This window comes from Wohlfahrtiimonas populi, assembly GCF_002006795.1.
Classification (GTDB): Bacteria; Pseudomonadota; Gammaproteobacteria; order Cardiobacteriales; family Wohlfahrtiimonadaceae; genus Wohlfahrtiimonas; species Wohlfahrtiimonas populi.
Genome location: NZ_MVDN01000006.1, coordinates 57,672 through 115,342, shown reverse-complemented (window position 1 = coordinate 115,342; position 57,671 = coordinate 57,672). Strand labels below are relative to the sequence as shown.

At 37.5% G+C, this 57,671-nt stretch carries 56 protein-coding genes, 1 other RNA gene and 5 pseudogenes (1 of these 62 only partly in view); 34 read left to right on the top strand and 28 right to left on the bottom strand.

What is annotated here, in order from left to right:
* Positions 1 to 8 precede the first annotated feature (8 nt).
* Positions 9 to 638 carry an esterase/lipase family protein gene (locus BZK16_RS08485; protein ID WP_233145243.1) on the bottom strand — a complete coding sequence of 210 codons (630 nt, stop codon included), beginning with the start codon at positions 636 to 638 and terminating at the stop codon, positions 9 to 11.
* Positions 639 to 885: 247 nt separating this feature from the next.
* Here BZK16_RS08485 and BZK16_RS08480 point away from each other — a divergent pair, with 247 nt between their 5' ends.
* Positions 886 to 1,650 (top strand): pirin family protein, encoded by a 765-nt coding sequence (locus BZK16_RS08480; protein ID WP_077928463.1) that lies wholly within the window; start codon positions 886 to 888, stop codon positions 1,648 to 1,650.
* Between the two features lie 23 nt (positions 1,651 to 1,673).
* On the opposite strand, the gene BZK16_RS08475 is transcribed toward BZK16_RS08480, so the two are convergent.
* Positions 1,674 to 2,528: an EamA family transporter gene (locus BZK16_RS08475; RefSeq protein WP_077928462.1), complete on the bottom strand. Its 855-nt coding sequence runs from the start codon at positions 2,526 to 2,528 to the stop codon at positions 1,674 to 1,676.
* 114 nt (positions 2,529 to 2,642) lie between these two features.
* Between BZK16_RS08475 and BZK16_RS08470 the strand changes: the two genes are divergently transcribed.
* Together BZK16_RS08470 and murJ are read left to right on the top strand one after the other, a co-directional pair.
* Positions 2,643 to 3,053 carry a lipid II flippase MurJ gene (locus BZK16_RS08470; protein ID WP_077928461.1) on the top strand — a complete coding sequence of 137 codons (411 nt, stop codon included), beginning with the start codon at positions 2,643 to 2,645 and terminating at the stop codon, positions 3,051 to 3,053.
* Entirely contained in the window at positions 3,025 to 4,449 is a 1,425-nt protein-coding gene (gene murJ / locus BZK16_RS08465) for a murein biosynthesis integral membrane protein MurJ (RefSeq protein WP_096777512.1), read from the top strand. The genes BZK16_RS08470 and murJ overlap by 29 nt, the downstream gene beginning before the upstream one ends.
* Positions 4,450 to 4,649: 200 nt before the next feature.
* Here the strand turns inward: murJ and BZK16_RS08460 are convergent, their stop codons facing one another.
* Positions 4,650 to 5,126, bottom strand: a complete 477-nt coding sequence (locus BZK16_RS08460; protein ID WP_077928460.1) for an S-ribosylhomocysteine lyase — start codon at positions 5,124 to 5,126, stop codon at positions 4,650 to 4,652.
* Positions 5,127 to 5,181: 55 nt separating this feature from the next.
* Positions 5,182 to 6,675 carry a YifB family Mg chelatase-like AAA ATPase gene (locus BZK16_RS08455; protein ID WP_077928459.1) on the bottom strand — a complete coding sequence of 498 codons (1,494 nt, stop codon included), beginning with the start codon at positions 6,673 to 6,675 and terminating at the stop codon, positions 5,182 to 5,184.
* Positions 6,676 to 6,901: 226 nt separating this feature from the next.
* On the opposite strand from BZK16_RS08455, the gene BZK16_RS08450 reads away from it, so the two are divergent.
* Complete coding sequence (locus BZK16_RS08450; RefSeq protein ID WP_077928458.1) at positions 6,902 to 9,856, top strand: TonB-dependent receptor domain-containing protein; 2,955 nt, start codon at positions 6,902 to 6,904, stop codon at positions 9,854 to 9,856.
* 72 nt (positions 9,857 to 9,928) lie between these two features.
* Here the strand turns inward: BZK16_RS08450 and BZK16_RS08445 are convergent.
* Positions 9,929 to 10,441, bottom strand: a pseudogene (locus BZK16_RS08445) (pyridoxal 5'-phosphate synthase lyase subunit PdxS); the annotation flags it as partial.
* Positions 10,419 to 10,697: pseudogene (locus tag BZK16_RS08440) on the bottom strand (magnesium chelatase domain-containing protein); the annotation flags it as partial. The pseudogenes BZK16_RS08445 and BZK16_RS08440, both read right to left, overlap by 23 nt.
* Positions 10,698 to 10,868: 171 nt before the next feature.
* Here BZK16_RS08440 and BZK16_RS08435 point away from each other — a divergent pair.
* Positions 10,869 to 13,862, top strand: coding sequence for an autotransporter family protein (locus BZK16_RS08435; protein ID WP_077928456.1), 2,994 nt, complete (start codon positions 10,869 to 10,871; stop codon positions 13,860 to 13,862).
* A gap of 86 nt (positions 13,863 to 13,948) precedes the next feature.
* Here the strand turns inward: BZK16_RS08435 and pdxS are convergent, their stop codons facing one another.
* Positions 13,949 to 14,800, bottom strand: coding sequence for a pyridoxal 5'-phosphate synthase lyase subunit PdxS (pdxS, locus tag BZK16_RS08430; RefSeq protein ID WP_077928455.1), 852 nt, complete (start codon positions 14,798 to 14,800; stop codon positions 13,949 to 13,951).
* Positions 14,801 to 14,955: 155 nt separating this feature from the next.
* Between pdxS and BZK16_RS08425 the strand changes: the two genes are divergently transcribed.
* From BZK16_RS08425 to BZK16_RS08415, 3 genes are read left to right on the top strand one after another with little or no spacing between them, the layout of a single operon-like run.
* A complete protein-coding gene (locus BZK16_RS08425) occupies positions 14,956 to 16,320 on the top strand; it encodes an aminotransferase-like domain-containing protein (RefSeq protein WP_077928454.1) in 1,365 nt (454 codons plus the stop codon).
* A gap of 7 nt (positions 16,321 to 16,327) precedes the next feature.
* On the top strand, positions 16,328 to 17,032 hold the full coding sequence (locus tag BZK16_RS08420; protein WP_077928453.1) for a class I SAM-dependent DNA methyltransferase: 705 nt from the start codon (positions 16,328 to 16,330) through the stop codon (positions 17,030 to 17,032).
* 5 nt (positions 17,033 to 17,037) lie between these two features.
* Positions 17,038 to 17,685 carry a TenA family protein gene (locus tag BZK16_RS08415; protein WP_077928452.1) on the top strand — a complete coding sequence of 216 codons (648 nt, stop codon included), beginning with the start codon at positions 17,038 to 17,040 and terminating at the stop codon, positions 17,683 to 17,685.
* 61 nt (positions 17,686 to 17,746) lie between these two features.
* Here BZK16_RS08415 and BZK16_RS08410 read toward each other — a convergent pair whose 3' ends face one another.
* The gene (locus BZK16_RS08410; protein ID WP_077928451.1) at positions 17,747 to 18,634 is read right to left on the bottom strand and encodes a LysR family transcriptional regulator; all 888 of its coding nucleotides are present in this window, start codon (positions 18,632 to 18,634) and stop codon (positions 17,747 to 17,749) included.
* A gap of 112 nt (positions 18,635 to 18,746) precedes the next feature.
* On the opposite strand from BZK16_RS08410, the gene BZK16_RS08405 reads away from it, so the two are divergent.
* The 4 genes from BZK16_RS08405 to BZK16_RS08390 all read left to right on the top strand — a co-directional run bounded on the left by BZK16_RS08405 (position 18,747) and on the right by BZK16_RS08390 (position 22,702).
* On the top strand, positions 18,747 to 20,084 hold the full coding sequence (locus BZK16_RS08405) for an MFS transporter (RefSeq protein WP_077928450.1): 1,338 nt from the start codon (positions 18,747 to 18,749) through the stop codon (positions 20,082 to 20,084).
* An 82-nt stretch (positions 20,085 to 20,166) separates the two neighbouring features.
* A complete protein-coding gene (locus BZK16_RS08400) occupies positions 20,167 to 20,550 on the top strand; it encodes a hypothetical protein (RefSeq protein WP_077928449.1) in 384 nt (127 codons plus the stop codon).
* Between the two features lie 106 nt (positions 20,551 to 20,656).
* Positions 20,657 to 21,337, top strand: coding sequence for a dethiobiotin synthase (bioD, locus tag BZK16_RS08395; protein WP_077928448.1), 681 nt, complete (start codon positions 20,657 to 20,659; stop codon positions 21,335 to 21,337).
* A 9-nt stretch (positions 21,338 to 21,346) separates the two neighbouring features.
* The gene (locus tag BZK16_RS08390; RefSeq protein ID WP_077928447.1) at positions 21,347 to 22,702 is read left to right on the top strand and encodes an adenosylmethionine--8-amino-7-oxononanoate transaminase; all 1,356 of its coding nucleotides are present in this window, start codon (positions 21,347 to 21,349) and stop codon (positions 22,700 to 22,702) included.
* Between the two features lie 60 nt (positions 22,703 to 22,762).
* On the opposite strand, the gene BZK16_RS08385 is transcribed toward BZK16_RS08390, so the two are convergent.
* The 4 genes and pseudogenes from BZK16_RS08385 to BZK16_RS14885 form a co-directional block, all read right to left on the bottom strand.
* Positions 22,763 to 23,245, bottom strand: a complete 483-nt coding sequence (locus BZK16_RS08385; RefSeq protein WP_077928446.1) for a hypothetical protein — start codon at positions 23,243 to 23,245, stop codon at positions 22,763 to 22,765.
* A 176-nt stretch (positions 23,246 to 23,421) separates the two neighbouring features.
* Complete coding sequence (gene yedF, locus BZK16_RS08380) at positions 23,422 to 23,673, bottom strand: sulfurtransferase-like selenium metabolism protein YedF (protein WP_077928445.1); 252 nt, start codon at positions 23,671 to 23,673, stop codon at positions 23,422 to 23,424.
* A gap of 17 nt (positions 23,674 to 23,690) precedes the next feature.
* A pseudogene (gene yedE, locus BZK16_RS08375) lies at positions 23,691 to 24,794 on the bottom strand (selenium metabolism membrane protein YedE/FdhT); the annotation flags it as partial.
* Between the two features lie 211 nt (positions 24,795 to 25,005).
* Positions 25,006 to 25,170: pseudogene (locus BZK16_RS14885) on the bottom strand (selenium metabolism membrane protein YedE/FdhT); the annotation flags it as partial.
* A 315-nt stretch (positions 25,171 to 25,485) separates the two neighbouring features.
* Between BZK16_RS14885 and BZK16_RS08365 the strand changes: the two are divergent.
* Both BZK16_RS08365 and BZK16_RS08360 read left to right on the top strand, forming a co-directional pair.
* On the top strand, positions 25,486 to 26,871 hold the full coding sequence (locus BZK16_RS08365; RefSeq protein WP_077928442.1) for an alanine/glycine:cation symporter family protein: 1,386 nt from the start codon (positions 25,486 to 25,488) through the stop codon (positions 26,869 to 26,871).
* A gap of 4 nt (positions 26,872 to 26,875) precedes the next feature.
* On the top strand, positions 26,876 to 27,184 hold the full coding sequence (locus BZK16_RS08360; RefSeq protein ID WP_077928441.1) for a hypothetical protein: 309 nt from the start codon (positions 26,876 to 26,878) through the stop codon (positions 27,182 to 27,184).
* 67 nt (positions 27,185 to 27,251) lie between these two features.
* Here BZK16_RS08360 and BZK16_RS08355 read toward each other — a convergent pair whose 3' ends face one another.
* Positions 27,252 to 27,761, bottom strand: a complete 510-nt coding sequence (locus tag BZK16_RS08355; protein WP_158076836.1) for a MarR family winged helix-turn-helix transcriptional regulator — start codon at positions 27,759 to 27,761, stop codon at positions 27,252 to 27,254.
* 68 nt (positions 27,762 to 27,829) lie between these two features.
* Here BZK16_RS08355 and BZK16_RS08350 point away from each other — a divergent pair, with 68 nt between their 5' ends.
* Positions 27,830 to 28,690 carry an EamA family transporter gene (locus BZK16_RS08350; protein WP_077928439.1) on the top strand — a complete coding sequence of 287 codons (861 nt, stop codon included), beginning with the start codon at positions 27,830 to 27,832 and terminating at the stop codon, positions 28,688 to 28,690.
* A gap of 55 nt (positions 28,691 to 28,745) precedes the next feature.
* On the opposite strand, the gene metG (BZK16_RS08345) is transcribed toward BZK16_RS08350, so the two are convergent.
* The 4 genes and pseudogenes from metG (BZK16_RS08345) to ispD form a co-directional block, all read right to left on the bottom strand.
* Positions 28,746 to 29,597: a methionine--tRNA ligase subunit beta gene (gene metG, locus BZK16_RS08345; RefSeq protein WP_233145241.1), complete on the bottom strand. Its 852-nt coding sequence runs from the start codon at positions 29,595 to 29,597 to the stop codon at positions 28,746 to 28,748.
* A gap of 44 nt (positions 29,598 to 29,641) precedes the next feature.
* A pseudogene (gene metG, locus BZK16_RS08340) lies at positions 29,642 to 31,024 on the bottom strand (methionine--tRNA ligase); the annotation flags it as partial.
* A 71-nt stretch (positions 31,025 to 31,095) separates the two neighbouring features.
* A complete protein-coding gene (gene ispF / locus BZK16_RS08335) occupies positions 31,096 to 31,575 on the bottom strand; it encodes a 2-C-methyl-D-erythritol 2,4-cyclodiphosphate synthase (RefSeq protein ID WP_077928438.1) in 480 nt (159 codons plus the stop codon).
* Positions 31,566 to 32,270, bottom strand: a complete 705-nt coding sequence (gene ispD / locus BZK16_RS08330; protein WP_077928514.1) for a 2-C-methyl-D-erythritol 4-phosphate cytidylyltransferase — start codon at positions 32,268 to 32,270, stop codon at positions 31,566 to 31,568. The genes ispF and ispD overlap by 10 nt, the downstream gene beginning before the upstream one ends.
* Before the next feature lie 151 nt (positions 32,271 to 32,421).
* Between ispD and BZK16_RS08325 the strand changes: the two genes are divergently transcribed.
* The 5 genes from BZK16_RS08325 to BZK16_RS08305 all read left to right on the top strand — a co-directional run bounded on the left by BZK16_RS08325 (position 32,422) and on the right by BZK16_RS08305 (position 39,256).
* The gene (locus BZK16_RS08325) at positions 32,422 to 32,859 is read left to right on the top strand and encodes a universal stress protein (RefSeq protein WP_077928437.1); all 438 of its coding nucleotides are present in this window, start codon (positions 32,422 to 32,424) and stop codon (positions 32,857 to 32,859) included.
* A gap of 103 nt (positions 32,860 to 32,962) precedes the next feature.
* The gene (locus BZK16_RS08320; protein WP_077928436.1) at positions 32,963 to 33,406 is read left to right on the top strand and encodes a MarR family winged helix-turn-helix transcriptional regulator; all 444 of its coding nucleotides are present in this window, start codon (positions 32,963 to 32,965) and stop codon (positions 33,404 to 33,406) included.
* A gap of 26 nt (positions 33,407 to 33,432) precedes the next feature.
* Positions 33,433 to 34,626 (top strand): efflux RND transporter periplasmic adaptor subunit, encoded by a 1,194-nt coding sequence (locus BZK16_RS08315; protein WP_077928435.1) that lies wholly within the window; start codon positions 33,433 to 33,435, stop codon positions 34,624 to 34,626.
* A gap of 25 nt (positions 34,627 to 34,651) precedes the next feature.
* Positions 34,652 to 37,852, top strand: coding sequence for an efflux RND transporter permease subunit (locus BZK16_RS08310; protein WP_077928434.1), 3,201 nt, complete (start codon positions 34,652 to 34,654; stop codon positions 37,850 to 37,852).
* A 147-nt stretch (positions 37,853 to 37,999) separates the two neighbouring features.
* On the top strand, positions 38,000 to 39,256 hold the full coding sequence (locus BZK16_RS08305) for a DUF805 domain-containing protein (protein ID WP_077928433.1): 1,257 nt from the start codon (positions 38,000 to 38,002) through the stop codon (positions 39,254 to 39,256).
* 88 nt (positions 39,257 to 39,344) lie between these two features.
* On the opposite strand, the gene BZK16_RS08300 is transcribed toward BZK16_RS08305, so the two are convergent.
* Positions 39,345 to 39,770, bottom strand: coding sequence for a hypothetical protein (locus BZK16_RS08300; protein WP_077928432.1), 426 nt, complete (start codon positions 39,768 to 39,770; stop codon positions 39,345 to 39,347).
* A gap of 100 nt (positions 39,771 to 39,870) precedes the next feature.
* Here BZK16_RS08300 and BZK16_RS08295 point away from each other — a divergent pair, with 100 nt between their 5' ends.
* On the top strand, positions 39,871 to 40,656 hold the full coding sequence (locus tag BZK16_RS08295; RefSeq protein WP_077928431.1) for a DUF805 domain-containing protein: 786 nt from the start codon (positions 39,871 to 39,873) through the stop codon (positions 40,654 to 40,656).
* Positions 40,657 to 40,726: 70 nt separating this feature from the next.
* Here the strand turns inward: BZK16_RS08295 and BZK16_RS08290 are convergent, their stop codons facing one another.
* Together BZK16_RS08290 and cysS are read right to left on the bottom strand one after the other, a co-directional pair.
* Positions 40,727 to 41,002, bottom strand: a complete 276-nt coding sequence (locus BZK16_RS08290; RefSeq protein WP_077928430.1) for a DUF493 domain-containing protein — start codon at positions 41,000 to 41,002, stop codon at positions 40,727 to 40,729.
* Positions 41,003 to 41,020: 18 nt separating this feature from the next.
* Positions 41,021 to 42,397 carry a cysteine--tRNA ligase gene (cysS, locus tag BZK16_RS08285; protein ID WP_077928429.1) on the bottom strand — a complete coding sequence of 459 codons (1,377 nt, stop codon included), beginning with the start codon at positions 42,395 to 42,397 and terminating at the stop codon, positions 41,021 to 41,023.
* Positions 42,398 to 42,545: 148 nt separating this feature from the next.
* Between cysS and BZK16_RS08280 the strand changes: the two genes are divergently transcribed.
* Positions 42,546 to 44,162: a DUF2813 domain-containing protein gene (locus BZK16_RS08280; protein WP_077928428.1), complete on the top strand. Its 1,617-nt coding sequence runs from the start codon at positions 42,546 to 42,548 to the stop codon at positions 44,160 to 44,162.
* Between the two features lie 287 nt (positions 44,163 to 44,449).
* The gene (locus BZK16_RS08275; RefSeq protein ID WP_077928427.1) at positions 44,450 to 45,025 is read left to right on the top strand and encodes a peroxiredoxin; all 576 of its coding nucleotides are present in this window, start codon (positions 44,450 to 44,452) and stop codon (positions 45,023 to 45,025) included.
* Positions 45,026 to 45,123: 98 nt separating this feature from the next.
* Here BZK16_RS08275 and BZK16_RS08270 read toward each other — a convergent pair whose 3' ends face one another.
* The 6 genes from BZK16_RS08270 to BZK16_RS08245 are packed head-to-tail and all read right to left on the bottom strand — an operon-like array spanning position 45,124 to position 48,807.
* The gene (locus BZK16_RS08270; RefSeq protein ID WP_077928426.1) at positions 45,124 to 46,056 is read right to left on the bottom strand and encodes a tyrosine recombinase XerC; all 933 of its coding nucleotides are present in this window, start codon (positions 46,054 to 46,056) and stop codon (positions 45,124 to 45,126) included.
* Positions 46,049 to 46,417, bottom strand: coding sequence for an RNA-binding S4 domain-containing protein (locus BZK16_RS08265; protein WP_077928425.1), 369 nt, complete (start codon positions 46,415 to 46,417; stop codon positions 46,049 to 46,051). The genes BZK16_RS08270 and BZK16_RS08265 overlap by 8 nt, the downstream gene beginning before the upstream one ends.
* Positions 46,404 to 46,724: a cell division topological specificity factor MinE gene (minE, locus tag BZK16_RS08260; RefSeq protein WP_077928424.1), complete on the bottom strand. Its 321-nt coding sequence runs from the start codon at positions 46,722 to 46,724 to the stop codon at positions 46,404 to 46,406. The genes BZK16_RS08265 and minE overlap by 14 nt, the downstream gene beginning before the upstream one ends.
* Before the next feature lie 2 nt (positions 46,725 to 46,726).
* Entirely contained in the window at positions 46,727 to 47,536 is an 810-nt protein-coding gene (minD, locus tag BZK16_RS08255) for a septum site-determining protein MinD (protein ID WP_077928423.1), read from the bottom strand.
* 22 nt (positions 47,537 to 47,558) lie between these two features.
* A complete protein-coding gene (gene minC / locus BZK16_RS08250; RefSeq protein WP_077928422.1) occupies positions 47,559 to 48,296 on the bottom strand; it encodes a septum site-determining protein MinC in 738 nt (245 codons plus the stop codon).
* Between the two features lie 25 nt (positions 48,297 to 48,321).
* Positions 48,322 to 48,807, bottom strand: coding sequence for an FKBP-type peptidyl-prolyl cis-trans isomerase (locus tag BZK16_RS08245; protein WP_077928421.1), 486 nt, complete (start codon positions 48,805 to 48,807; stop codon positions 48,322 to 48,324).
* 154 nt (positions 48,808 to 48,961) lie between these two features.
* Here BZK16_RS08245 and rpiA point away from each other — a divergent pair, with 154 nt between their 5' ends.
* The 11 genes from rpiA (at position 48,962) to BZK16_RS08190 (ending at position 56,428) form a co-directional block, all read left to right on the top strand.
* Positions 48,962 to 49,621 (top strand): ribose-5-phosphate isomerase RpiA, encoded by a 660-nt coding sequence (rpiA, locus tag BZK16_RS08240; protein ID WP_077928420.1) that lies wholly within the window; start codon positions 48,962 to 48,964, stop codon positions 49,619 to 49,621.
* Positions 49,622 to 49,623: 2 nt separating this feature from the next.
* Positions 49,624 to 50,211, top strand: coding sequence for an LPS export ABC transporter periplasmic protein LptC (lptC, locus tag BZK16_RS08235; RefSeq protein ID WP_233145240.1), 588 nt, complete (start codon positions 49,624 to 49,626; stop codon positions 50,209 to 50,211).
* The gene (lptA, locus tag BZK16_RS08230) at positions 50,180 to 50,683 is read left to right on the top strand and encodes a lipopolysaccharide transport periplasmic protein LptA (RefSeq protein ID WP_233145239.1); all 504 of its coding nucleotides are present in this window, start codon (positions 50,180 to 50,182) and stop codon (positions 50,681 to 50,683) included. Before lptC ends, lptA begins: the two co-directional genes overlap by 32 nt.
* 2 nt (positions 50,684 to 50,685) lie before the next feature.
* Positions 50,686 to 51,408, top strand: coding sequence for an LPS export ABC transporter ATP-binding protein (lptB, locus tag BZK16_RS08225; protein WP_077928418.1), 723 nt, complete (start codon positions 50,686 to 50,688; stop codon positions 51,406 to 51,408).
* Entirely contained in the window at positions 51,408 to 52,820 is a 1,413-nt protein-coding gene (gene sbcB, locus BZK16_RS08220; RefSeq protein ID WP_077928417.1) for an exodeoxyribonuclease I, read from the top strand. The genes lptB and sbcB overlap by 1 nt, the downstream gene beginning before the upstream one ends.
* Positions 52,820 to 53,650: an endonuclease/exonuclease/phosphatase family protein gene (locus tag BZK16_RS08215; protein ID WP_077928416.1), complete on the top strand. Its 831-nt coding sequence runs from the start codon at positions 52,820 to 52,822 to the stop codon at positions 53,648 to 53,650. The genes sbcB and BZK16_RS08215 overlap by 1 nt, the downstream gene beginning before the upstream one ends.
* 29 nt (positions 53,651 to 53,679) lie before the next feature.
* The gene (locus tag BZK16_RS08210; RefSeq protein ID WP_077928415.1) at positions 53,680 to 53,961 is read left to right on the top strand and encodes an endonuclease/exonuclease/phosphatase family protein; all 282 of its coding nucleotides are present in this window, start codon (positions 53,680 to 53,682) and stop codon (positions 53,959 to 53,961) included.
* On the top strand, positions 53,955 to 54,947 hold the full coding sequence (locus BZK16_RS08205) for a tetratricopeptide repeat protein (protein ID WP_077928414.1): 993 nt from the start codon (positions 53,955 to 53,957) through the stop codon (positions 54,945 to 54,947). Before BZK16_RS08210 ends, BZK16_RS08205 begins: the two co-directional genes overlap by 7 nt.
* A gap of 1 nt (position 54,948) precedes the next feature.
* On the top strand, positions 54,949 to 55,632 hold the full coding sequence (locus tag BZK16_RS08200) for a ComF family protein (protein ID WP_143691161.1): 684 nt from the start codon (positions 54,949 to 54,951) through the stop codon (positions 55,630 to 55,632).
* A gap of 55 nt (positions 55,633 to 55,687) precedes the next feature.
* A non-coding RNA gene (ssrS, locus tag BZK16_RS08195) (6S RNA) lies at positions 55,688 to 55,872 on the top strand.
* 10 nt (positions 55,873 to 55,882) lie between these two features.
* Positions 55,883 to 56,428, top strand: coding sequence for a 5-formyltetrahydrofolate cyclo-ligase (locus BZK16_RS08190; protein ID WP_077928412.1), 546 nt, complete (start codon positions 55,883 to 55,885; stop codon positions 56,426 to 56,428).
* Positions 56,429 to 56,485: 57 nt separating this feature from the next.
* Here the strand turns inward: BZK16_RS08190 and BZK16_RS08185 are convergent, their stop codons facing one another.
* Together BZK16_RS08185 and msbA are read right to left on the bottom strand one after the other, a co-directional pair.
* A complete protein-coding gene (locus tag BZK16_RS08185) occupies positions 56,486 to 57,004 on the bottom strand; it encodes an OmpA family protein (RefSeq protein WP_077928411.1) in 519 nt (172 codons plus the stop codon).
* A gap of 252 nt (positions 57,005 to 57,256) precedes the next feature.
* Positions 57,257 to 57,671 carry the end of a lipid A export permease/ATP-binding protein MsbA gene (msbA, locus tag BZK16_RS08180; RefSeq protein WP_077928410.1) on the bottom strand. 1,334 nt of this gene lie beyond the right edge of the window, so 415 of the gene's 1,749 nt are visible here — the last part of the coding sequence; the start codon falls outside the window, past its right edge; it ends in the stop codon at positions 57,257 to 57,259.

The window sequence follows — 57,671 nt, the reverse complement described above, 5'->3', positions numbered from 1 at the left end:
AAATTAAATTAGTTAGTTTCAAAATGATTTTTTTGAATAAACTGCAGGGCTTTTTCCGCCGCCAAATTTGAAAACATGAGTCCTGTGTGGCTAACGGGAATGATAGTATGATCTGTCATTCCCTTTATTTTTGTCTCTTCAATTGTCACTGTACCATCTGTTGGAATTTTCTTGCCAGGTGCAAAGAGAATACGCGCGCCAATGGTTGATTTTCCTGCGATTGAACCTAAAGCAATATCAGGGAATTGCCACTCATTATTATCTTTGGGTAATAAAATTTCTAAGCTTTTGCCCACAATGCCATCTAAACGATATTGCTGCATGAATGTTAAGATAGACGCGCCTTGCCATGGTGTGCCCATTGAAACCACTTTCTGGACTTTTTGATCAGGATTTTCCATCATAGAGAGTGTTTTTTGTGTCAATAAACCACCTAAACTATGGCACACAATGGCATTATCATCACCTAATGATTCAATCAATGCTTTGAGTTTCTCTGCGCTTTTCTCGGGTGTTTCACTGATTGTATGGTAAGAAAATACAGTGGTTGTATAACCTTTTTCTTCAAAAAAATTACGCAGTTTGATCATGGCAACACCTGGCATAAATAATCCATGAACAAGTATTATGTTTGTCATAAAAGTCCTTATTTGCAGTGATTGTCTAACACATGACATATTATATAAAGATACTGAAATGTAAATATAGATATTTTTGAAAATATTTTGGGTATAATAAGTAGTCGTAACATCCTTTCGATATATAAAATAAATGTTAACTTATGTTAATTTTAATATAATAAAGCTACAGTCTAAGCGTCATTGAAGAGTTTCACTTAGTGTTGTCGATAAGAATAAGCAAAAATTATAAATGAGCGAGGAAATAATGAAAACAGATCTAGTCTATAGATTCGATGAATTAAATGTATGTGAGCGGGGTGCATTAACTAGCCATAGATTTTTCTCTCATGGTGATTACTATGATCCTGAACGTATACAATTTGGCACATTGCGTTTATTAAACAGCAACTATTACACAGGCCCAGGGCGATTTGCTCAGCATCATCATAGTGATTTAGAAGTGATTCTAATTCCATTGACAGGGGCGATTGAATATACAGACAGTAAAGCTAATTGCTGCATTGTGAAGAAAGAGAGCTTGATTACCATTAGTGCAGGATCAGGCATTCAATATGCAATTAATAGTGCTTCACCACGTGAAGAAGTGAACTATTTAAAGATTTGGTTGTTGCCAAGAAAACGAGATTTAACGCCAAGGCATCATTTGCATTCTGTTGATATGGATATGGTGAATAACCATTTTCATTATATTGTTGTACCAGATTCAGTGACAACACACGCAGCACAGATCAACCAAGATGCGTGGGTGGCAGTTTCTCAAGTTGATACTAAGAAAAAAGTGACTTATCACAAAAAGAACCCTGATAATGGTCTGTTCTTACGCGTTTGCTTTGGTGAAATCAAAGTGCGTGGTCACAAATTATCAGAAGGTGATTGCATCGCGTTTGATGATAAAAATGATTTAGTTGTGGAAGGTTTGAAAAAGAATCGTTTCCTTTTATTAGAAGTGCCCATGAATGTCACACTGTATGATTCGGAAGAATCCATCACGATTCCTCCGAAAATGTAACACCAGTAGTTTCCGATGCTCCTCTATTTAGCCTGATTCATAATCAGGCTTTTCTTTGGCTGTTTTGCAACCCATAAAGATAACAAAATGATGGTTGAACCAATTGTAAATTCAATAGGCATATCAATAATGCCGCCAAATAGAATGTTGATCACGATGCCAAGCGGAATTAATAAGTTATTCATGACTGATAATGTGGCAGCAGATACTTTAGTTGCACCTTGTAACCAGAAGTATTGGCCCAAGCCAGTTGCCAAGAAACCAACATATAAGAGTGATAATAACGTACTTGTTTGCATGGTGAATTTCGTTGTACCTAAGAATAACCATGTTGGGAATACGATGACAAATGCACCTGCAAAGAACCAAAAGAAGTTCTGATAATTTTTAGTGGATTGCTTTTGTGTGCGTTGGTAATAAGTTTGCCCAAATGCAAAGACAAAGTTTGCGGTTTGCATCAATACAAAGCCAATCACAAATGAAGGTGAAATGGCTTGATAGCGAATGATTCCTGCACCAATGACAGCTAAAAATGCAGCTGCAAATGCACGCATTGCAAAGCGTTTTTCAAAGAAGCTGTGAATCATCACAATATAAATCGGTGTTGTGATGGAAAAGAGCAATACTTCAATCACTGTGATGTATTGGAAAGATTGATATAAAAAAATGTATGTTAAACCAAATTGGCAAGCACCACAGATCATGAGTGTTTTGATCTCTTGGCAAGCTGTTTTACGTACAAAAGGTAAGAAGATCAAAATACCGCATAGGATTCGAATCAAGACAGCTAAGTAAGGATCAACATAAGGTGAAATGAATAAGCCAATCAAAGAAAATGAGAGTGACCAAACAATTGAAACCAATGAAAGTTCTAACATACGTAAACTTTAATATAAAAATAAAGAATACATAATACTGCCGACTGAGTGAAAAAGCGAATCTTTTGGTAGTATCTTGCTATAATTTGCCCTTTGATTCTTGGCAAGACAAACATGGCAGAAATCGCTCAAAAAACAAATAAGAAAGGGCTTTTAGGCTCACTATTCACAATCAGTGCATTGACGCTCGTTTCGCGCATTTTAGGTTTAATTCGTGACATGGTTTTTGCGAGCTATTTTGGTGCAACAGCCATGATGGATGCTTTCAACGTTGCTTTTAGAATTCCCAATTTATTTCGTAGATTTTTTGGTGAAGGTGCATTTAACCAATCCTTTGTGCCTGTATTCAGTGAATATTATGAGAAAAAACGTGATCAGTTGCCACTCTTCATTGCAGAAGTTTCAGGTTCTTTAGGGATTGTATTACTCGGCATTACGATTCTTGGAATATTCTTTGCACCAGAATNTTTTTGCGAGCTATTTTGGTGCAACAGCCATGATGGATGCTTTCAACGTTGCTTTTAGAATTCCCAATTTATTTCGTAGATTTTTTGGTGAAGGTGCATTTAACCAATCCTTTGTGCCTGTATTCAGTGAATATTATGAGAAAAAACGTGATCAGTTGCCACTCTTCATTGCAGAAGTTTCAGGTTCTTTAGGGATTGTATTACTCGGCATTACGATTCTTGGAATATTCTTTGCACCAGAATTAGTCTTGGTATTTGCGAGTGGGTTCAAAAGCGATCCAGAGAAATTTGCATTAACAGCCGATTTAGTCAGAATCATGATCCCTTATGTATTTTTGATCTGTATGCTCGCAATGTATTCGAGTGTTTTGAACTCATTGGATCGCTTTGCATTGCCGGCATTACTACCAAGTTTATTGAACATTGCAATGATCATTGGCGCATTTTTGAGCGTTCAATTCCTACAAGTACCTATTTTAGGTTTGGGCTATGCGGTTCTCATTGCAGGCGTGATTCAGTGTTTTATTGTGATGTATAGCGTTCGCCAGCAGAGATTATTAACGCATGTGCCTAAAGTTGCTTTTGGTGCGCCAGGTGTGAAACAAGTCATTGTATTGATGGTGCCGGCATTGATCGGTTCATCCAGTAGCCAAATCAATATCTTGATCAATACACAATTAGCATCACGTTTAGAAACGGGCAGTGTGACTTGGTTGTATTATTCGGATCGTTTAGTGGAATTCGCTTTAGGTACAGTTGCAGTTGCATTGGGCACAGTTGTATTGCCAAAGTTATCTCGCTTAAGTGCAACGAATGATCAAGAAGGTTTCGAGAAAACTGTGAATTGGGGCATTCGTTTAGCTTTAGTTCTCGGCATTCCATCCAGTATTGGTTTGATTCTGTTAGCAGAACCACTGTTGGCACTGTTATTTATGCGTGGTGCATTCACGTATAATGATGTATTAATGTCAGCAAAAAGTCTAATCACATACGGTACAAGCATTGCAGCCTATTTCTTAATTAAGATTTTGGCACCTGTTTATTACTCAAGGCAAGATACAAAAACACCATTGAAATTTGGCTTAGTTTCCATTGCTGTGAACATCGTGTTGCAATTCATTCTAGTAAAATATTATGCACATGCTGGTTTAGCCTTATCCACATCCATCGCAGCTTGGGTAAACGCATTGTTATTGATGTTTGGCTTGCACTACTTAGGTATTTATAGATTAGGGCGATTGATGACAGGGAAGTTGTGGGTTGTGATTCCTGCCAATATTTTGCTAGCAGGCTTCTTATATTGGGCAAGTCAATACAGTGATTTTTGGATTCATTCATCTTTGTGGTTGCGCTTGTGTGGCTTGATGGGTGTTGTTGTTGTTGCGGTGATTGGCTACTTTGCATGCCTACATGTTTTGGGGTTTTCCTTGAAGCAATTCAGAAGCGTATCGTAAGAATCTTGATCTAGGTCAGAATGTAATGTTTTGTATTTATATTAATCAATGTGTAAATTTTTTCTTGTAATTGTTTGCTTGTGACGTTAATATTTTCGGCGGCCTTTGATTGAAGGCAAACCACAACAAAATTGAAAGAATAATTCAAAATATACTAATAATGAATAGCGCCCATAGCATTGGGCGCTTTTTTTTATTTCCTAAATGACATTGCGGACAAATGCATTATCGCTGATGCCTTTTTCCAACACAATTTTTGACCATTCTTTCGCTGAATGTAATGAGTGATCTTTATAGTTACCGCAAGCAACTTTAGCAATGCCTTGAACTTTATCAATGGTATAGCTATCTTTCACGATCTCTTCTAAAGTTTTCTTCAATACTTTAGCAACTTCTGTTGCACTCGGTTCACCCCAAGCAATCAAGTGGAAACCTGTGCGGCAACCAAAAGGTGAAATATCAATGATGCCATTGAGTTGATTACGCATGAGATCAGCAAAAATATGCTCAAATGTATGCATGCCACTTGTTTCAATCGCTGCTTCATTGGGCTGAGTTAAACGAACATCAAAGTTTGTGATGATGTCACCTTTAGGGCCAACTTCTTTTGCGATCAAACGGACATAAGGTGCGATGACGATATTATGATCGAGTGTGAAACTTTCTACTTCTGCCATGATTACTCCTAAATATACATGTTTAATATGTTTTAAAGCTATCCATATTTATACATTAAAAATTCATTGCGCGAAAGGCTAAAGCTTCAGTTAAATGTGTTGCCTTGATATTTTCTGAGGCTTCTAAATCTGCAATGGTCCGTGCAACACGTAGAATACGATGAAAACTGCGTGGTGATAAATTTAATCTTTTTTGTGCCTTATCCATTAATTCTAATTCTCTTGTGCCTAATTGACAATCTTCATCAATTTCTCGCACTGTGAGCAGTGCATTTTGTTTGCCACGGCGTTGATTCTGAATATTTCTTGCGGCTACTACTTGTTCTCGCATACTTGCGGAGGATTCACCGAGTTGAGTTGTTTGTAATTCTGATGTGAGCAATCGGGGTACTTCTACATGTAAATCTATACGATCTAAAAATGGTCCTGAAATTTTATTACGATAACGATTCACAGAATCTGTACTGCATTGGCACGCTTTTTCTTTATCACCAAAAAAGCCACAAGCACAAGGATTCATGGCAGCGATTAATTGAAATTGCGCAGGGAATTTAGCTTGAGAAGTTGCCCGTGAAATATTGATCACACCAGATTCTAAAGGTTCACGCAGTGTTTCTAATACTTTACGATCAAACTCAGGCAATTCATCCAAAAATAAAACGCCATGGTGCGCTAATGAAATTTCGCCAGGACGAGGATTTGAGCCACCGCCAACGAGTGCAACAGAAGAAGCAGTGTGATGTGGCTGGCGGAATGGGCGAATGCCAAAGCTATCAATGTCAAAACCTTGATGGCTCACAGAAGCAATGGCTGCTGCTTCAATAGCTTCACTTTGTAACATGTCAGGCAATATTGTCATGAATCGTGAAGCGAGCATTGTTTTGCCTGTGCCTGGCGGACCAATCAATAGAATGTTATGTCCGCCACTTGCGGCAATTTTCAGCGCGCGTTTAGCATATACTTGGCCTTTAATGTCGAGCATATCTAATGCTGTGTGATTATGAATGACCTCCATTTCTTCGGGAGCTTGTAGTGTGCATTTGCCTTCTAAACATTCCACAACTTCTTTCAAAGAATTGGCAATCAATATATGTTGGCTATCTAAGAATCCCACTTCGTTAGAACGATCCGCAGGAATGATAATATTTTTAGAGTGGTGAATGGCAGAAATGACTGTGGGCAATAAACCACGAATGGCGCGTAAATCACCTGTTAAAGCCAATTCACCAATGAATTCATAATTATTAATCTCTTTAGATTGCAGTTGGCCTGATGCAATTAATACACCAAGCGCTATGGATAAATCATATCGCCCACCTTCTTTAGGTAAATCGGCAGGTGATAAATTAACAGTGATTTTTCTTGCAGGGAATTCATAGCCAGAATTGATGATGGCAGCACGTACACGGTCTTTACTTTCTTTAACAGCAGTTTCTGGCATGCCCACGATATTAAATGCAGGTAATCCATTACTGATATGAGTTTCAACACGGACAATTTCGGAGATTAACGCTTTTTGTGCTCGGGTATATAAAACAGACAAACTCATATTTCACCTTCAGATTTATTGTTAATAAATGTAAATTTAACATGCTAAAAATGTGAAGGTTATTAAAAATTCTTATATGAATAACAATCAGATATTTCTTATGAATCATTATAAATTACGAGTAATATTCTTAAATGAAAATAATTTACTTTAGAGAATGATAATTAATTGCATTTGATAATATTTTTGATAATATCTTCCCGTTATTTTGAGCAATGGGTTTTGCATGAATTTTAATTGTAAATATCCGCTAAATACTTTAGCGGTGGCTGTAATGTTTGTATGTTTTGGTTCAATCAGTTATGCGGAAGAAAGCAGTGAAGATGATGCCATTGATCTTGGGCAAGTGACCGTTTTAGGCGAACGTGATGCTAAAAGCCATGATGAAAAACATAACCAAGTTTATGATCGTAGTATCTCTTCTGTATATCGAGACAAAACAGAAGTAGAACGCTTTAAAGGTGCAGTGCCTGCTGATATTTTTAAAGGCATGGTTGGTGTGAATAGCGGTGATGCGCGAAATAGTGGTGCATTGGATCCTAACGTTCGTGGTATTCAAGGGCAAGGCCGAGTACCTGTGACAATTGATGGTACAGAACAAGCCATTACAGTTTGGCGCGGTTATGCGGGTGCAAATAACCGTAACTACATTGACCCAATGTTGATTGGTGGCATGACAGTAGAAAAAGGCCCAGCTTTAAGTCGTGGTGTGAATAGTTCGGTGGGTGGTTCAGTTGCGATTACGACATTGGGTATTAATGATATTGTGCCTGAGGATGAAAACTGGGGCATTGATCTGAAAGTTGAAGGCAGTAATAACTCTATTACACCGAATATGCCAAACATCAACGCGCCATTGCCAAATATTTTAGGTTCATCGACGAATATTCCTTATCTATTTTCATTTTATGATAATGCAACAGCTGTCACACCTCGCACAAGCGGGCAGAATGCCTTTGGTGCTGACCAAGCTATTCGATTGGCAGCAGGTAAAAAATGGAATGATTTTGATCTGTTGGGTGTTTATGTTTACCGTAAAAAGGGCAATCATTTCTCTGGTAGAAATGGTGCAGGCCGTTATTCTGGTGGTGAATACAATAAAGAAAATGCAGCAGAACGCAAAGACTTCTGGGATAACTATACCAAGCATTTAGCGGATGTTTATCAACCAGGCAGCGAAGTACCGAATACATCGAATGAGATGCAATCACTGTTATTGAAAGGTACTTGGCGCCCAACAGATGCACAAGCTTTAGAATTAGGGCTTCGTCATACTTGGGGCAAATACGGTGAAATTATGCCATCTCGTGTGGCGAATCACTTATCAGACTTAGATCATTTGTTGAATACATCACTTGAAAATCCTATGAAGGATTATGTGCGTGAACAAATTGTGGGTAAATTCCCACAATGGCCATTGAGCACAGTGAAAACAACTGCTGTGTATTTGAATCATAAGTGGAATCCTGAAAATAAGTTCATTGATTTAGAAACAAACATTTGGGGCACAAAAACCATTTTAGATACACATACTTCTGGTGGTTATCCTCGTGAGTTTTATAGTTCATTTTTGCATCCTGAATTATCAGGAAAATGGCGCAATACATCTTTAACCAATTCTGATAACCGTCGCTGGGGGATTACAACCAGTAATAAAATGGAGTTGACAGATAAATTGGATTTAACATTGGGCAGCAGCTATCAATATGAAAAGTTAAATTCAAAAGATATTTGGTATTACGATCCCAAAGAAACTCAAGGTTATTCTTTTAGAACCATTCCAAGAGAAGGTTGGCGTAAAGAATGGAATATGAGCTTTAACTTTGATTGGCAGCCAACATCTTGGTTAGATTTGAGTGCAGGTATGCAAAAGCAAGGTTATTCTTCCTATGATGAACAGTTGAATCGTCAGCGTAAAGCTAGAAATCAAGCTTACGCAAGTAAAGGTGCACCTGGATTATTGATGAACTATGAACTTGCACCAACCCAAGAGTTATTGGATGCTCATGCTAAATTCACAGCAGGTCGTAATAGCAATGATTCTGCTGAGAGAACAAAAGCAATGCGTGAGTATATGACTTTTGTTCAAAATTATAATCGTGAGTTGGCAGAAAAAGGCATATCAGCAAAAGTTCCAGTTTTCTATGATCCTGAAAGCCAAACAATTTCAGGTGACGAAACTTGGTATGTGCGTGAAGATGGCAAGTTCCATGAAGAAGATAATCCATTCAGAAATGGCAAAATAGAATCGATTGGTGGAAAGCCTAAAGCGAATGCAAACTACACACATACGAATCGTGCGTATGAAGGTGATCCGTTTGCAGAAGTACCAAAACAAAGCAATAGTGGCACATGGCAACCTGTTTTAGCTGCAACAGTTTGGGTGAGTGATAATGCTAGATTTTATGCGCGTTATGCTAAAACCCAGAGAATGCCGAGCATGTTTGAATCTACAGTTGGCTTTTCTGCCAATCCAATTTATTTAGGTACAGGATTGAAACCAGAGAAAAGCACAAATATTGAAGTGGGTTATGTGCATGACTTGAGTGAATTATTGGATGCTGATCGCTATGCTGATGTGAAAATTGCATGGTTTAAAAATACGATCAAAGATGTAATCGACCGTGACCAATTTTTTTCATTAAGAAACATTGATAAGCAGATTGTGAGTGGTTTGGAATTCCAAAGCCGTTATGACAATGGGAGATTCTTTGCAGATTTCAGTGCATCTTATTTCTTGAAAAATAAAGTTTGTGATAATTCGACAGCTATTTCAATGGATCCTTATTATGGCCGCATTAATAGCTGTGTAAAAGATGGCTTCTATAACAGTTATCTCCGTAATATGACTCCACCAAAATATGCATTGAATCTGACATTAGGCGGGCGCTTCTATGATGATCGATTAGAGTTTGGCACAAGGCTTTTACATCATGCAGGTTCTAAAAATACGGATAAAGAAAACTTTGGTGACATTGCACCATGGCAAACAAATGTGCCTGTGCATTGGGCGAAAGCAACGACTGTAGATGCTTGGGTGAATTATAAGTTTGATAAAAATACATCGCTAGAAGTTGTGGCGACTAACTTAACAAATCAATATTATCTCGATCCATTAACGCGCTCACATTTCCCCGCGCCAGGTAGAACAATTCGCGTAGGATTTAATATTAAATTCTAATCATTATTTTAGACATAATGATTAATTGAAAGGTTGCTCAGAAATTTGAGCAACCTTTTTTGATCTTGAGAATTAACGACCTGCCATAATCTCAGATTCTGCCAATGTTGCAATTTCAATGCCTTTCATTGGTTGACCTAAGTTACGAGAGAGTTTTGCTAATAGATCAAAATCTTCATAGTTAGCCACAGCTTGTACGATTGCTTTGGCGAATAATTCAGGGTTTTCTGATTTGAAAATGCCAGAGCCAACAAATACACCATCAGCACCCAATAACATCATTAATACAGCATCCGCTGGCGTTGCAACACCGCCTGCTGCATAGTTTACAACTGGCAAACGACCAGCTTTTTTGATCTCTTTGATCAATTCATAAGGCGCTGCGATATCACGCGCGTAAACCATCAATTCATCATAGGGTTTTGTCGTTAATAAAAGAATTTCTTCATTTACTTGGCGCATGTGGCGTACTGCTTCCACAATGTTGCCTGTATCAGGTTCACCTTTTGTGCGAAGCATTTGTGTGCCTTCACCAATGTGACGAAGTGCCTCACCCAAATTACGGCAACCACAAACGAATGGCACGTAAATAACCTGTTAAGGCTAATTCTCCGATGAATTCGTAGTTATTAATCTCTTTAGATTGCAACTGCCCCGATGCAATTAATACGCCGAGTGCGATGGATAAATCATATCTTCCACCTTCTTCCAGTAAATCTGCAGGTGACAAATTGACAGTAATTTTACGAGCAGGTAATTCATTACTAATATGAGTTTCAACGCGGACAATTTCAGAAATTAATGCTTTTTGTGCTCGGGTATATAAAACAGACAAACTCATATTTTACCTTGAGATTAATTGTTAATAAATGTAAGTTAACATGCTGAGTGAATTTGAATTATTAAAAATGTTTTATACTGCTAATTGCCTCTGTATTATACATGCGTATCTTAACGAAATTCTAAAAATGTAAATTCTATCAGTATAAACTTGTTAAGTTAAAAGGAAGTTATGAAAAAAAAATATTTAAACATTAAATTGGCCTTGATTATTTTGGGAGCTCTTTCCACTCATGCAATAGGTCAAAATCTATTAATTGGTAATGGCGGTGGCGGTGGCGGTGGCGGAGCAGCTACTGGAAGCGGCGGCGGCGGTGGTGGCGGTGGCATACTTGCGGGTAGTGGCGGTGCAGGAGGTATTGGCCGTGTTGGTGGTAAGGGGGGAAGTGGTGATAGCTCAGGTATTGATGGAACGAATGCTGGTTCAGGCGGTAATGGTGGTAATGGTGCATTATCTACTTATAATAGTAATAATATAAAAATAACAGATAATCAATATGATAAAAATTGGGACATTATAGCTATTGGGGGAAGTGGCGGTGGCGGTGGCGGTGGCGGTGGCGGTGGACCAGCAGGAGTTGGTAAAGGCGAAGATGCGAATAATGATATTGCTGGAAAAGGAGCTGTACGGTCTAGTGGTGGGCGAGGTGGTGGTAATGGTGGTAATGGACAATCAGGTGCATTAGAAATTGATAATACTACTATTAATGTTAGTAATTATATACGAGTTGGTGGGTTAAATGGTGGTAATGGTGGTAATGGTGGTAATGGAGTAGGAGGATCAGCAGGTAGAGCTGGTGATGGTGTGCTAACTCTTTCAAATGGTTCAGAAATTAATATTGGAAAAGAGCTTATTATTGGTGCTGATGGGGCTGGTATTGTCAATTTAAAGGATAATAGTTCAATTAATCTTGGTAATTCAGGAACCATTGTTATTAACTCAAATGGAGTTTTAAATATAGGTGGAACTATTAATGGCTTAGATCGCAATACGGGAGGTACTATTTCCAGTGTACAGGATATACAAAACTCAGGAGTCATTAACTTCAATCAATCAGATAGTGTTTTAATTTCTTCTTCTATCATCGGTGTAGGTAGTATTAATGTAAATGGAGGTGATAGAGGAGTAACCATTTTAGAACAAAATAATAGCTATGTTGGTGGCACGACAATTATATCGGGCACCTTGCAGTTAGGTAATGGTGGCACAACAGGTCTAGTTATAGGTGATATTACCAACAACGGCACATTGGCGTTTAATAGAAGTGACTCATTGACTTTTGGCAATGTTATTTCAGGATCAGGCTCAGTTCATCAGATTGGAAGTGGTGAATTAGTGCTTTCGGGTAATAATTCCTACTCTGGTGAAACCTTTGTTTCTAAAGGAAGTTTAGTTGCTGGTTCTGCAAATGCATTGGCCCAAAACGGTAAGTACACTGTAAAAGATGGAGGTACATTAAATCTAAATGGGTATGATCTTTCAGTTAGTTCATTGAATGGAGAAAATGGTGTTGTTGATTTAGGTAGTGGTAATTTAACCTTTAATTTAATAGGTGATAGTGAATTCAATGGCTCTATTAATGGGGCAGGAGGTATTGATTTAAATGGTGCAGGGCAAGTTTTGTTATTAGGTGGTGAAAATACCTATACAGGTGAAACAAATATTAATTCTGGAGAGTTAAGGCTCAACGGTTCTAACGCTAAGTTATCTGGTACCAATCTTGTTAATATTTCTGAAAATGGTAGGGTTTCAGGCAGTGGAACTATAGACGGAAATGTAATTAACAAAGGAGCATTTTTTGTGGGGAGTGCGGCACGATCAAATCTGAGTTCTGTCAATAACTTTGCTGTATTAGGGGACTTTCAAAATGCGGGAATGATTGACTTATCCATGAGTGGTTTGGATAGTACATTAAATATTGGTGGTGATTATATAGGTATTGATGGGCGTTTAAGGCTTTCTACAAAGCTTGGAGATGATAGCGCAACAACTCAGCTGCTGAGTATCGATGGTAATGCAAGTGGGAAAACATCTGTATATGTCACTAATGTTGATGGATTAGGTGGGCAAACAGTTCATGGTATTAAGGTGATTGAGGTTGCAGGTACTTCGAATACAGATGCTTTTAAGCTTAGCAATGTCGTTGTTGCTGGTAATTATGAATATCAATTACAACAGTCAGGTGAAGATTGGGTTTTGGCCTCTCATAGTATTAATGACAATAATGGTCATGATATATCATGGTATCGACCAGATGCAGGTGTAAATATGGGGGTGGGAGCTGTAGCAGTTAGTTTGTTAACCCCTGAAATAGGTAGTTTTGTGGTGAGAGATAGAGGTGAGAAAAGCAGCAATGTCTGGATGATTACAGATTATCGTAAAACAAAGGGTGAAGGTGCTCATGGGCAACTCTCATTTAAAAGTACGATAAAAGGCATACAATTAGGTGTCGATCATACATTTAAAACAGGAGACAGTTCTTTAGTACTAGGAGTTATGACATCGATTCATAAAATTGATGGCAAAGCAAGTAATAAAATAACAAGTTCTAGAGCGATATCAGATACTGATGCTTATGGATTTGGCCTATATGGTACATGGTATTTGGATAATACTAATTTAAGCCCATATATCGATGTTTATGCACAATATCAAAAGTTTAAAACAACTAATAAAACACGAGGCAATGCGAGTTATAAATACCATAGCCATGGTATTAGTTTCACTACTATAGGAGGCTATCCAATTGCTTTAGTAGAGAATATTATATTAGAACCGCAAGTTCAGTTAGGCTATGTTGATTATCGAAGTGATACATTTAGAGATCACAATGGTAATTTATCTAAAACAGTGCTTAAGGGCAACTTCATTGGTCGTGTTGGCACAGTATTGACATTCAATACAGACTCGATAATAGAGCCTTATGCCGGTGTTAGTATTTGGTATGACAATACTCAAGTTACTACACATTATGGTGATAGTATAAGATTGGGATCTTTTGAGGCATTAAAGTCCTATAAAAATGGCACTATGTTTGAGGGTAAACTTGGCTTTAATGCAAGGCCATCAAAAGATTTGAAAATATGGGGTGAAATAAAGGGGTTAACCGGTAAGCAGCCGACAAAAAATTATGGTTTATCGATTGGTCTTGAGTATAATTTCTGATTATTTCAAGCACCTATAAAAGAATTAGTTATATTTATCAAAAAAAGTTGCTTGTATTCTAAGCAACCTTTTTTTGATCTTGAGAATTAACGACCCGCCATAATCTCAGATTCTGCCAATGTTGCAATTTCAATGCCTTTCATTGGTTTGCCTAAGTTACGAGAGAGTTTTGCTAATAGATCAAAGTCTTCGTAGTTAGCTACAGCTTCTACGATTGCTTTGGCGAATAACTCAGGATTTTCTGATTTAAAAATACCAGAGCCAACGAATACACCATCTGCACCTAATAACATCATCAATACAGCATCTGCCGGTGTTGCAACGCCGCCTGCTGCATAGTTCACAACTGGTAAACGACCCGCTTTTTTGATCTCTTTGATTAACTCATAAGGTGCTGCGATATCGCGTGCATAAACCATCAATTCATCATCTGATTTTGTCGTTAATAAACGGATTTCTTCATTCACTTGGCGCATATGGCGCACAGCTTCTACGATATTGCCTGTACCTGGTTCACCTTTTGTGCGAAGCATTTGTGTACCTTCACCAATGCGACGAAGCGCTTCACCCAAGTTACGGCAACCGCATACAAATGGTACTTTGTAATCACTTTTCAATAAGTGATAAACATCGTCCGCTGGCGTTAATACTTCACTTTCATCAATATAATCAATGCCAATTGCTTCTAAAATACGAGCTTCTGCAATATGCCCGATGCGTACTTTTGCCATCACAGGAATCGAAACTGATGCTTTGATTGCATGAATCAATTCAGGATCAGTCATGCGAGCAACGCCACCTTCCTTACGAATGTCTGACGGTACACGTTCCAAAGCCATGACTGCAACAGCGCCTGCAGCTTCTGCAATTTTTGCTTCTTCTACATTCACAACATCCATGATTACGCCGCGCTTTGGCATTTCTACAAATTTAGTCATTCCAATATCCTCGTTGGTCTTTTAATGATTAACAGAGCATGTAGACTAACAAAGGGAATAGATACGAAATAGATCCAATTGGTTGCTTTTTATACCATCCACTTTTATTGTATTTCTTCTGCTATGCTTAGTGTGGATTGAGGAAATGGATTGAGATGTTTAACATTCAAAAGCAAAGTGGCAAACCACTGTATCAACAAATCATTGAAGGTATTGAAGCTGCTATTATTTCAGGTGAATTATCGCCGGGTGAGCGTTTGCCTTCAGAGCGTGATTTGAGCATTTGGCTCAATGTGAATCGTTCTACGGTGATTCGTGCTTTAGATGAATTGGCTGACCGCAATATTATCATTAAAAAGCTTGGTTCGGGTACTTATGTGAATGACCAAAAATGGGGGTTGTTAACCTATCCATCTTTCAATTGGCGCAATAATATTGTAGATAGTTATCAGCAATTACCATCATTTCAGCCAACATCTACACAAAGTAATCATGATCTACGCAATGGTGATTTGCCAATCGATCTTTATCCATCACTCAAGTTACCTGAATGGGATTGGCAATCATTGATCTTGGCAGAGCAGCAAGATAATGCACAACTGGGCATTTTATCGCTACGGGAATCTGTTCAGCAATATCTCAAAACGCGATTCAATTTTACTGTGTCTGTTGAACAGATCATGATTACATCAGGTGCTCAGCAAGCAATTTCTCTGATTGCTTTGGGTTTATTAAAGCCGGGTGATGCAATCGGAATTGAACAGCCATCTTATTTCTATGCTTTGCCGATTTTTCAATCTGTGGGTTTAAGGATTTATGGCATTCCTGTGGATCAACATGGCTTGTCCATTGAGCGATTAGATGAATTGGTGCATAAGCATTCGTTAAAAATGCTATTTGTGAATCCTAATTTTCAAAACCCTACAGGTTCAGTGATGCCAATGAACCGTAAAAAAGCTTTGATGGATTTCTGCCGACGTAAAAACCTTCCAATTGTGGAAGATGATGCTTATAGCCAACTATCTTTTTATTCCACGATTGATACGAGTCCCATTAAGCAATTGGATATCGAAGGGCAGACGATTTATATTGGCTCACTGTCCAAATATCTCGGGAAATCCATCCGAATTGGTTGGATGATTGCACCTGAATCTGTGGTGAATCATTTGGCGAATATTCGCCAAAAGCTCGATTCAGGCTTGAGTGCATTGCCACAAGTAATGGCGGAGCATTATCTGAATCATTATGCATTCACGCATGAAGAGCATTTACGCAAAGAGTTACACCAGCGTGCGCAAAACTGTGTGCAATGGTTGAAGGAAACTTTGCCAAACGATTATCAATTTGATCTGCCATTGGGTGGATTTCATCTATATCTAACCCATAAAAATGCCACGAAAAACATCATTGATTCGTTGGCTGATATGAATATTTTAGCGTTATCTTGCGAATATTTTGGTGATAAAAAACTCCAAAATAGTGCGAGATTGAGCTTCACACATTTTACCAATGAATCTTGAGGAAATTATGAGTCAAAAGAGTTTTGATCAATATGCAGAAAAATATGACAGCTGGTTTTTAGAGAATGAAAACGTGCTGTTATCAGAAGTGAAATTAGTGGCCAAAACTTTAGAAGGTTGCCAGAACATTTTTTCAGTGGGTTGTGGCAGCGGTTTATTTGAGTCGATTTTGCGTAAAGATTACGGCATTGAGATCAATGAAGGCTTAGAGCCATCGAAAGATATGGCAGAAATCGCACAAAAGCGTGGCGTTAATGTGACAATTTCAACATCTGAAGATTTTGATTATGCAGATAAAAAATATGACACGATCATTTATAACGGTTGCCCTGGTTACATTACAGATTTAGAAAAAGCGTTGAAAAATAGCTTTGATGCTTTGAATGTTGGCGGGAAATTGATTGTGATTGATATTCCAAAAGAGAGCGGATATGGGCTTTTGTATAACTTGGCAAAAGCTGTGAAATCTTGGGATCATCCATTATTGAAAGAAGCTTATCCTCGTAATCCTTATCCGATTGAATTGGTGGATCAAGCCAATTGGCGTACAACGGGCGAAAAGATTGAAACCATGAAAAAGATTGGCTTAACAGATTTCGAATTTTATCAAACCTTAGTAGCGCATCCTGTCTATTCCAATGATAAAGCAGAAGAGCCAATCGAAGGTTATGATAAAGGTGATTATGTTGCCATTTGTGCTTATAAAAGGTAATCATCATGCAGCATAATCAACAAGGTTGGAGTGAAGTTGCATGGCAGAAGCATTTGCCGATTTATGAAAAAACTCAGCAATTGCCATTCGTTCAGGAGCTGATCACAGGAAAATTGAATGCAGATAGCTTTATGTTTTACATTGAGCAAGATGCATTGTATTTGCAAGCATTCACAAAGTTATTGCGCACAATGGCGGAGCGCATTCCTGAACCTAAATATCAACAATATTTTCGTGATTTTGTGGAAGAAAATATGGCAGCAGAACAAGGCTTGCATGATATCTATCTAGAGCGAGATTTGGCTGATATTGAACCGACAGAAACTTGCCAAGGTTTCATTGAATTCAATGAAGAGCTTGCAACATTGCCGATTGAATTAGCAGTTGCAGGAATGTTGCCGTGTTTTATTGTGTATCAGCAATTGGGCATTTATATCTATGATCAACATTTAAGAGAGCATAATCTCTATGTGGATTGGATCGATATGTATGCAGGCATTGAACATTCAGAATCGGTGCGTAAACTTCGCGAAGTGTGTGATCATTATGGCGATCAAGCTTTGGACTTTATCCGCAATCAAATGAATGATTATTACGAAGAAGGTTGCTTGTGGGATCAGAGATTCTGGCAAAGCTGTTATGAACAGCAATAATTCATAATTCCCCTATTGTTAATCTCTCTTCCTTTTGGGAAGAGAGAATATCGATTATTATCTATGAATTAAAATAATGCTGTTTCAAATAATCAATGAATAATCGTGTTTTGTTGGGCAAGTGCTTTTGATGCAAATATAAAGCGTGAATGTCTTGTGTTGGCAAAGAATAATCAGGCAAAACACGCATTAATTTCCCTTGGTTGAGACCACTTTCAACTAGCCACAATGGGCAAATGGTTAAACCTAAACTATCGACAGCCATCAAATGTGTCAATCCGCCTGCATTTGTTTGGTGTTTGCTAGAAGGTGGTACGAAATGAAAATCCTTCTGTGTTGCATCATTTGTTAACGTGAAATAGTGGTTCTGCCACTGCGTTTGTGTGATCCAAGGCACATTCAGTAAATCATCCAATTGATTCACAGGATATTTTTCTAAAAATTCAGGTGAAGCAACCAAGATAATTTGAAATTGCCCGATTTTACGGCTTTTTAATGAGCTATCAGGCAAGTTACCTAATCGAATCACGATATCCAATTGATCCGCAATGAGATCATTGATAGAAGAATTTACATCATAATGAATTTGTAGATTTGGATGCTTTTGGCAGAATTTTGTGAGAATGGGCGCAATGAATTGCATGCCAAATTCGTACGTAGAGCCAATGCGCAAAGTGCCATTTAGCTGCGCATCATTGTGCTGAATCTTTTCCACAGCTTGTTGATAACTTTGAAAAATAGCTTGGCAATCTTGATAGAAAGATTTGCCTGCATCTGTTAATTCAATTTGACGAGTATTTCTATGGAACAATGTCACGCCCAAATTCTCTTCCAATTGCTTGATTTGAATGCTCACCATTGCACGGCTTAAGTCCAAAGATTCAGCTGCTCTCGTGAAAGAGCCCAATTCAGCAACCTGTAAAAATGTTTTAATTTGTTTAAATTCCATAGAATATTTCTCTAATTGTTTAACTCTGTTTAACAATGAGTTTAGTTTCATTGCATCGACAGTACAAGCCTAGCCTTTTAAGATTGCTTCTTTTTATGATTCGAGCATTGTGATGTCGTACCGTTATCAATTGGCAATTGTCTTTTTATTGGGATTTTTCTTAGATTGCCTCAATATTTTTATGTCCGTAATGGCTTTACCAGCCATTTCCGTGCAAATGCAACTGTCTGCCAATGAAATAACATGGATCAGCCATGCATATATCTTGGGCTTAACGCTGATCATGCCGCTCAGCCATTGGTTTGCGAATTTGATTGGCGCAAGTAAATTATTAACGTTATCTATGCTGATTTTTGCGTTGGCAAGCTTTGCATGTGGCATGAGCGGTGATGTTTATAGCTTAATGTTAGCTCGCTTCATTCAAGGGATTGGCGGTGGCTTAATGATTCCGCTCGGGCAAGCGCTAGTTTTTCAGGCATTTTCATTAGCAGAGCGCAGTAAAATCTCCACCATGATCATGGCAATTGCGTTGATCGCACCAGCATTTTCACCAAGCTTGGGCGGAATGATTGTGGATGTTTGGTCTTGGCATTGGGTTTTCTGGGTGAATGTACCATTAGCGATTGTCACTGCATTGTTGGCATGGTTTTGGGTAAAAGATTCCGCCACTCAAAAGATCATTAAACCTGACTGGATTGGCTTAGGGTTAATTTCATTCAGTTTGCTATTAGTTCTAACGGCATTGACGCAATATGGCTTACAAAATTATTCAGTATTCATACATTTGGCATTATTCATTGGGATCACTTTATTTGTCATTTACTATCGTTACAGCAGAAATAGTGTGAATGCTTTGGTGGATTTATCACTGTTGCGTAATCGACGATTAAATGTATCTGTTGCTGTTTATTATGCTGTGCCGGGCGTTTTTATGGGCGTGAACTTTTTGGCAATATTTTATCTACAAAATATTCTTGGATTTTCAGCAACCCAAACGGGGCAGATGATGCTTTTGTATGCGATGGGTGCATTTGGTGCGATGCTCTTCAGTGGGCGATTTTATAACCAAATGGGCGCTAAAAAGCTTTTATCTATTGGCTTAATCATTCACAGTTTAGGAATTGGCACATTGTATGGAGTAGATCAATCTCACACATTAATCATTTTGATTCCGGCTTATTTATTGATGGGGATTGGCGGTGGAGTAGGCGCCAATGCCGCACAAACAACAGCGCTTTTAGATTTCAAAGATGATGAATTACTCAAAGGCAGCGTGTTGTGGAACATTAATCGCCAAGTAACTTTCTGCATTGGGTTATCAGTTTTAACGTTGATGTTTTCACTGTGGCAATTGATCGTACCTATTGAATTAGCTTATACAACAACCTTTTTAAGTGCAGCCATGATCGGAATTGTCACGTTATTCATGGTTCGTAAATTACCATCTTAAAATTATTTCTCCGGTATCTCGCTTTATGACGAGATATTAATCTTATGGTTATGTTCAAGTTATTTAAAAATAAGGAAAATTTATGTCAAAGATTCAAATTGCAAAGCAAAGTGTGATTGATATTCACGAATACATCGAAAATGTATTTACGCAGAATCAACCTGAAGCATTAGCTCAGTTATTCAACGCTTTTCACCCTGATTTTCAGATGATCACCACAACAGGGTACAAGGTGAATTTAGAAGCTGTTCAGCAATTATTTACAAGCAAGCAAGGCATAAGAACAGGTTTAAAGATCACAATTGAAGATATTAACGTGATTAATCACCAAGATTCTACGGTTTGGTTGCAATACAAAGAAATCCACAATGAAAACGGCGTGATTACGAGCCGATTATCCACAGCATGTGTAATTGTTGAGAATAATACTTGGCAATGGATTTATTTGCATGAAACATCTATTTGAATTTATTCAATAAATAATATTACGTAAACTAGTAATTATTTTAATAGATTGACATAAGGCGCTGTATCGTTACAATTTTATCTGTTTTTAATTAAGGCAGAATGAAATGGCAACGATACAGCGCTTTTTTGTGACGGGCACAGATACAGAAATTGGCAAAACAAGAATCACGGCAGGCTTATTAGAGAAAGCAGGGCAGTTGGGCTTGCAATCTTTGGGGATTAAACCTGTGGCAAGTGGCAGTGAGATGACAAAAGAAGGGCTTCGCAATGAAGATGCTTTGGCACATCAAAAAGCTTCCACATATCCTTGCGATTATGCTGTAATCAATCCTTTTTGTTTTGCACCTGCGATTGCACCGCACATTGTAGCGGAACAAGAAAATGTAGAACTCACTGTAGATTCCATTAATGAAGCCTTGAAATCTGCATTAGCACAATCGGCTGAATTTGTATTGATCGAAGGCGCAGGTGGCTGGCATACGCCGCTCAATCAACAAGAGTGTTATTCAGATTGGGTGAAAGCAGTAGATTTACCTGTGATTTTAGTTGTGGGTGTGAAGTTAGGTGCAATCAATCATGCATTGTTAACGCAGGAATCCATCCAAAAAGCAGGTTTACGATTAGCAGGTTGGGTTGCCAATTGTGTTGATTCTGATATGCCATACCAAGTTGAAAACATCGAATATTTAAAAGCACACATGCAAGCGCCTTGCTTGGGGGTTGTGTCATTTTTAGCAGAGGGCGATTCTGCAGCTGATTATTTATCCTTACCATCATTAAAATAAGAGAAAACCATGACTGAAAATCAAAAATGGATGCAACGTGATTTATCCGTTGTTTGGCATCCGTGTACGCAAATGAAAGATCACGAAACTTATCCATTAATCCCGATTAAGCGTGGCGAAGGTTTATGGCTCTATGATTTTGATGGCAATAAATATTTAGATGGCATCAGTTCTTGGTGGGTGAATGTGTTTGGGCATGCGAACCCTCGCATTAATCAAGCTGTGAAAGATCAATTGGATCAATTGGAACATGTGATTATGGCGGGCTTTACACATGAGCCGATGATCGAATTATCAGAAGAATTGGTACGCATTACAGGCGAAGGATTGGATTACTGTTTCTACGCGGATAATGGTTCATCGTGCATTGAATCTGCGCTCAAAATGAGCATGCATTATTGGCGCAATATTGGCGAACCCACAAAGAATAAATTTGTGACGTTCACCAATAGCTATCATGGTGAAACTGTGGGTGCGATGTCCGTTGGCGATGCTCCTTTATACACGCAAAGCTATAAATCGATGCTATTTGATACATTTAAAGTCACAGCGCCAGATCTGTATTACAAAGCGGAAGATGAAACGGTTGAAGCTTATACATTAAAAATGTTTGTGGAAATGGAAGAGTTAATCCACAAGCATCACAATGAAATTGCAGCAGTGATTATCGAGCCATTGGTGCAATGTGCAGGTGGAATGAGAATGCATTCTCCATTGTATTTAACGAAGTTGCGTGCATTGTGTGATCAATACAATGTGCACATTATATTGGATGAAATTGCAGTTGGTTTTGGTCGCACAGGCACGATGTTTGCCCATGAACAAGCGAATATGGTGCCAGATTTCTTGTGTTTATCGAAAGCTTTAACAGGTGGATATTTGCCAATGTCCGTTTGTATGACAAGCAAGAAAGTCTATGATGCTTTTTATCGTGAATATCATCCTGAATCAGTATTTTTGCATTCTCATAGTTATACGGGCAATGCGTTGGCTTGTAGTGCAGCATTGGCGACATTGTCTATTTTTAGAGAAGATAATGTGATTGAAAATAATCAGAAACTTATTCAAGCATTTGCGAAACATACGAATCCACTTAAGGATCACCCAAATGTGGCAGAAGTTCGCCAGCAAGGCATGATCACGGCGATTGAAGTTGTGAAAGACAAAGCAACCAAAGAATCATTTTCTTGGGATAAGCGTTTAGGCTTAAAGATGTTTGATTATGCAACGAAACAAGGCTTATTGATTCGCCCATTAGGCGGAATTGTATATTTCAATACGCCATATATTGTGACTGAAAAAGACATCGAATGGATGGTGAATATCGCTAGTGATGCGATTGATTATGGGTTGAAGAATATCTAGCCAAACCATTATATGAAGCCACTAAATCATAAATTTTTAGTGGCTTTATCATTTGAAATTTTATTCTGTCAGTGCAAATTTTACTGCAGGAAATGTCGTATTGCCTGTAGAAATTTCTAACGAAAACTCACCAACAGGATCAGAATTGCTTGGAATCCAGCAACCCATATACAAACCATTTTGTTCTTTAAGATCAGCTGTTGGAATATTATGAGTAATCGTCCATTGCGTTTTATCTTTGTTGTGTTTTACAGTTTGACCATTGCTAACATTAAAACTACCTGCTTTTGGTGTTGTAATTTTTTCAGTGAGTTGGACTGTTTTTTGAGTCAATTTTTCCGCAGGAATAGTTGTCATCCAGCAGTAACTTTCCTCTTTTTTAATAGAAAAAGATCGTTTATTGGGATTTAAATCGAGTGAGCCATCTTTTTTTTCTCCTAAATGGAAGAAAACGAATTTAGATGCATCTTGAGCTATAGCTAGGTTTGCCGTGGGAACTAATAGTGAACATATTAAAGACGTGATGAGTACTTTCTTCTTCATGATGACTCCTTCATAATCTTAGATTTATTGTTATTTCTATCGTTTCTATTATTTTTTGGTCTGTCTGTTTTCGAGTATATATGAATATTTTGGAATGTAGAATAGTTAAATGATGTCGAAGAAAGAAATTTCATCTCGGCAAAAGAAAAGCCGCAATAGTGCGGCTATGGTGATGTTTACTTACGAATTAAATAGCGAATTGTTGGGCCATGTTGCTCAATGGCTAAGACTTCATAGCCATGATTCTTTGCATCAATCGGAATATTGTTGATGGACTGTGGGCAATCGCTGATGACTTCTAAAATGTCACCATCATTCAATTGTGGTATCACTTCCAATGTTGCAACCGCAGGATAAGGGCAAGGTTCGCCCACCATATCTAGGCGCAATGTTGGGATGATTTCATCGACATTGATTGAATTACTCATATTATTTTCCTTATAGATTATGAAATCACGTTAATTGGGCGTTGTACTGCTGTTTCAACTGCAGGTTGTTCTTTAGCTGCTTGGCGTTTTTTGAAGAAGCGATGTTCCCACCAGAGAACTAAAGCCAAACATGCCATCATCAATGCATAGTTGATGACTAAACCACCGTAAGGGCCAGCTTTTTGTAATAAGTTAATTTTCTCAAAGTCAGCCACTAAATAAGGTGTTAAGTCATCCCAGAAGTAAGCCAAAATCGTTGCACCTGCGATGTTGCCAATGCCAACCCACCAATAGTGAACTTGACCTTCTACAGCACGATACATCCAGCCTGTTTCACAGCCACCTGCCAATACAATACCGAAGCCGAATAATAATCCACCCAATAAAGCATTTGGACCAGCCCAATAGATTTTTGGATCAATACCAGATTCAATGAATGCAAATGTACCAATTGTGCTCACCAACATGCCAATGATGATTGCTTTTGCCATGTGTGTACGGCCAGTTACCCAAAGATCACGGAATGCAGAAGTAAAGCAGATTTGCGCACGCTCAATCAATAAACCAAATGCTGTACCAAACAATAATGCAATGCCGAACATAGGTTTGATGAATAGCAATACAATGCCGATGACAGCTAACAGCATAAAAATACTAGAACCTAGCATGAAGCGATTTTTCACTTGCGTTGGATTTTGTTTCAAAGGCGCTTGTGCAGAGACTTTTTTCAAATTCAATGGAATTCTAAAGATAGGATGCAAGGCAACTTTTGCACCTAAATATGAGCCAACCGCAGTTGTGATCGCAAAGAACCAAGCATGTAATGAAAACTGTGGAATCCCTGTGAAGAATGCAGCTAAGTTACAGCCCATTGCTAAACGTGCACCAAAGCCTGCAATTAAACCACCCACTAATGCTTGGAAAATACGGATTTTATGTGGTGAATTGCGATATTTAATGTTATTTGCCCATAAAGCAGAAGCAATACAGCCACCAAACATACCAATCAGTAATAGACCATCCGTACGATCTAATGGAGAGCCTTGAAAACCGATCATTTTGAAATATGTCCAATCACTTGGATCAACACCGACAATTTGTAGAGCATGTCCGCCCCAGCGNAAAGCCTGCAATTAAACCACCCACTAATGCTTGGAAAATACGGATTTTATGTGGTGAATTGCGATATTTAATGTTATTTGCCCATAAAGCAGAAGCAATACAGCCACCAAACATACCAATCAGTAATAGACCATCCGTACGATCTAATGGAGAGCCTTGAAAACCGATCATTTTGAAATATGTCCAATCACTTGGATCAACACCGACAATTTGTAGAGCATGTCCGCCCCAGCGTGTAAATTCGCCAGTTACAGCCCATAATGTGCCTGTAATACCAAAATAATAAGTCGCCAAAATACCTGCTGCAATCACTGCAGGCACAGGATTCCAAAACTTAATTAAGTATTGTTGTTTAAAAGTTTGCCATGGATTCATAGAGTTAACACGTTCCTTTTTTTGAAATAGACAAAAGAAGGGTGTTAAACTTCAATCAATGGACGATCAAACGCATAACACCCAAACTTATCTCTAAACTAGAGATTCTGTGAGTGCTTCACTGAGAGCGAAAGCGGTTGATGTTCATCATGTGTGATGTGGATCCTAAATTCTTAGAATTTTAATAATGATATTTGTACAGCATAGCGCATTTTACCGATATTTCATCTGGATTGTGTGAATTTTGTTTATTTTGTTTCTTACAAAATAGTTAAAAAAATATAAACTATATTTCTGTGTAATAAGGGAGGCAACATGCACTTTTTAGAAACGGTGGTGAGCACCGTTAATGGTATTTTGTGGAATCATATTTTGATATTTCTATTGGTTGGCGTAGGAATATTTTTTACAGTGCGTTTAGGTTTTATTCAGGTTCGAGGGTTTATCTCGGGGATGAAGATGTTTTTTTCTGGTGTTTCCCTAAAAGGGGAAAAAGCGGGGAAGAGCGGAATGAGTTCATTCCAAGCAGTAGCAACAGCGATCGCGGGGCAAGTGGGGACAGGTAACTTAGCAGGGCCAGCAACGGCAATTTTACTAGGTGGACCTGGTGCGATTTTCTGGATTTGGATTTCGTCATTTTTAGGCATGGCGACAATCTATGCAGAAGCAATTTTAGCGATTCATTTCAAAACTAAAGATAAAAATGGGCAAGTTGTGGGTGGTCCTGCATATTATATTGAGCAAGGCTTAGGCTTGAAGTGGTTGGCTGTGATTTTTGCGGTGTTGATTATCATTGCATTGGGCTTAATCGGCAACATGGTACAAAGTAACTCCATCGTTGAAGCTTTCAATAACTCGTTTGGTATTCCTGCAAGTGTGATGGGGTTAATCTTAGCTGTGATTACAGGTTTGGTGATCATGGGCGGAATTAAGAACATCGCAGCGGTTGTGGAAAAACTGATTCCATTGATGGCGCTGTTCTATTTATTGGGCGTTGTTGTGATTTTAGCGTTGAATTACCAATATTTGTGGGAAGCGATTCGCATTATTTTCATTGCAGCATTTGATCCAGAAGCTGTGTTAGGTGCAGGCGCAGGTATTGCGATTCAGCAAGCAGCACGTTTTGGTATTGCGCGTGGTTTATTCTCGAATGAAGCAGGTATGGGTTCGACGCCACATGCGCATGCAGTTGCGAAAGATACAGCACCAGAACAGCAAGCATTCCTCGCAATGATGGGCGTTTTCATCGTATGTACAATTGTGACTTTGACAGGTTTTGTGATCATTACATCAGCATTGAAAGATTGGGCAGCATTAGGTTTAACCTTACAAGATGGTAACTTCTTATCCATTTATAAAGTGAAGGGAATTGCTGTTACGCAACAAGCATATCAATCAGTATTTGGTGACTTTGGTGGATATTTTGTAAGTATTGCATTGTTGTGCTTTGCATTTTCGACCATCATTGGTTGGTATTACTATGCGGAAACGAATGTACGGTACCTATTTAATTCATCCTTAGCGATACGTATTTTCCAAGTTTTAGTGGTTTGCTTTATCTTTGTTGCAGCATTCTTTAAAGTGGATTTAGTTTGGGATATGGCAGATATGTTCAATGGTTTAATGGTGATCCCGAATATTATTGCTTTAATTTTATTATCTTCTATAGTGGTGAAAATAACTAAAAATATAAGGAAATAAGGTTATGAATATCAACAATATTACCTATATCATGAACAGTATTCAGGAATCTTTAGAAAAACTTGATGGCTATATGCAAGAGACTGAAGCTTTAGCAGCGCGAGAAGATTTGTCTGTAGAGGAAAAAGAAAAGCTTGATAATGAGATTTTTAGCAAAATGGAAAAAGAGTTGGCCATTGTTGATCAAAAAAATCTAGTATTAGCTTCAGCACAAAAAGCTTATGCTAAAAAACAAAAGCAAAAGTTGATATTAGGTTCAATTGGTTTTGTGTTGATAATTTGTTTGCTGATATATTTTATTGGTGTACGTTGATATTCGGTTGAGTATAAAAAAGAGATTCTTAGGAATCTCTTTTTTTTGTTGATGATTCAAAATATTTTTATTTTGGAGAAAAGGCTTTGAGTTTTTCTAGCCATTCACCTAAGCCATCTGTAACTTGCTGTCTAACTTCAGGGCTAATCAATTCATTCATCTGTTTTTCTAGCGCAACATGATCATAAATTAATTGATCTATCAGTTTTAGTCCTTCATCTGAGAGTTTAACTAATAAACTTCGAGCATCTTCAGGATTACAACAGCGGTTGATTAATCCTTTTTTCTCTAACTGTTGAAGGCGATTCGTCATTGTGCCAGATGAGATCATTAGTGATGAGAAAATCTGTGTTGGCGATAGCTCATAAGGTGAACCATTGCGACAAACTGTTGCCAATACATCAAACTCTCCACGATTAATGCCATAACTTTCATAGAGTGCATCTAGATGGTTAAACGCTTGAATGGAGCAATTGATTAATCGACCAATCATCAGCATTTCATCAGCCTCCAAATCTGGCTTTTGTACTTTCCATAAATTGAGTGCATGAACAATATGATCATTATTTTTTGGCATATATCTTGATCTCGAGATAAATTGATTTATATTATATCTTAACATCAAGATACTTTTAGAGGAAATTTATGTCTCGCTTAACCATTATTTTGTTAACAGCACTGACGCCCATTATGTGGGGGTCAACTTATATTGTAACCACTGAATTATTGCCTGCGAATCATCCTTTTCTAGCAGCACTTTTAAGGATTTTACCTGCAGGATTGATTTTAATTGCATGGACAAGAGTATTTCCTAAAGGCAAAGACTGGCTAAAAATAGCGATATTAGGCATTTTGAATGTTGGCTTTTTCCAAGCTATGTTATTCGTTGCAGCTTACCGTTTACCAGGTGGATTGGCTGCGATTTTAGGTGCAATTCAGCCATTGATTGTAATGTTGTTAATGTCTGGCATTGCTAAAGTGGTATTGCCAAGAGCAGCTTGGATCGCTGGAATTTCAGGGCTTATTGGCATGATCATTATGTTGTATTCACCAAATATGAAAGCTGATATGGTTGGTGTAACTGCAGCATTAGCAGGTGCTTTATCAATGGCATGTGGAACATTCTTTAGCCGTTATTGGAAAGTTGATTTGCCACTATTTGCATTCACAGGCTGGCAATTAGTATTTGCGGGGCTATTCATTTTGCCTATATTTTTAACGATGGAAAGTTGGCCAACAATGACCATAAAAAATATTTTAGGCTATAGCTATCTCTGTTTATTTGGTGCTTTATTAGCATATATATTGTGGTTCCAAGGGATTAAGCAATTATCACCAGCAATTGTTTCAACATTAGGTTTGTTGAGCCCTGTTGCTGCATTTTTCTTAGGCTGGGTTTTCCTAGGACAAAAACTATCATTCATTTCGATGATTGGTTTTGTGGTGATCTTGGGCTCAATTTTTGTAGTACAGAGATCTTTAGGAAAGCCAGTTAAAAGTAAATAGTGGAATGCGAGACAATAAAAAAGCGCCTTTGGCGCTTTTTTAGTTCAGATACTCATTAACTAATCTTTGCCCCAGGCTTCAATTCACTCAATGTTGTGAGTAATGCCAAATCACCATCTAATGATGCAGATAAAATCATACCTTCACTCACACCAAAGCGCATTTTACGCGGTGCTAGGTTAGCAACAACGATAACATATTTTCCGATCAATAATTGTTGCTCACCATAAGCTGAGCGAATGCCAGAGAAAATGTTGCGTGGCTTTTCTTCACCTAAGTCTACTGTGAATGCTAGTAATTTGTCAGAGCCTTCAACAAAATCACAATGCAACACTTTACCTAAACGTAAATCAACTTTTGCAAAATCATCAATATTGATGAAGCCTTCTTCTGCAACTAATACTTCTTTTTTCTTGCTAGATTTTTCTGCTTTCTCAGTTTTCTCTACTTTTTTCACTGGTTCAGCTGCTTGTAAACTTGCTTTATTACGCTCAACTAATTGTTCCAGTTGTTTCAACTCAATACGTTTCATCAAATGCTCATAAGTATTGATGGTTGCATTTTCTAAGCTCTTTTCTGTTGCAGAAAAATCACTTAAATCACGATTTAAGTATTCACCGATGTTCTTGATAGTTTCAGGTAATACGGGGAATAAGTAGATGCTCAATAATCTGAATGCTTCTAAATAGCTTGTACATAAAGATTGTAAGCGAGCATGTTGTGCTTCATCTTTTGCCAATTCCCAAGGTTTCGTTGTATCAAAGCTTTCATTCACTAAATCACAACCACGCGCAATTTCACGCATTGCTGCTGCAAAGTTACGATCTTCATAATGCTCTAAAATCGTTGATTTCATGCCACGGATTGTATTTAATAATTCTGATGTTTCTTCTGCAAATGTGCTCAATTGATTATTGAAGTTGCTGGAAACAAACTTACTTGTACGTGATGCGATATTGNCGCAATTTCACGCATTGCTGCTGCAAAGTTACGATCTTCATAATGCTCTAAAATCGTTGATTTCATGCCACGGATTGTATTTAATAATTCTGATGTTTCTTCTGCAAATGTGCTCAATTGATTATTGAAGTTGCTGGAAACAAACTTACTTGTACGTGATGCGATATTGATGAATTTACCCACTAAATCAGCATTTACGCGGTTCACTAAATCTTCCATGTTTAAATCTAGGTCATCAATTGCACCAGATGATTTTGCTGCAAAGTAGTAACGCAACCATTCAGGATTCAATTTTTCATCTAAATATGAGCGTGCAGTGATGAATGTACCACGTGATTTACTCATTTTTGCGCCATTCACTGTGATAAAACCGTTCACAGCATATTGCGTTGGTAAACGATAACCTGAGAAGTTCAACATTGCAGGCCAGAATAATGTATGGAAATACATGATGTCTTTACCAATGAAGTGAACCATTTCTGTGCCAGCCTTTTCAGCCGCTTCACGTTCCGTATATTCAGTAAAGTTATATTGAGGATTTTTATCAATGTAGTTTGCCAATGATGCTAAGTAACCAACTGGTGCATCCAACCAAACGTAGAAATATTTGTTAGGTTCATTTGGAATTGGGAAACCAAAGTAAGGTGCATCACGAGAAATATCCCAATCAGATAACTTGTTTTCTTCTTCAGTCCCTAGCCATTCTTTCATTTTGTTCGCAGCTTCAGGCTGTAAACGATCGCTGTTTGCTAGGAATTCACGGAGGAATTTTACGCAACGCTCATCAGATAATTTGAAGAAGAAATGTTCAGAGCCTTTCATTACTGGTTTATTGCCAGAAACTGCTGAGAAAGGATTGATTAATTCTGTTGGCTGATAAACGCCACCACAAACTTCGCAGTTATCGCCATATTGATCTTTCGCATGGCATTTTGGGCATTCGCCTTTGATGAAACGATCAGGCAAGAACATTGCTTTTTCTTCATCAAAGAATTGTTGAATTTCACGTGTTTCAATTAAACCTGCTGCTTTTAATTTCAAATAAATGTCAGAAACTAATTTGCGATTCTCTTCACTATCAGTTGTGTGATAGTTATCAAATTTGATGTGGAAATCTTCGAAATCCTGCAAATGTTCTTTTTGTGCTTTATTGATCAATTCTTTAGGTGTAATACCTAATTTTTCAGCGCGAATCATAATTGGAGCGCCATGAGCGTCATCCGCACAGATAAAATGCACTTCTGAGCGACACATTCGATGGAAACGCGCCCAGATATCACCTTGGATATAACCCAATAAATGGCCTAAATGGATATCGCCATTGGCATAGGGAAGTGCATTGGTAATAAATAACTTACGTTTCTCAATCGACATATTGTTTTGCTCTCAGTTTGAAAAATAAAACGAATTAAATAGTGTACCATTCTATAAGGTGAATATTAACCTTATTCTTGGATTGGCTTTAAAAGGACGATGGCTTGTGCTGTGATGCCTTCTTCACGGCCAACAAAGCCCAATTTTTCCATTGTAGTTGCTTTGACATTCACATCATCTTCATGAATATTCAGTGCTTTTGCGATATTTAATGCCATTTTTTCTTTATGTGGCATTAACTTAGGACGTTCTGCCATCACTGTGATATCAATATTGCCAATGGTATAACCTTTGGCTTGCACTTTTTCATAAGCTTTCTGCAATAGAATAACACTGTCTGCATTCTTATAAGCAGGATCAGTATCAGGAAATAGCATACCGATATCACCACATTTTGCCGCACCTAAAATGGCGTCTGTTAAAGCATGCAACACAACATCGCCGTCTGAATGAGCTAAAAATGATTTGGTATATGGGATTTTCTCGCCTGCCAAAATGACATAATCACCTTCTTTAAAGGTATGAACATCAAAGCCGATGCCTATTCGCATAGTTTTCTCTCTTCTAATAAAAAGCGCATTAAGCGTAAATCTGTGGGATGAGTAATTTTAAAATTGTGTGGATAACCTTGATAAATATAAGGTTTGTAACCTAATGCTTCGATTGCAGAAGCTTCATCTGTAATGGCTAGGTTTTTTGTTAAAGCTTCTTCATAAGCTTGATACAAATATTGATAACGGAACATTTGTGGCGTTTGTGCTAGATAAATAGTTTCACGGTCAATAGTTTGTGTGATTTGCCCATGTGCAACTTGTTTCACAGTATCTACAGCAGGCATTGCCATGATCCCGCCAATAGAATCTTCTTCATACATCACTTCTGTGATGAATAATTCTAGCTCTTCATGAGTTAATCCTGGGCGAGCTGCGTCGTGCACAATGATCCAATCATCAGGCTTGGCAATATTTGATAATGCTTTTAAACCCAAGAATACGGTATCACTACGCGTTTCGCCTGCTGAATAAGTTATGAGTTGATCTTTTGGGATATTCAGTATAGGGAAATAAGCATCATTTTCTGAAATACCCAATGTGCCACTGTGAATATTTTCCAAAGATTGAACTAAGTTCAAGGTGCTTTCTAAAACTGTTTGATCATCCAGTAATTTCAAATATTGCTTAGGGCGATCAGCCTGCATTCGGGAGCCAACGCCACCTGCGGGAATGATGAAAAAGATATTTGCCATGCCATTCATTTAAAATAAAAACTCTATTTTATCCCATTCATCTATAGAATGTTATGATAATCCAAGTCATATTGTTCGATAAATTATTACGGTATACTATCAATTATATTATTATGTAGTTGAAGTACCCATCAACCATAGAGGATAGACTATGAGTAATGAATATAAACATGTATTAGTGGCGATTGATCATTCTGATGATTCAGAAAAAATTGTGAAACAAGCTATTGTCGTTGCGCAACGTAACCATGCAAAAATTACATTGTTACATGTTTTAGAGGATATCAATATTGCGTTAGGCTATGAGCTAATGCCAATCATTTCTGAACAAACAGATACTGAAATTGTGAGTGAAGCAAAACGTAATGCTCGCGCATTGGCGGATCGTTTAGGTATTCCAGATGCTGATACACATGTAGTTTCTGCATTCTCTACTAAAGAAGGAATCATCAAGACGGCTGAATCACTACAAGTTGAATTAGTTGTTGTGGGCGCACATACAAGACAAGGTTTGGCGCTTCTTTTAGGTTCAACTTCTGGTTCAATCATCAATGATTCACCTTGTGATATTTTGGTAGTTAAAGTCTGATTTAATCAGTAATAGCTGTAAATTATAGCGATTAATGTTTGACAACAAGGTTGTCAAACATTAACATGTCCATCTTATTTTAAAATATTGCAAATGATGAATGATGGAAAAACGCTTCGAAATAGTTCATGATTTTTATACAAAATTCTTTACAACTAAAACAAATCTCATGAAAACAAGTCAGAAAAAAATTGAGCCAATTGGTATCAATTTTTCTTCGTGGCAGTTAGTGATGCATCTTTCCGTATACTTTGAAGATAATAATAGAGGCATGACAACCTCAGAATTAGCAGAAGATTTAATTATTTCAAGACAAGCAGTTTTAAAACAAATGAAATGTTTACTTGAAGAAGGATTAGTCACTGTTCAGGAAAATGAAACAGATAAAAGATCACCCTATTATTGCATTTCTGACAAAGGTGAAGAGTTATGCAGATATGTGGTGGAAGAAATTTATGGCGAATGGATGTTGGAAAGCGTGAAGAATTTCAGTAATTCTGAAATTCAAGCAGCAACTAAAATTCTTGCGCATTTAACGAAGTTTTAATATTGAGTCTATTGAGATTAAAAATTATGAAGAGAAAAATTTTTTCTAAAAATAAATGGTTATTGGTTGTAGCGTCTACTTTAGCGCTCTCTGGTTGCTTTGAAGGTGATAAACCAGCCGCAGGCGGAGAAGTTCCACCTGTAACTGTTGTTACGATGACAACAAAAGCGGAAGATGTGTTGATTAAAGCAGAATTACCAGGCAGAACAAAAGCATCGAAAATTGCTGAAGTGCGCCCACAAGTTGGTGGCATCATCTTAGAGCGTAATTTTGAAGAAGGTTCATACGTTGAAGAAGGCATAACACTTTATCAAATCGATCCTGCAACTTATGATGCAGCATTGCAACAAGCTGAAGCAAGTTTGTCGCGTGCAGAAGCAAATCAATTTGCGGCTGCTGAAAAAGCAAAACGTATCAATGCATTGGCATCTTCAAAAGCAGTAAGTAAGCAAGATGTGGATGATGCGAACTCATTATTAATTCAAGCAAATGCACAAGTGATGGCAGCGAAAGCAGAAGTGAATAATGCAGAAATCAGTTTGCGTTATACAAAAATGCTAGCGCCAATCAGCGGACAAATTGGTCGCTCTAACTATACACAAGGTGCATTAGTTGCAGCGGGCCAGCCAACAGAAATGGCAGTGATTCAGCAGAATGACCCAATGCGTGTGGATATTACATATTCAGCAAAAGATTTCTCTAATATGCAACAAAAATTCCGTAATGGAACTTTAGTAAACCCTGTGCCTGGTGCAATTGATGATAATAACTTTACAGTGAGTTTAGTACTGGATGACGGTTCTATCTACCATGAAACAGGTAAAGTTAAATTCTCTGATCGCACAGTTGATCCAACAACAGGTTCTATTTTGATTCAAGCAGAATTCCCTAATAAAGAGCAAATCATTTTGCCAGGGATGTTTGTGAGAGCAATCGTAGAGCAAGGCATTCAAAAAGATACGATTCAAATTCCACAAAAAGCTATTTTCCGTGATCCTAAAGGTCAAGCATTCGTGATTATTGCTAATAAAGATAACTTTGCAGAAGTTCGCCCTGTAGGCATTGAGCAATCTAACGGTAATAACTGGTTGATTTCAAGTGGTTTACAAGCAGGTGATCGTGTTGTTGTGGAAGGCATTCAACAAGTTCAAAGTATGCTCCGCAGAGTAGAAAAAGTTCCTTTAAAAGTTTCTACACCAGAAGCACAAACTAAAGGTTAATTAGGGTATTTAAAAGGAAAATATAATGGCTCGCTTTTTTATTGATCGACCTATTTTTGCGTGGGTAATAGCGATCTTAACGATGTTCTTAGGAACATTATCGTTACAATCGTTGCCTGTATCGCAATATCCAGAGATCGCACCGCCTCAAGTTTCTATTTCTGGTGTTTATCCTGGTGCAAACGCAACCACTATTGAAAACAGTGTGACGCAGGTAATTGAACAAAACTTGTCAGGTTTGGATGGCTTTAGATACATGTCTTCGTCTAGTACGAGTCAGGGCAGCTTCCAAATTACTTTGACATTCAATCAGGGTATTGATCCTGATATGGCTCAAGTTCAGGTGCAGAATAAGATTCAAACAGCATTATCAACTTTGCCTGAAGATGTACAAAGACAAGGTATTACAGTAGAAAAATCATCTGGCTCATTCTTTATGGTTGTGAGCTTTTACTCAACAGATGGCAAATACAGCAATGCTGATATTGGTGACTTTGTTAACACTAATATTAAAGATACTATTAGCCGTATTCAAGGTTTGGGTAGTATTCAGTTCTTCGGTTCTGGTTATGCAATGCGTGTATGGTTGGATCCGTATTTATTGAATAAATACAGCATGACTCCGATGGATGTTATGGGTGCAATCAAAGAGCAAAATACGCAGGTTGCATTTGGCCAAATGGGTGCAATGCCAACAACAAGTGGTCAGCAAATTAACTTTACGATCACAGCACAAACCCAGTTAGAAACAGTAGAGCAGTTTGAAAATATTCAATTGCGTGTGAATGAAGATGGTAGTCAGGTTCGCTTGGCAGACGTCGCACGTATTGAATTAACTGCAGAATCATCAGCATTTGAAGCTAAATATAACAATATGTCATCTTCGGCATTGGGTTTAAGTTTGGCATCTGGTGCAAATGCTTTGGATACAGCAAATACTGTTAAAGCAACATTAGAAGAATTATCTGTATTGTTACCAGAAGGTGTTGCAATTGCATATCCTTATGACACAACACCATTCGTTGAAATCTCCATTAAAAACGTTGTTAAAACGTTAGTGGAAGCGATCATCTTAGTATTCTTGGTAATGTATTTGTTCTTACGTAACTTGAGAGCAACGATCATTCCAACATTGGCAATTCCAGTAGTATTGTTGGGTACTTTTGCAATCTTGGATATGTTTGGGTTTACACTGAATACATTGACGCTGTTTGCGATGGTATTGGCAATCGGGCTTCTGGTGGATGATGCGATCGTTGTGGTAGAGAACGTTGAGCGAATTATGGAGGAAGAACACCTTTCTCCATTAGAAGCAACGCGTAAATCTATGGATCAAATCACAGGTGCATTGGTTGGTATTGCAGTTGTATTATCAGCAGTATTTGTACCCATGGCTTTCTTGGGTGGTGCATCGGGCGTTATCTATCGTCAGTTCTCAATCACGATTATCACAGCAATGACTTTGTCAGTAGTGTGTGCAATTGTGTTTACTTCTGCATTGTGTGCGACGATGTTGCAACCACATTCAGAACGTACAGAACCAAAAGGCTTAGCAAGAATTTTTGTACCAGTATTGAAATTGATCGATTGGCCAATTACTAAGTTTAACAACTGGTTTGATCGTGTGAATAAGCGTTATGAAAGTGGTGCTCATCATGCTGTAACAAAGAAAAAACGTTACTTAGCAGGCTTTGCAGTGATTTTAGTATTGATTTACCTCGGCTTCCAACGTTTGCCAGCAAGCTTCTTGCCTGATGAAGATCAGGGGATCATGATTGGTATGACAATTGGCCCAGATGGTACATCATTGAATATTACGACAGATATCTTAGAGCAGATTACTACTCATGTATTGGAAGAAGAGAAAGACTCTATCGAAGCAATCATGTCTGTATCTGGCTTTAGCTTCAGTGGTCGTGGCGGTCAACATGGCGTATTCTTCTTGAAATTGAAAGATTGGAGTTTACGTAAATCACCATCGCAATCTATTGGTGCGATTCAGCAACGTTTGACTGAATATGTACAAACAATTCCAGGTACGCAAGGCTTCGTATTTGCTCCACCTGCAATCATTGAATTAGGTACAGCAACGGGTGTTTCGTTTACATTGCAAAATATGACTGGTTTGCCACATGAGCAGTTCATGGGTGAAGTGATGAAGTTCATTGGGTTGGCAGCAACAAAATCAGAAACAATGAATATCGCAACATTGCGCCCTGGTGGTCAATTTGATGGTCCACAGTTGTATGTAGACATTGACCAAGAGAAGGCACGTGCATTACAGATCACTGTTGGTGATATCAATAACTCATTAGCAATTGCTTGGGGTAGCTTATATGTGAATGACTTCGTTGATCGTGGTCGTATCAAAAAAGTTCTATTGCAAGGTGATGCTGAATTTAGAATGCAACCAGAAGACTTTGATAAATGGTATGTGCGTAACAAAGTTGGCAAAATGGTTCCATTCAGCGCGTTTGCAAAAACAGAATGGACTTATGGCCCAGCACAGTTGAACCGTTTTGATGGCTATTCATCATTCCCATTATCAATTGAAGCAAAACCTGGTTTCAGTACGGGTGAAGTAATGAATGAAATTGAATCGATGACTAAGCAATTCTTGGATGGCGTGCAAGTTAAATGGACAGATACATCCTATGAAGAGCGTGAAGCAGGTAATATGCAAATGTATCTCTACATGGTTTCTGTATTCGTTATCTTCTTGAGCTTGGCGGCATTGTATGAATCATGGTCTATTCCATTCGCTGTAATCTTCACATTGCCAGTGGGTGTTATTGGTGCAGTAACAGCAGCCAATGGCTTTGGTTTAGAAAATGACGTTTACTTCCAAGTTGGTCTATTAACAGTGCTTGGTTTAACATCGAAGAACGCGATCTTGATCATTGAGTTTGCGAAAGACTTATTGTTACAAGGTAAGAATATTATCGAAGCAACAGTTGAAGCTGCTCACTTACGTTTACGTCCAATCATCATGACATCATTAGCATTTGGTTTTGGTGTATTGCCAATGGCGTTGAGTAGTGGTGCAGGTTCTGGTGCACAAACTGTAGTTGGTGTAACAGTTATCGGTGGTATGATTGGTGGTACATTGCTTGTTCTTTTCTATGCACCAATTTTCTTCACAATGATTGGTAAAGGTTTTGAGAAGAAAGAGCATGAACTAGGCGAAAAAGAGAAAGCTGAAGGAAAAACAGTAGAAGGTGTGTAAACACTGATTGCTAGTAGATTTTCAGTTAAATGATAAAAACCACCTTCGGGTGGTTTTTTGTTTGTTTGCGATAAATCAATGTTATAAAAAGCATTTCATGTATATTATTGAGTTACATATAAGAACAATAAGCATGCGAGTGATGACATGAATGAAAAATACAATGTAATTTTTGAAGGGAAAATCCTACCTGAGCAAGGCATTGATGTGGTGAAGGGCAGAGTGTTGAAACATTTAAAAGTTCCTGCTTCACAATTGGATGCATTTTTCTCAGGCAAACCCATTCATTTAAAGAAAGATGTGTCATTGAATGAAGCATTGGAGTTGCGTACCAAATTAGAGCAACTAGGCATCATAGTAACGGTTTCTGCTGCATCTATGTTATCGCTTTCTATTTTTCAAGATGAAGAGAAGAAAGAAGCCAAAAAAGTAGAATCTCCTATTAAAAAAATTGTCGCACCACAAATGTTTGTATCGAATCAAGATGCTGACCATAGGCGAGATGAATTTCAAGGAGATTATGATTACGATGATTATGAACCGTTGGCGCCAATTCCTCCCATATTTGGATTTGATATAGAAGGGCGCTTTGGGCGCTTAAGTTTTCTGAATGCTCAATTAGCTTTGGTATTATCCGTTCTTCCGCTGGGTATTCTATATTTTGTATTAATCTTTCTCTTGAATACAGGGATATTATCTCTATTGACGATGATTGTTACTGTTGTCGTTTATGTCATTTTCTCTTATCGAATTGTAATTTTGAGATTGCATGATGTGAATTTAAGTGGGTGGTTTGTTTTAACTTATTCACTTGGCAGAATTCCTGTCGTTGGTCCATTCATAGAATTCTTTTTTACGTTATTTTTAGTTTTTGCCCCTGGTACAAAAGGTGAAAATAATTATGGTGCACGACCAGAACAAGGTTCCAAAATTGGCCTCATTGGCTTTGCGATCCTCATTCCTTTATTGATTGGTGCAGGCTCCTATATGGAGTATCAAGAACGACTCAAATTAGATAAAGTTGCAACAAGCTTGAAATCAGTAGAGGGCTTGCAAAACAGCATTCAAGATTATTATGTTGAGCATAAAAAAATGCCAACAATTATCAATAATGTCTCAGGTTGGCAGGAAGTTTTGAAAACATCACCAGTGATTCAAAAGCTTGATCTCACTGAAGAAGGCATGATAGAGATTATTTATAATGATCAAGTGGAGCAAGATGCGAAGCTTAAAATTGCACTGTATGTCAATGAAGGTTTAATGACGTGGCGTTGTTATGACACAACACTATCTTATGAATTAATACCATTGCAGTGTTTATCTGATATTGAGAGTTATTATGAAAGTGATTATGGAATGGATGATAGTGAATTTGAAAATGCTTCAGATTTGTTGAGTTGGTAATCAATCGTTATCAAATAATCATCTACTTTCTCGCCGCTGTAGGTGAGAAGGTAGATGATTGAAATGACATTTAATAATGTTGGTGGATTTAGTAAGGACCCCACGCAAATGGGCCTGTTCCCCAGCCAAATGGCTCATTGAAGAACATACCATTTTCCCAGTTGAGTGCATTCGCTTCATCCCAAGCTTGCATTTTTGCAATCTCTAATTGATTCTGTTCTTGGTAAGTTTTCCATGCCATGTTGTAACATGCTTTGAAAGTTGGATTATTGAGTCGTTTTGTATAATTCTTTTCAAATGCTTTCTTCTGTGCAGGCGCTAATTGATTAGCTGTTGGCATTTGTGCCATTAATTTTGCAGCAGTTGGATCACATTGTTGTGCAAGGCTGATTTGTGTTTCTAGTAATTTTTGAGCACGTTCTTTAGATTGTGCGGCTTTTTGTTCTGGTGTTAATGCACATGCTGCTAATAAACTAACGGAAAGAAAAACTGCTGAGATTTTTAAAATATTCATTCAAAGCTTCCTTACAGGGTTGGATATATTCAGTATAGTACTAATATTAATTTTAAATCAATGTAATATTATTTTAGATAAGAGGAATTAATAAATTTATATGTCTGAAAAATATAATTTAATTTTTAATGGTAATATCTTGCCTGGTTTTGATGAGAATGAAGTCAAAGAGAAAGTTGCAAAGATTTTGAATATTCCTGTCAGCCAGCGTGAAGCATTTTTTTCAGGGCGAAGCATTACGTTGAAAGAAAATTTATCTTTGGATGCCGCTTTAAAATTAAAGTCACAATTAGAAAATTTAGGTTTAATGATTTCGATGTTATCCAGCACCATGGCTGACATGTATCGATCATTGGAACAAGTACAGACAGAAAAAGCAGAGCAGAGAAGAGTAGAAATAGAAGAAATCGAAGCTTCTCATACTAATTCAAAAGATACATATGATGACGAAGAATTTGATGAATTGGGTGAAGAAGACCGAAAAGAAAAGCAACCTGCTAAAATTTGGGGCTGGGATTTGCATGGCCGTTTAGGGCGATTGAGTTACTTTAATGGGCAAATTTTTTGGTTTGTGGGTTTTGTATTGTTGGCCTTTTTCTTATTGGCAGGCGATAGTTATAAAACAGTGATGGTGCAAACTTCTTTATTATCACTCTTATATTCGCTATGTACATTTAGATTAGCGATTCTACGCTTTCATGATTTGAATTTAAGTGGTTGGTACTGCATCTTATTATTCATCCCAATTTTGAGATTTTTTACGTACTTATATCTACTATTTGGGCCAGGTACAGATCGAGCAAATGATTATGGAGAAGAACCTGATCAAGGTAGCTTGATCGGTTTAGTTCTATTAGTGGGTTTGATTGCGCTAATGTTTAGGTAAATTCATTACCGCATAAAAAAGCCTCTGATATTCAACATATCAGAGGCTTTTTAAAATCATTATGTTGTTTTTATAGCGCCCAAAGTACGCGTTCTTCAGCTTTCAATAAAGCATAAACTTTATCAATGTCTTCTTGAGTTTCTACCCATACATCAATGGATAGAGATAAATATTTATCGGATTTACTCATCAAACGCTTAATTTTAGAACCGTCAATTTTAGGATCAACTTGCTTTAAAATTTCAACGATATCATTTTCAAATTCATCAGTATTTAAACCTGTAATTTTGAATAGAAAATGCGTTGGAAAATCTACTAATGGTTCTTTAGTTTCTGGATTAATCATAGTGTTAACTCCTTAAATTTAATTTGTTTCTCTGCGCCATGTTGTTTTGCCTTGCTTATCTTCCAAGACAACATTGCGAGCTTTTAATTCATCACGAATACGATCAGATTCAGCCCAATCTTTGTTAGCACGCGCTTCGTTGCGTTTGACAATCAATGCTTCGATGATTTCTGAATCATCATCAGATTGATTTGGTGCACTTTTTAAGAACTGATCAGGATTTGCATCCAAAATACCTAAAACATTACCCAAAGTTTTTAATACTACGTAATCTTTGGGATCATGATTTTTATTGTATAAGTTTGCAGCTTCAAACAATAAATCAATTGCTTGTGGCGTATTGAAATCATCATCCATTACTTCTGCAAAACGTACAGCAATCGGGTGATTTGCATCAAACTCTGGCAATGATTCAGGTACATAATTCAATGCTGTGTATAAACGGCGTAAACCATTCCATGCTTGGTTCAATAAATCATCTGAATAGTTCACATGTGTACGATAATGGCTGTTCAACATGAAGAAACGAATCACTTCAGCAGGGAAGTATTTCAACACATCACGAATCGTGAAGAAGTTGCCCAATGATTTACTCATTTTTTCATTGTTGATGTTGATGAAACCATTGTGCATCCAATAGTTTGCCATTGGGTGATCATGATAGCCTTCAGATTGTGCAATTTCACATTCATGATGTGGGAATTTCAGATCCATACCGCCGCCATGAATATCAAAATGGCTGCCCAATGCTTCTTTACTCATGACTGAACATTCAATATGCCAACCAGGGCGACCGTTGCCCCAAGGTGATTCCCAGAATGGTTCGTTAGGTTTAGCACGTTTCCATAATACGAAATCTAAAGGATCTTCTTTTTTCGATTCCACTTCAACGCGTTCACCAGAGCGTAATTCATCAATATTTTGGTTGGATAATTTTCCGTAATCTTTAAAGCGGCGCACACGATAGTAAACGTCGCCATCAGGCACAGCATAAGCTAGATCTTTTTCAATCAATCCGTTGATCAATTCAATCATGCCAGTAACAGCTTCCGTTGCTTTGGGCTCTGTATCTGGTGCTAATACATTCAATGCATCACAATCTTCATGCATTGCTTGAATAAACTCATTGGTTAATTCTTGAATTGTGATGCCACGTTCATTAGCACGTGCAATAATTTTGTCATCAATGTCCGTAATGTTGCGCACGAAATGTACATCGAAACCTTTATGCATCAAATAACGACGAATCATATCGAATGAGATCAACGAACGTGCATGGCCGATATGACAGTAATCATAAACTGTCATTCCACATACATACATGCGAATTTTGTTAGGCTCAATGGGGACAAAGTTTTCGTGTTTTCTCGTTAGACTATTAAAAATCGTGAGCATAAAATGATTCCGATGAAATAAAAAAGTACTGTATAGCTTAACATGATGGGGACATTTATGATTGATTCAAGAGAATAACACTTGGAAAAAAATCAGATTAATATATCCTTTAGGGCAGTGGCTTTAAAACAATAATTAAAGGAGACAAATGTTACTCCATTCAGTAGAAATTCAGGGCTTTAAGGGAATTAAAGACCTATATATGAATTTTAATAGTGATATCAGTGTATTGATTGGTGAAAATAGCTGGGGATCATCTAGCTTGCTTGCTGCATTGGCTGTTATCACTAAAGAGAATTTCTTATATGATTGCCAAGATCATGATTTTTATCATGATGAAGATTGCTCAGAAGAGTGCTTAACTTTACGATTTACTTATATTGAGAATCCATTGGTTACAGAAGAATCGTTGCAAGTCTATCCTGAACTTGCTGATGTTAGCTATTTCTCTCCTCAATTAAGAAAAAATGTTGTTTGCTATCAAGTGACAGCTAATCGAGTTGAAGGAAAAATCACGACATATCATCATTTTATTGATGACAATGAAGAGATCATTGAAACAGATAATTTTCCTATACGTTTGCGTCGATTATTAGATATAAGTCCATTGATTATTTTTCGCAGTAATCGCCGTTATGAGCCGATTCTCAAAAATGAAGATCAGCGTGTTAAGGCATTTTACGATTTATTGGCTCAGCAGTTATCAAAAGATAATGACAGTTTGACTGAACGAGAACTGAAGCAAGGCTTGTATGCTGCAACGTTATTATTAACTTATTATCTTGTGAATAATAAACAGGATGAAGAGCACATTAAAAAGCCAACATTAGAAGATTGGCAAGTATTAGATAAAATTAATGATCTTTTAGACCAAATGGATAATGCAACTGCGCGTAATGTGATGATGAAATTCTTCTCTAGCATTATTTTTTATCGAATGGGTTACTCTTTGCCAGAGAATGCATTGCCAATTCTATGTTTGAAAAACTTTGGTAATACTCATCCAATTGTAACTTCTGTCGGCATGAGATTATTGAATAATATTCCTGTGCAGAAGATTTTAACGAGTAATACAAGCGATTTAATACCAATGCTGGCATTGCCTAACGTAATTCGTATTTCACGCTCTGAATCTGAAATTGTTGCAAATCAAGTCATGCCCAAAGAGTTGAGTGCAAGCACTAATCGCAAAGTGTTATTTCATATTTTTCATCGCCGTCCTGTTGCGCTGTTTGCACGTTGTTGGTTTTTGGTGGAAGGTGAAACAGAGATTTGGCTATTGCGTGAATTGGCAGAAATCTGTGGGCATAATTTAAATGCAGAAGGAATTGCATTGGTTGAATTTGCTCAATGTGGTGTTTTGCCTTTGATTGAATATGCAGAAGCGATGGGGATTGAATGGTATGTAATGTCAGATGGTGATGCAGCAGGGCGCCATTATGCTAAAACTGTTCGTTCACATTGTCGTGATAAAGAGACTTATTATCGACATATGACACAATTGCCTTCTCGAGATATTGAGAACTTCTTATTTCAAAAAGGTTTCAGTTCTGTTTATAAAGAAATTGCTTATGGTTCTTCTGAATTTGTGAATGTACCTGTGCATGAGATCATTCAAAAGGCGATTCAAAAGAGTTCTAAGCCGGATTTAGCATTGGCTGTATGTGATTATGCAAGGGTTCGCGGTGCACGTGCAATTCCGAATTTATTGCAGAAAACATTTAAGAAAGTTATCGAATTATCGAAAGGATCAATGTCTAATTAGCTTATTTGTACTATGGTGAAATTGTTTTAAAATTGACTAGTTTCTTACGTACCCTTCCCTAAGGGAAGGGTACTATTGAGTTTGTTTTAAATCATGATTACTATACAATTACAGTGATATCGTTTCAGTTTTGGTGACGCAGAGTTGAAATGTGGGACAGTAGATTAAAATCTTAAATAGGACATGTTTAGTATTTTAATAGGCAATTCCCTTGTATATGTCGGTTTAAATATATACTATGTTTCCGTCAATTATTTTTCGTTCAATTAACTTAAAGGAGTATTAACATGGATGTTGATTTTACTTTTGGTAACTCAAAAACTGTTGGTGACCGTTTAGACGCTTTCGAAGTAACAGGTGTTAAACCAGGTTTCAATCATCACGAAGAAAACGGCGTATCTGCGTTCGAAACAATCAATGAAAAATCTTTCCCAGGTAAATGGAAAGTTATCTATTTCTATCCAAAAGATTTCACATTTGTTTGCCCTACAGAAATCGTAGCGTTTGACAAATTAGCTGGTGAATTCGCTGATCGTGACGCTGTATTAATGGGCGGTAGCGTAGATAACGAATTCTGTAAATTGGCTTGGAGACGTGATCACAAAGATTTAGACAAATTGGGTCATTACTCATTTGCTGACGTTAAAGGTGAATTGATCGACATGTTAGGTGTTCGTGATCAAGAAGCTGGCGTTGCATTGCGTGCGACATTCATCGTAGATCCAGACAACATCATTCAACACGTTTCTGTAAACGGTTTGAACGTTGGTCGTAACCCTAATGAAGTTTTACGTATCTTGGATGCGTTACAAACTGATGAATTATGCCCATGTAACCGTGCAGTAGGCGGCGAAACTTTATAATTTGAGTTTCCTAAAAGCATGATGAAAACCACGCGAAAGCGTGGTTTTTTGTGCCATAAAATTAGATGAAGAGCTAGTAGCTTAAATTAATCATAAAGTTATTTTTTAGGTTTTTTCTTAGCGCGAGGATGTGCTGAGTCGAATACTTTAGATAAATGCCCAAAGTCTAAATGTGTATAAACTTGAGTTGTGGATATATCCGCGTGACCTAGCAGTTCTTGCACAGAGCGAATGTCTTGGCTAGATTCTAAAACATGGGTTGCCATTGAATGACGAAACATGTGTGGATTGATTTTTAAGCCTTTGCCGAGTTTGCTAGCAATATGTTTAACGCGATTGCTGATTTGTCGGCTTGTGAGGCGATTACCTTGCTGTGTGATGAATAAAGCGTTGTCTTGCTTCATCCATTGATCACGAATCGTCAACCACTTTTGTAATGCTTCTTTGGCTTTATTGCCGAGCGGTACAATACGATCTTTACCGCCTTTACCATCCATCACACGAATTTCATTAGCAGAAAGTGAGATGTGTTTAATATCCAATGCTGTCAGTTCTGATAAACGCACACCAGAGCTATAAAACAGCTCACAAATGGCTAGATCACGAATCTCTAATGGATTGTCAGGATCTGGCGTTTGATCCAATAGTTCTTGAATTGTATCTACAGCAATCACTTTGGGTAATGCTTGTTGTACTTTTGGTGTTTTCACTAAGCGAGCAGGATTTGATGTAATGATCTCTTTAGATTCTAAGAAATCAAAAAATACTCGAATACTAGCTAAGTGAGTTTTTAAACTTGTGAGTGATAATGGTTTGCTGAATGTTGCATGTTGTTTATCGCCTTTGTGGCGATAAATAATATATTTCTGTAAACATGCTTGATCACAGTTATTCCACGATTGAATATTATGATCCAAGAGATATTCATATAACTGTCGTAAGGTTAATGACTTAATTTCAACGCTTCTTGGGCGATAGCGTTGTGCAAATTGATCTAAGAACTGATCAATAGGAATGAATAAGTTACTCATAACCTTTACGCAAATCTCTTAAACGTTGGCGATCTTTTTTATCAGGTGCTTTATCAGGCTTTGGATTGTGCACGAGTTTTTTCATTTCTCGATCTTCCATACGCTTTGCTAGGCTTTCTTCTGTTTCATGATAGAGCAGAACTGCAACTTTAGCAGGGCCACGAATTTCACTTAAATCATCGACGATGACTGTAAAAGTTTCGCCAGCTTTTTGAATGATTAGAGTATCTTCAATTTTAATTGTGCGGGCAGGTTTGGCTCTGTCACCATTGACTTCCACTTGATTCTTTTCTATGGCTTCGACAGCCAAGCGGCGAGTTTTATAAAATCTCGCCGCCCATAACCATTTATCGAGTCTCATTGTTTGTATCTGCTGTGTCAGCAGTTTCTTCTGTTGCATCAGAGTCTTCGTTCTCTAAGAGAACAATGTTGAGCTCTAAAACATCACAACCATCTTCTTTATCCATCGCAACTTTGATTTGATCACTGTCGATTGGCATATATTTACGCACAACTTCTAGGATATCTCTTTGCAATGCTTGTAAAAAGTCAGGTTGTTGAGAAGGTGAGTTTTGACCTCTTTCGTGGGCAACAATGATCTGCAAACGCTCTTTAGCGATTGAAGCTGTCGAACTCTTCTTTCTTCTTTTAAATAGCGCGCTAAACATAATTAACCTCCAAAGAGTTTTTGGAAGAAGCCTTTTTTCTCTGCTTCAATGAAACGATGTGGCTTATCTTCACCTAAGAAGCGAGAGATAATGTCCTCGTATGCTTGGCCAGCATCAGCCTCTTCATCCAAAATTACAGGAACACCCGCATTCGAGCTTTGTAATACAGCTTCTGATTCAGGTACAACGCCTAATAAAGGAATGCCTAAAATTTCTAAAACGTCAGTCACTGATAACATATCGCCTGATGCAGCACGTTCAGGGCTATAACGGTTCAAAATCAAATGTTGTTTAATCTCTTCGCCTTTCTCAGCTTTGGCTGTTTTGCTCGCAAGAATACCTAGAATACGATCTGAATCTCGTACAGATGATACTTCTGGGTTAGTTGTTACAATTGCATCATCTGCAAAGTACATTGCTAACTGAGCACCTTTTTCAATACCCGCAGGTGAATCGCAAATGATGTATTTAAAACCCATGTCTTTTAAGCCAGCGATCACTTTTTCAACACCTTCTACAGAAAGTGCATCTTTATCACGTGTTTGTGATGCAGGTAAAATAAATAGGTTTTCTAAACGTTTATCTTTAATCAAAGATTGTTGGAGTGTTGCTTCGTTATTCACAACATTAACAAAATCATAAACCACACGACGTTCACAACCCATAATGAGATCTAGATTACGCAAACCCACATCAAAGTCGATCACAGCTGTTTTATTGCCACGTTTTGCTAAACCAGCGGCAATGCTAGCACTTGTCGTGGTTTTACCAACACCACCTTTGCCTGAAGTTACAACTATTACTCGTGCCACATTTTACTCCTAGTTCTTATGTTTAAAATTCTTTGGTAAATTGTTCAATTTTTAAATCATCATTCTCAAGATAGATCTGTACAGCTTTACCGCGCCACTCATCTGCAATGGATTCTAATACTTTATATTTTCCTGCAATAGAGACGAGCTCTGCTTCCAATGATTGGCAAAAGATTCTGGCAGAAGTATCACCTTTCACGCCAGCCAATGCTCTACCACGTAAAGCGCCATATATATGGATATTACCATCTGCTAAAACTTCTGCACCAGTATTTACTGTATTGATGATAATCAAATCTCCACCAGGATGATACACCTGTTGGCCTGAGCGAATATGATTTGTGACAAGTTTAACAGCAGTTATCTCTTCTTGTGGTGCTGTAACTTTTTCCACTTCTTTTTTCGGTTCAATTTCTACTTTTTCTGCTTTTGGCTTGTCATAGCGAGGTTGAATGTTTGGGAAAATGCCCCAATCGCTTTGTGTTGCTTTGTTCAATAAGTTCTTAGGAATATTGTGCAATGCAACAGGAATGATGCCTTGATTGATTAAAAGGTTTTTGAGCCAATTAAAATCTAAATGTAATGCATCTTCTGGCAATTGGCTTAAGTCAACGATCACAGGTAGTTGTTTGAAGAAATCAGGAGACTCAGCAATTTTTGTGTTGAGAGTTTCTTCGAACTCTTTGAGATCATTCGTTTGTAAATGAAGAACGGTCAATGTGAAAAGACCGCCCTTTAATTGAAAACAAGGTTTAGACATGAAGAATAAATCCTAATTATTTTTATTAGTGATCGTGGCCGCCTGCGTGTACGTGACCATGATCTAATTCTTGTGCAGTTGCGTCACGAACTTCTTTAATTTCTACATCAAAGTTCAAAGTTTTGCCTGCTAAGAAATGGTTTGCATCCAAAGTGATGTCATCACCTTCTACGCTTAAAATTACGAAATGACGTTGATGACCATTTTCTTCAGCTGCGATCATGCCGCCCACTTGAATATCATCTGAATCTTTGAAATGTTGGCTTTTGCTGATTGTGAATACGTTTTCTTCGCTACGAACACCGTAACCATCTTCTGGTGCTACGCTGAAAGCAACTTGTTGACCTGCTGTTGCGCCTTCCAATGCTTTTTCAAAGCCAGGAATCATCATGCCAACACCTTGAATGTATGTTAATGCTTGCTCTTGACCTTTATTGCTGTCAATCACGTTGCCTGCATCATCTGTTAATGTGTAGAAAACAGATACAACTTTGTTAGGTGCAATGCTCATTATTAAATCCTTTCAGTTTTTGGTTCATAAGCCTCACACTATACAGGAAACTCAAGTTAACCACTAGAGACGAACCTTGTTTTTCTTATAAATAAACTCCCTTTTAGCCTTAAAAACACCTATAATGTGCCTAGTTTTTAGTTAGGGGAACAAAATGAGTCAAAAAACTTTAAAGCAGTTAGCGGCAGAAAAAGCTTTAACGTATATCAAAAAAGGTGAGCTATTGGGTGTTGGTACAGGATCAACAGTTGATTGCTTGATTGCATTATTACCAGATGTTCGTCATTTGATTGATGTTGTGGTATCAAGTTCAGAGCGTTCAACAGAACAACTCATCCAATTGGGTTTTGAAGTCGTTCCTTTAACAGATGTTGAAAAATTAACGTTGTACATTGATGGTGCGGATGAAATCAACGCACAGTTGCACATGATCAAAGGCGGTGGTGCTGCTTTGACGCGTGAGAAAATCGTTGCAGCACATGCCGATCAATTCATTTGTATCGCAGATCAATCTAAATATGTTGAAACTTTAGGTAAATTTCCATTACCAGTAGAAGTGATTCCAATGGCTGTTGGTCATGTTCAACGTGAATTGAATAAATTGGGTGAAGCGCGTATTCGTCCAAATGTGATCACAGATAATGGCAATTCAATCATTGATGTATTTGGTTTAAATATTACAGATCCATTGGCATTGGAAACTCACATTAATCAAATCGTTGGTGTTGTGACAAATGGTATTTTTGCACATCGTCCAGCAGATTTATTGGTGTTAGCAACTGATAATGGTATCGAAACAATTAAGGCACAATAAACGTGTTTTCTAAGCAACTTTTACAGAACTTATTTTTCATTATTGTGATCGGTATATTGGGCTATGTTTCCATGAATTTATATCGTGAAAACAATACTGAAGAAGTGCAAAAATCACCTTATCCTTTATTTGTTGTGAAGGATTATGATTTAGTGCGCTTCAATGAAAATGGGCAAAAGATTTATGAAATTGAAGGGCCTGAAATGCGTCATTTTGATGATGAACGTGGCTCAACATTAGATGATCCATTTTTGACGCATTTTACATTGGAAGATCAACGAGATTGGACTGCACGAAGTGATATTGCTTTAGTGAATGAAGATCAATCCTTGATCACGATGAATGATAATGTTGTGTTAACTAAGTTCGATAAAAAAGATGCGAAGACAACAATTTTAAATACATCACAATTATTTGTGCATGATAAAGGTGAAAAAGTGACCAACGATGTGTGGACAAAAATTCGCACATATCCAAATAATACAATTGAAGGTATTGGTTTGGATGGTTATCCTAAAATTGGTCAATTTAACTTATTAAAGGATGTGAAGAGCTATTATGAAACCATCAAAGATGAAAGTAACCCTTAGTTCGCTATTTGTGATGGCACTATTTTCTGTGGCTCATGCTTTGCCTGAAGATAGCAGTTTGCCGATACAAATCACAGCAGATACAGGTGGATATGATCAGCAGATCAATGAAGGATTTTATGATAGCAATGTTGTGATGGTGCAAGGTACATTGGAAATCCAAGCGGATCATGCAAAATTCACAATGGTCAATGATGAATTAGATAAAGTCATTGCGAACGGTAAATTAATTAAAATTAAATACTTGCCAGAGAAAGATAAACCTTGGGTATTTGGCGAAGGTGAAATTTTAGAATATTTCCCTAAGAAAAATTTATTAGTATTAAAGAAAAATGCCAAATTAACGCAAGATACAGATATTGTTGAAGCCAATGTGATTGAATACGATACTTTGAATAAAAAAGTCAAAGCATTGAGTGGCAATAATAAATCTGATCGTGTGTTTTTCGAAATTAAGCCGAAAGGGAAATAACCATGCAATTGAAAGCTAAAGAGCTGGTTAAGCGCTTTAAAAAACGTACAGTTGTGAGTGGTGCATCATTTTATGTGAACGCTGGTGAAATTGTAGGATTGCTTGGGCCAAATGGTGCAGGTAAAACAACAAGTTTCTATATGACAGTGGGATTGATTGTGGCTGATGAAGGTCATATTTTTTTAGATGATCAAGACATTACAAAATTGCCCATGCATGAGCGTGCACATCGAGGGATTGGTTATTTGCCGCAAGAAGCTTCTATTTTCCGTAAGATGACATCGCGTGATAATATTTTGGCAATCTGCCAAACGCGTAAAGATTTGACTAAAAAACAACAAGAAGCATTGGCTGATCAATTACTGGAAGATTTTAAAATCACACATATTGCAAATTCTTTGGGTATGTCATTATCAGGTGGTGAACGTCGCCGTGTTGAAATTGCAAGAAGCTTGGCATTGAATCCTAAGTTTTTATTGTTGGATGAACCTTTTGCAGGTGTTGATCCATTATCAGTTGCGGATATTCAAACGATTATATTGGATCTATCTAATCGTGGCATTGGTGTGTTGATTACAGATCATAATATTCGTGAAACACTAAGTATTTGCCAACGCTCATATATTTTAAGTGGTGGACAAGTAATTGCAGAAGGTAGTACAGAAGAATTGTTGAATAATCCAATTGTGCGCAAAGCATATTTGGGGGATAACTTCTCACTATAATGGCTGAATTTCTCTTTTACGATTACGAAACATTTGGGATTAGCCCAAAAAATGACAGAATCGCACAATTTGCAGCGATTCGTACGGATGCTGATTTTAATATTATTGATGAGCCAATCAATATTCATTGTCAGCAATATGATGATTATATTCCATCACCAGAAGCGATTTTAATTACAGGTATTACGCCAGATTATTGTAATGAACATGGTTTGCCTGAACATGAATTTGCCAAAAGAGTTTATGATGAATTTATGAAGCCAAATACTTGTGTATTGGGCTTTAATTCAGTGCGTTTCGATGATGAAATGACGCGCTATCTCTTTTATCGTAACTTCTTTGATCCTTATGCTTATACTTGGAAAAATGGTAATTCTCGTTGGGATGCTTTGGATTTGGTGCGTGGTGTTTATGCGCTTCGTCCTGAGGGCATCCAATGGCCAGAATTTGATGGTAAAACGAGCCTAAAATTAGAAGAGTTATCTAAAGCGAATGGTTTAGAACATGAGCATGCTCATGATGCATTAAGCGATGTTTATGCAACCATTGCTGTGCTGAAATTGATTAAAGAAACACAGCCAAAGTTTTTTGAATATTTCTATCAAAATAGACGTGCAAAAGATTTGCAGCCCATCATTGAAAAGCATATGTATAAACCTTTAGTGCATGTTTCTGGGATGTTTGGTGAAGTGAATGGCTATTTGTCATTGGTGATGCCAATTGCAATGCATCCTTGGAATAAGAATGCGGTGATTGTAATTGATCTTCGTGGTGATATGAATGAGCTATTAAATTACAGTGCAGAAGAGATTAAAACTGCTATGTATACTGCAACAGGAGATTTAGAAGAAGGTCGCAATCGCGTACCTTTAAAGCTGATTCATTTCAATAAATGTCCAATCGTTGCGCCCTTTGGTGTGTTGCGTGATGTGGAAGATCTGCATGGTTTAGATATTGAAGCGGCACAAGATAAAGTTGCTATCATTATGGGGAAATTATCTGAAGTTGAGCGTAAGTCAACAGAAGTATTTAAGCCAACAACAGCCCCATCCTATTCTGATCAGCCAATTTTACAACGTGTAGAATCAATGCTGTATGATGGATTCTTTGGCCATGAAGATAAAAAAGTGATGGAGCAAATTCCATATTTATCTGCTGAAGATTTAAAATCTGCGAACTATCAATTCAATGATGCTCGAATTGCACCATTACTATTTTTGTATCGTGCGAAGAATTTCCCTGAATCGTTAAGCAGTGAAGAGTATCAAGAGTGGGAAAAATACTGCAATGCACGTCGTGAAGTAAACTTAGTTGAACAGCAGAGAATTTATCAAGAGAATGTTGAAAAATATCGTGATAATCCCGAAAAAAGCCAATTATTGGAAGCGTGTTATTCGCTCTACTTTGAATAATGAAAGAATTAAAAATCGCAACAATTAATGCTGCTAACTTGGGGGAATGGTCCGATGGAGAGCGAATTCAAAATTTTGCACGTTCTATTGTAGAAGATTTGCAATCTCCGCTGGTGATTGCAGTACAAGAATTAGGTGGATTGCAGAAAGATGGTGAATTAACTGTTCGAGCAACGGTTGCAGATGATATTTGCAAAGTGTTATTGGATGAGTTTCAGCAAATTTATCACTATGCTGAAATAGCCCCCAAGCCAGAAAGTAGCGGTGGTGCTGAAAATATTAATATTCGTTGCGGTTTTTTTTATAGAGCAGAAATTGAATTGAAGCAATTAGCGCAAATTGGTCAGGATTCTGAGTTCTTTGTGGGTAATGAAACAGGAGAGTTTGCCGCTTCGCGCATTCCATTATTGGCAATATTTCAATATGATGATGTGATATTTCAAGTGATCAATTGCCATTTGAAATCTATGAGCATAAAAGATCAAACGAAAAAACAAGCAAAGAAACAGCGCAATAAGCAAGCGCAGTTAATTGCAGATTATATTCAAGAGAATAATTTAATGGATTTGCCGTTATTTGTGATGGGCGATATGAATGATACGTTTGCAAGTAAAACTGTGCAGGCGATGGCTTCTCAAGGATTTGAGAGTGCTCATCAAGCATTGCAATATCAAATTTACACTTACAAATATCACAAAAAGCCCATTCTTTTAGATTATATTCTGTACAATGACCAAATTGAAAATATAGAAAGTTCGATTACGCATATCAATACAGATTCCAATAGTGATCGATCTTATAGTGACCATNCAATAAGCAAGCGCAGTTAATTGCAGATTATATTCAAGAGAATAATTTAATGGATTTGCCGTTATTTGTGATGGGCGATATGAATGATACGTTTGCAAGTAAAACTGTGCAGGCGATGGCTTCTCAAGGATTTGAGAGTGCTCATCAAGCATTGCAATATCAAATTTACACTTACAAATATCACAAAAAGCCCATTCTTTTAGATTATATTCTGTACAATGACCAAATTGAAAATATAGAAAGTTCGATTACGCATATCAATACAGATTCCAATAGTGATCGATCTTATAGTGACCATGATCCATTAATGATGATTTGCCACATATGTTAAGAATAACGTTAGCTTTACTTATCATGATCAATGCTGTTAGCTTTGCTGATAATTTCACTGATGCTGTGGGTGCTTATGATCGTCAAGATTATGTGGAAGCTTATCGATTATTCACAGAATTAGAGGATTTGGGGCATGTAGATGCCATGAATAATCTAGCGACAATGTATCAAACAGGCACAGGCATTCCGCGCGATTATGTGAAAGCAGCAGAATTGTATTTAAGTTCTGCTAAAGCAGGGCATATTGATGCAGCTTTTAACTATTCCACATTGGCAAGATTAGGGATTGGTACCTATAAAAATATGGCGGAATCTTATGCTTGGGCTGTGATTGCATCACGCCATGGCGCAAGTGATTTGGTCGCTTATCGTGATGTATTGGCAACAAAAGTTTCACCCCAAGAGCTAGAAGAGGGTTCTAAAATGGCTGAAGCTATTTTGGATGATTTTGCACAATTTGAATATGCTGTGGGTTGGTTATTGCCCAATAATGTTCGCATTGCTTCTCGTGAAACGCCATTGCCTAAAATCATCGAAAAAATTGAGCGCATTTCAGCTGATGGTGAAGTGACGATCATTAAAAATGAAGATGTGCTAAAAATTACAGAAGAGAATACTAATCAAGCGACAGCACCAAGTTATCGTGCATTATTCACAACTTACCCATTGATGATGAGTTCTTATCGTTCATCGTTGTATCGTCCATTATTGAATTCGGCTAAATATAGTAGTGATGAAATATTAAGGCCGCGCAGAATGTTGGGTGAAAGATCGGTGCCAATTGTGGAAGCAATGGAGATAGATGAGTCTTTATTGCCATTATTTCAGAGCTTAGCGGATAGTTACAGTGTGCATGTGAATGATGTTGTGCGTGCAGTGCAATCGATCAATCCTGATGTATTTGAGCCTGATTTACCTTTGCGATTAAAAGATTCTGATACACGTTTAAAAATTCCAGATTATTCTCAAGTTAAACATTTCTAAAATGTTGAAACGTATATTTCAGGTGCTTTATCCCGAGCAATGCTTCATTTGCCATCAATCTGTGGATGATGCAGTGCTATGCGATTCTTGTTATGCTCAAACTGAACGGCAATGGAATTATTGTGAATCGTGTTGTGGTGGGTTGTTGACAGGCAGTCATTGTTTGCCTTGTGAGTTGAATGAGGATGTTCACCCAATTGATCATTATATTGTTGGTTATCACTATCATCATGCAATGCGTGATGCGATTATTCGTTTAAAGTTTAATCATAAAATGCATATGGTTCGTGTCATTAAAGCATTAATAGAACCTGTATTGATTGAGCATAAAGATTTATTAGAAACGATTGATTGGATTGTGCCGATGCCTGTGGATCGTGTGCGATTGGCAGGGCGAGGATTCAATCATATGTTGGAGGTTGTGAATAGTTTGCAGTCTTTGATTGACCGACCTGTTGAGTATGATAAGTTGCATAAACATGCATTTTCAATTCCTCAGAGTAACCTATCTAAGTATGAACGAGCAACAAATCTCCGTAATGCTTTTGAGTGCGATCAAATTAGTGGGCATGTTTTATTAGTCGATGATGTCTTAACAACAGGTAAGACATTGCAATTTGCTTCGCAAGCATTGAAAAATGCAGGGGTAGATAGGATTACGGCACTAGTTTTAGCCAAAGCGTAAAAATTTATCAAGACTATGGGCTTTGGTGAAAAAATGCTATACTTCTGTCATGGGTGGATTTCTGAAGTATACGTGTTTAATATACTTAAGTCCCCTTGATCCTAAGTATATCGTAAGATATATTACTAGGTACCAGTGAGCATACCGACTTGTTTCGGGAGCCTAAGGTGCTTAAACTTATATCCATTTGAACCATTCGGTTCAAGGGTAAAGTATACCTAACGGTGCTTCGGAGTCCACTCTATATCTTATGACAATGCAATCTCTAATTCGTCATCAAATGCTTGCAAAACGCAAAGCACTTAATTCAGAATACATTAATTATTATCAATCCCTGTTGAACGAAAAATTAGTTGAATTTATTCAAAAATTTTCTTCGATCGCCATTTATTCAGCCATTCAAAATGAAATTTCTGTAGATTGTGTGATGGATTATATTTCACATGATGTTATTGCTTTGCCAAAAATTAATAATAATGATGAGCTCGTATTTGTAAATTATGAAGATCCAAATTTATGGCAAAAAGGGCAATATAATATTTTAGAGCCAGTAACCGCTATTGTGGATTTTATACCAGAAGCTTTTATTATACCGTTAACTGCAATCGATCATACAGGCACTAGGATCGGTATGGGCAAAGGTTATTATGATTGTTATTTAGGGCCTTTGCAGGATGATGTGATATTGATTGGTGTTGGTTGGGATTTTCAGCTAGTGAATGAAGTATTGATGCGGCAATCGCATGATGTGCCTATGGATTATTTTATTTCACCATCATATTTTCTTAAATTTTAGGCAATAAAAAACACCTAATTTATTAGGTGTTTTTAGATAGTCTAGATAAGTAATGAATTACTTATTCGCGATACCTTTGATAGTTACATCAACGCGACGGTTTTGAGCACGGCCTTCAGCTGTGTCATTAGTAGCGATTGGGTTTTCTTTACCAAAACCTTCTGTTGTGATGATTGCAGGGTTAACGCCGTTAGCAACCAAGTAAGCTTCTACAGATTTAGCACGACGCTCAGATAAACCTAAATTGTATTGTTGAGTGCCGATAGCATCAGTATAACCTGCTAAGTTAATTGATTTAACTTTTGCGCCAGCATTTTTAATGTCAGCTGCTAATTCGTTTAATTTTTCTTTACCAGCTTGTTTTAATACAGCTTTGTCAAAATCAAAGAAAGCATCAGCATTCAAAGATACGCTACGTGTACCGCAACCTGAAGTACCATCTAATACTAATACGCATTCGCCTTGGCGATCTCTTACGAATTCGCCTTGTCTGTCAACTAAACCTTCAAGTTGAGCCATTGCTGATGTTGAAGCAACAAGCCCAGCAATTACTAAAGTAGTTAATTGCTTTTTCATATGTAACCTCCAAATAAGGACCTAAACTAAATAAAAAATGAACACCTAAATAATATAAGTGTAAATATATTCAGCGCAAGAATAACACAACTGATAGCAGAATGATACCGCATTTTTGGTAAAAAACATACATTTTTGTGTCAAAAATGAAAATATATTATCCTGAATCATACAAAATCTGATACAGCTATCCTTGCTAGAAATATAATATACCAGTAAATTCGCAGTTTTTTCAATGAATTATGTGATTTATTATTTTTCTTCTCCTAAACGATAAAGGCTGGCATAAATGTTGTTTTTTTCCAACAACTCTTTGTGTGTGCCCATTTCTACAATTTGTCCAGCATCGAAAACAATAATGCGATCTGCTTGCTCAATTGTACTTAAACGATGCGCAATAATAATCATAGTTGTATCTTCGCTGAGCACTTTGATGCTTTCTTGAATATTGAATTCACTCTTAGTATCTAAGCTGCTTGTTGCTTCATCTAGAATGAGTAGCGGTGCTTTCTTATAGAGGGCACGAGCAATTGCGATTCTTTGTCTTTGTCCGCCTGATAGCTTGCTACCATTTTCACCCACTTGAGTATTTAAGCCTTCAGGCATATTTTCAATGAATTGCCATGCATTGGCATTTTTAGCAGCAGTAACAATACGATCCCAATCT

Coding starts and splice junctions, on each gene's coding strand:
- BZK16_RS08310 (WP_077928434.1), top strand. CDS start 34,652: ATGGCTCGCTTTTTTATTGATCGACCTATTTTTGCGTGGGTAATAGCG.
- BZK16_RS08275 (WP_077928427.1), top strand. CDS start 44,450: ATGGATGTTGATTTTACTTTTGGTAACTCAAAAACTGTTGGTGACCGT.
- BZK16_RS08245 (WP_077928421.1), bottom strand. CDS start 48,807: ATGAGCATTGCACCTAACAAAGTTGTATCTGTTTTCTACACATTAACA.
- BZK16_RS08295 (WP_077928431.1), top strand. CDS start 39,871: ATGTCTGAAAAATATAATTTAATTTTTAATGGTAATATCTTGCCTGGT.
- murJ (WP_096777512.1), top strand. CDS start 3,025: ATGATGGATGCTTTCAACGTTGCTTTTAGAATTCCCAATTTATTTCGT.
- BZK16_RS08290 (WP_077928430.1), bottom strand. CDS start 41,002: ATGATTAATCCAGAAACTAAAGAACCATTAGTAGATTTTCCAACGCAT.
- BZK16_RS08400 (WP_077928449.1), top strand. CDS start 20,167: ATGTCAAAGATTCAAATTGCAAAGCAAAGTGTGATTGATATTCACGAA.
- BZK16_RS08460 (WP_077928460.1), bottom strand. CDS start 5,126: ATGGCAGAAGTAGAAAGTTTCACACTCGATCATAATATCGTCATCGCA.
- BZK16_RS08270 (WP_077928426.1), bottom strand. CDS start 46,056: ATGAGTAACTTATTCATTCCTATTGATCAGTTCTTAGATCAATTTGCA.
- BZK16_RS08475 (WP_077928462.1), bottom strand. CDS start 2,528: ATGTTAGAACTTTCATTGGTTTCAATTGTTTGGTCACTCTCATTTTCT.
- lptA (WP_233145239.1), top strand. CDS start 50,180: ATGAAACCATCAAAGATGAAAGTAACCCTTAGTTCGCTATTTGTGATG.
- BZK16_RS08315 (WP_077928435.1), top strand. CDS start 33,433: ATGAAGAGAAAAATTTTTTCTAAAAATAAATGGTTATTGGTTGTAGCG.
- BZK16_RS08455 (WP_077928459.1), bottom strand. CDS start 6,675: ATGAGTTTGTCTGTTTTATATACCCGAGCACAAAAAGCGTTAATCTCC.
- BZK16_RS08280 (WP_077928428.1), top strand. CDS start 42,546: ATGTTACTCCATTCAGTAGAAATTCAGGGCTTTAAGGGAATTAAAGAC.
- yedF (WP_077928445.1), bottom strand. CDS start 23,673: ATGAGTAATTCAATCAATGTCGATGAAATCATCCCAACATTGCGCCTA.
- BZK16_RS08190 (WP_077928412.1), top strand. CDS start 55,883: ATGACAATGCAATCTCTAATTCGTCATCAAATGCTTGCAAAACGCAAA.
- BZK16_RS08200 (WP_143691161.1), top strand. CDS start 54,949: ATGTTGAAACGTATATTTCAGGTGCTTTATCCCGAGCAATGCTTCATT.
- BZK16_RS08405 (WP_077928450.1), top strand. CDS start 18,747: ATGTCGTACCGTTATCAATTGGCAATTGTCTTTTTATTGGGATTTTTC.
- BZK16_RS08325 (WP_077928437.1), top strand. CDS start 32,422: ATGAGTAATGAATATAAACATGTATTAGTGGCGATTGATCATTCTGAT.
- cysS (WP_077928429.1), bottom strand. CDS start 42,397: ATGCTCACGATTTTTAATAGTCTAACGAGAAAACACGAAAACTTTGTC.
- ispD (WP_077928514.1), bottom strand. CDS start 32,270: ATGGCAAATATCTTTTTCATCATTCCCGCAGGTGGCGTTGGCTCCCGA.
- BZK16_RS08385 (WP_077928446.1), bottom strand. CDS start 23,245: ATGAAGAAGAAAGTACTCATCACGTCTTTAATATGTTCACTATTAGTT.
- BZK16_RS08360 (WP_077928441.1), top strand. CDS start 26,876: ATGAATATCAACAATATTACCTATATCATGAACAGTATTCAGGAATCT.
- BZK16_RS08265 (WP_077928425.1), bottom strand. CDS start 46,417: ATGAGACTCGATAAATGGTTATGGGCGGCGAGATTTTATAAAACTCGC.
- BZK16_RS08210 (WP_077928415.1), top strand. CDS start 53,680: ATGGATTTGCCGTTATTTGTGATGGGCGATATGAATGATACGTTTGCA.
- BZK16_RS08185 (WP_077928411.1), bottom strand. CDS start 57,004: ATGAAAAAGCAATTAACTACTTTAGTAATTGCTGGGCTTGTTGCTTCA.
- sbcB (WP_077928417.1), top strand. CDS start 51,408: ATGGCTGAATTTCTCTTTTACGATTACGAAACATTTGGGATTAGCCCA.
- BZK16_RS08355 (WP_158076836.1), bottom strand. CDS start 27,761: ATGCCAAAAAATAATGATCATATTGTTCATGCACTCAATTTATGGAAA.
- BZK16_RS08350 (WP_077928439.1), top strand. CDS start 27,830: ATGTCTCGCTTAACCATTATTTTGTTAACAGCACTGACGCCCATTATG.
- BZK16_RS08485 (WP_233145243.1), bottom strand. CDS start 638: ATGACAAACATAATACTTGTTCATGGATTATTTATGCCAGGTGTTGCC.
- pdxS (WP_077928455.1), bottom strand. CDS start 14,800: ATGACTAAATTTGTAGAAATGCCAAAGCGCGGCGTAATCATGGATGTT.
- BZK16_RS08410 (WP_077928451.1), bottom strand. CDS start 18,634: ATGGAATTTAAACAAATTAAAACATTTTTACAGGTTGCTGAATTGGGC.
- BZK16_RS08320 (WP_077928436.1), top strand. CDS start 32,963: ATGGAAAAACGCTTCGAAATAGTTCATGATTTTTATACAAAATTCTTT.
- BZK16_RS08435 (WP_077928456.1), top strand. CDS start 10,869: ATGAAAAAAAAATATTTAAACATTAAATTGGCCTTGATTATTTTGGGA.
- BZK16_RS08425 (WP_077928454.1), top strand. CDS start 14,956: ATGTTTAACATTCAAAAGCAAAGTGGCAAACCACTGTATCAACAAATC.
- BZK16_RS08305 (WP_077928433.1), top strand. CDS start 38,000: ATGAATGAAAAATACAATGTAATTTTTGAAGGGAAAATCCTACCTGAG.
- lptB (WP_077928418.1), top strand. CDS start 50,686: ATGCAATTGAAAGCTAAAGAGCTGGTTAAGCGCTTTAAAAAACGTACA.
- BZK16_RS08480 (WP_077928463.1), top strand. CDS start 886: ATGAAAACAGATCTAGTCTATAGATTCGATGAATTAAATGTATGTGAG.
- BZK16_RS08450 (WP_077928458.1), top strand. CDS start 6,902: ATGAATTTTAATTGTAAATATCCGCTAAATACTTTAGCGGTGGCTGTA.
- BZK16_RS08415 (WP_077928452.1), top strand. CDS start 17,038: ATGCAGCATAATCAACAAGGTTGGAGTGAAGTTGCATGGCAGAAGCAT.
- BZK16_RS08300 (WP_077928432.1), bottom strand. CDS start 39,770: ATGAATATTTTAAAAATCTCAGCAGTTTTTCTTTCCGTTAGTTTATTA.
- bioD (WP_077928448.1), top strand. CDS start 20,657: ATGGCAACGATACAGCGCTTTTTTGTGACGGGCACAGATACAGAAATT.
- BZK16_RS08390 (WP_077928447.1), top strand. CDS start 21,347: ATGACTGAAAATCAAAAATGGATGCAACGTGATTTATCCGTTGTTTGG.
- minC (WP_077928422.1), bottom strand. CDS start 48,296: ATGTCTAAACCTTGTTTTCAATTAAAGGGCGGTCTTTTCACATTGACC.
- BZK16_RS08420 (WP_077928453.1), top strand. CDS start 16,328: ATGAGTCAAAAGAGTTTTGATCAATATGCAGAAAAATATGACAGCTGG.
- rpiA (WP_077928420.1), top strand. CDS start 48,962: ATGAGTCAAAAAACTTTAAAGCAGTTAGCGGCAGAAAAAGCTTTAACG.
- minE (WP_077928424.1), bottom strand. CDS start 46,724: ATGTTTAGCGCGCTATTTAAAAGAAGAAAGAAGAGTTCGACAGCTTCA.
- BZK16_RS08365 (WP_077928442.1), top strand. CDS start 25,486: ATGCACTTTTTAGAAACGGTGGTGAGCACCGTTAATGGTATTTTGTGG.
- BZK16_RS08205 (WP_077928414.1), top strand. CDS start 53,955: ATGTTAAGAATAACGTTAGCTTTACTTATCATGATCAATGCTGTTAGC.
- ispF (WP_077928438.1), bottom strand. CDS start 31,575: ATGCGAATAGGCATCGGCTTTGATGTTCATACCTTTAAAGAAGGTGAT.